Source organism: Streptacidiphilus sp. EB103A, assembly GCF_041261405.1.
In the GTDB taxonomy this organism is placed as follows: domain Bacteria; phylum Actinomycetota; class Actinomycetes; order Streptomycetales; family Streptomycetaceae; genus Streptacidiphilus.
In genome coordinates, this window is the sequence record NZ_JBGCAQ010000016.1 from 225,107 (window position 1) to 266,209 (window position 41,103).

General features: G+C 70.7%; 32 protein-coding genes and 1 riboswitch (1 of these 33 running past the window's edge). Of the genes, 16 read left to right on the top strand and 16 right to left on the bottom strand.

Going from position 1 to position 41,103, the window contains the following annotated elements; translation table 11 throughout:
• From ABH941_RS26560 to ABH941_RS26595, 8 genes are all read left to right on the top strand, one after another.
• Window positions 1-274 carry the final stretch of an extracellular solute-binding protein gene (locus tag ABH941_RS26560; RefSeq protein WP_370132028.1) on the top strand. It extends 983 nt beyond the left edge of the window, so the window shows 274 of its 1,257 coding nt (coding positions 984-1,257); its start codon lies beyond the left edge, outside the window; it ends in the stop codon at window positions 272-274.
• A gap of 86 nt (window positions 275-360) precedes the next feature.
• The gene (locus tag ABH941_RS26565) at window positions 361-1,365 is read left to right on the top strand and encodes a carbohydrate ABC transporter permease (protein ID WP_370132029.1); all 1,005 of its coding nucleotides are present in this window, start codon (window positions 361-363) and stop codon (window positions 1,363-1,365) included.
• Window positions 1,362-2,198 (top strand): carbohydrate ABC transporter permease, encoded by an 837-nt coding sequence (locus ABH941_RS26570; protein WP_370132030.1) that lies wholly within the window; start codon window positions 1,362-1,364, stop codon window positions 2,196-2,198. Before ABH941_RS26565 ends, ABH941_RS26570 begins: the two co-directional genes overlap by 4 nt.
• A gap of 90 nt (window positions 2,199-2,288) precedes the next feature.
• A complete protein-coding gene (locus ABH941_RS26575; RefSeq protein WP_370132031.1) occupies window positions 2,289-4,040 on the top strand; it encodes an RICIN domain-containing protein in 1,752 nt (583 codons plus the stop codon).
• Between the two features lie 72 nt (window positions 4,041-4,112).
• Entirely contained in the window at window positions 4,113-7,250 is a 3,138-nt protein-coding gene (locus ABH941_RS26580; protein WP_370132032.1) for a BTAD domain-containing putative transcriptional regulator, read from the top strand.
• A gap of 142 nt (window positions 7,251-7,392) precedes the next feature.
• Entirely contained in the window at window positions 7,393-8,334 is a 942-nt protein-coding gene (locus ABH941_RS26585; RefSeq protein WP_370132033.1) for an ABC transporter ATP-binding protein, read from the top strand.
• Window positions 8,331-9,698, top strand: a complete 1,368-nt coding sequence (locus tag ABH941_RS26590; protein ID WP_370132034.1) for an ABC transporter permease — start codon at window positions 8,331-8,333, stop codon at window positions 9,696-9,698. Before ABH941_RS26585 ends, ABH941_RS26590 begins: the two co-directional genes overlap by 4 nt.
• A gap of 4 nt (window positions 9,699-9,702) precedes the next feature.
• Complete coding sequence (locus ABH941_RS26595) at window positions 9,703-12,471, top strand: phosphoesterase (RefSeq protein WP_370132035.1); 2,769 nt, start codon at window positions 9,703-9,705, stop codon at window positions 12,469-12,471.
• A gap of 15 nt (window positions 12,472-12,486) precedes the next feature.
• Here the strand turns inward: ABH941_RS26595 and ABH941_RS26600 are convergent, their stop codons facing one another.
• Both ABH941_RS26600 and ABH941_RS26605 read right to left on the bottom strand, forming a co-directional pair.
• Window positions 12,487-12,906, bottom strand: a complete 420-nt coding sequence (locus ABH941_RS26600; protein ID WP_370132036.1) for an STAS domain-containing protein — start codon at window positions 12,904-12,906, stop codon at window positions 12,487-12,489.
• A gap of 173 nt (window positions 12,907-13,079) precedes the next feature.
• The gene (locus ABH941_RS26605; RefSeq protein ID WP_370132037.1) at window positions 13,080-13,223 is read right to left on the bottom strand and encodes a hypothetical protein; all 144 of its coding nucleotides are present in this window, start codon (window positions 13,221-13,223) and stop codon (window positions 13,080-13,082) included.
• Between the two features lie 220 nt (window positions 13,224-13,443).
• Between ABH941_RS26605 and ABH941_RS26610 the strand changes: the two genes are divergently transcribed.
• The 3 genes from ABH941_RS26610 to ABH941_RS26620 are packed head-to-tail and all read left to right on the top strand — an operon-like array spanning window position 13,444 to window position 16,025.
• On the top strand, window positions 13,444-13,884 hold the full coding sequence (locus tag ABH941_RS26610; protein ID WP_370132038.1) for a hypothetical protein: 441 nt from the start codon (window positions 13,444-13,446) through the stop codon (window positions 13,882-13,884).
• 34 nt (window positions 13,885-13,918) lie between these two features.
• Entirely contained in the window at window positions 13,919-14,599 is a 681-nt protein-coding gene (locus ABH941_RS26615) for a response regulator transcription factor (protein ID WP_370132039.1), read from the top strand.
• Window positions 14,600-14,618: 19 nt separating this feature from the next.
• On the top strand, window positions 14,619-16,025 hold the full coding sequence (locus tag ABH941_RS26620) for a sensor histidine kinase (RefSeq protein ID WP_370132040.1): 1,407 nt from the start codon (window positions 14,619-14,621) through the stop codon (window positions 16,023-16,025).
• Here ABH941_RS26620 and ABH941_RS26625 read toward each other — a convergent pair.
• The 3 genes from ABH941_RS26625 to ABH941_RS26635 form a co-directional block, all read right to left on the bottom strand.
• Entirely contained in the window at window positions 16,010-17,053 is a 1,044-nt protein-coding gene (locus tag ABH941_RS26625) for a sphingomyelin phosphodiesterase (protein WP_370132041.1), read from the bottom strand. The genes ABH941_RS26620 and ABH941_RS26625 overlap by 16 nt on opposite strands.
• A 234-nt stretch (window positions 17,054-17,287) precedes the next feature.
• Window positions 17,288-18,937, bottom strand: a complete 1,650-nt coding sequence (locus tag ABH941_RS26630; protein ID WP_370132042.1) for a cellulose binding domain-containing protein — start codon at window positions 18,935-18,937, stop codon at window positions 17,288-17,290.
• A gap of 144 nt (window positions 18,938-19,081) precedes the next feature.
• Window positions 19,082-20,233: an NADH:flavin oxidoreductase gene (locus ABH941_RS26635; RefSeq protein ID WP_370132043.1), complete on the bottom strand. Its 1,152-nt coding sequence runs from the start codon at window positions 20,231-20,233 to the stop codon at window positions 19,082-19,084.
• A gap of 249 nt (window positions 20,234-20,482) precedes the next feature.
• Window positions 20,483-20,645, top strand: a riboswitch (cyclic di-AMP (ydaO/yuaA leader).
• Between the two features lie 5 nt (window positions 20,646-20,650).
• Here ABH941_RS26635 and ABH941_RS26640 point away from each other — a divergent pair.
• The gene (locus tag ABH941_RS26640) at window positions 20,651-21,838 is read left to right on the top strand and encodes a hypothetical protein (RefSeq protein WP_370132044.1); all 1,188 of its coding nucleotides are present in this window, start codon (window positions 20,651-20,653) and stop codon (window positions 21,836-21,838) included.
• Here the strand turns inward: ABH941_RS26640 and ABH941_RS26645 are convergent.
• From ABH941_RS26645 to ABH941_RS26670, 6 genes are all read right to left on the bottom strand, one after another.
• Window positions 21,829-23,862, bottom strand: a complete 2,034-nt coding sequence (locus ABH941_RS26645; RefSeq protein ID WP_370132045.1) for an autotransporter-associated beta strand repeat-containing protein — start codon at window positions 23,860-23,862, stop codon at window positions 21,829-21,831. The genes ABH941_RS26640 and ABH941_RS26645 overlap by 10 nt on opposite strands.
• An 81-nt stretch (window positions 23,863-23,943) precedes the next feature.
• Window positions 23,944-25,668: a sigma-70 family RNA polymerase sigma factor gene (locus ABH941_RS26650; RefSeq protein ID WP_370132046.1), complete on the bottom strand. Its 1,725-nt coding sequence runs from the start codon at window positions 25,666-25,668 to the stop codon at window positions 23,944-23,946.
• A 99-nt stretch (window positions 25,669-25,767) separates the two neighbouring features.
• Window positions 25,768-28,074, bottom strand: coding sequence for a beta-glucosidase (locus tag ABH941_RS26655; RefSeq protein ID WP_370132068.1), 2,307 nt, complete (start codon window positions 28,072-28,074; stop codon window positions 25,768-25,770).
• 74 nt (window positions 28,075-28,148) lie between these two features.
• The gene (locus ABH941_RS26660) at window positions 28,149-28,967 is read right to left on the bottom strand and encodes a carbohydrate ABC transporter permease (RefSeq protein WP_134008417.1); all 819 of its coding nucleotides are present in this window, start codon (window positions 28,965-28,967) and stop codon (window positions 28,149-28,151) included.
• Entirely contained in the window at window positions 28,967-29,902 is a 936-nt protein-coding gene (locus ABH941_RS26665) for a carbohydrate ABC transporter permease (RefSeq protein WP_370132047.1), read from the bottom strand. The genes ABH941_RS26660 and ABH941_RS26665 overlap by 1 nt, the downstream gene beginning before the upstream one ends.
• The gene (locus ABH941_RS26670; RefSeq protein ID WP_370132048.1) at window positions 29,899-31,242 is read right to left on the bottom strand and encodes an ABC transporter substrate-binding protein; all 1,344 of its coding nucleotides are present in this window, start codon (window positions 31,240-31,242) and stop codon (window positions 29,899-29,901) included. Before ABH941_RS26670 ends, ABH941_RS26665 begins: the two co-directional genes overlap by 4 nt.
• A gap of 195 nt (window positions 31,243-31,437) precedes the next feature.
• Here ABH941_RS26670 and ABH941_RS26675 point away from each other — a divergent pair, with 195 nt between their 5' ends.
• Together ABH941_RS26675 and ABH941_RS26680 are read left to right on the top strand one after the other, a co-directional pair.
• Window positions 31,438-32,451, top strand: coding sequence for a LacI family DNA-binding transcriptional regulator (locus ABH941_RS26675; protein WP_370132049.1), 1,014 nt, complete (start codon window positions 31,438-31,440; stop codon window positions 32,449-32,451).
• A gap of 183 nt (window positions 32,452-32,634) precedes the next feature.
• Window positions 32,635-34,128, top strand: coding sequence for an endo-1,4-beta-xylanase (locus ABH941_RS26680; protein WP_370132050.1), 1,494 nt, complete (start codon window positions 32,635-32,637; stop codon window positions 34,126-34,128).
• 7 nt (window positions 34,129-34,135) lie between these two features.
• Here the strand turns inward: ABH941_RS26680 and ABH941_RS26685 are convergent, their stop codons facing one another.
• From ABH941_RS26685 to ABH941_RS26695, 3 genes are all read right to left on the bottom strand, one after another.
• Window positions 34,136-34,504 carry an ATP-binding protein gene (locus ABH941_RS26685; RefSeq protein ID WP_370132051.1) on the bottom strand — a complete coding sequence of 123 codons (369 nt, stop codon included), beginning with the start codon at window positions 34,502-34,504 and terminating at the stop codon, window positions 34,136-34,138.
• 181 nt (window positions 34,505-34,685) lie between these two features.
• Window positions 34,686-35,567: a DUF2690 domain-containing protein gene (locus tag ABH941_RS26690; RefSeq protein WP_370132052.1), complete on the bottom strand. Its 882-nt coding sequence runs from the start codon at window positions 35,565-35,567 to the stop codon at window positions 34,686-34,688.
• Window positions 35,564-36,379 carry a peptidoglycan-binding protein gene (locus ABH941_RS26695; RefSeq protein WP_370132053.1) on the bottom strand — a complete coding sequence of 272 codons (816 nt, stop codon included), beginning with the start codon at window positions 36,377-36,379 and terminating at the stop codon, window positions 35,564-35,566. Before ABH941_RS26695 ends, ABH941_RS26690 begins: the two co-directional genes overlap by 4 nt.
• Window positions 36,380-37,320: 941 nt before the next feature.
• Here ABH941_RS26695 and ABH941_RS26700 point away from each other — a divergent pair.
• Entirely contained in the window at window positions 37,321-38,112 is a 792-nt protein-coding gene (locus ABH941_RS26700; RefSeq protein WP_370132054.1) for a trans-aconitate 2-methyltransferase, read from the top strand.
• Window positions 38,113-38,150: 38 nt separating this feature from the next.
• Window positions 38,151-39,530 carry a salicylate synthase gene (locus tag ABH941_RS26705; protein ID WP_370132055.1) on the top strand — a complete coding sequence of 460 codons (1,380 nt, stop codon included), beginning with the start codon at window positions 38,151-38,153 and terminating at the stop codon, window positions 39,528-39,530.
• A gap of 143 nt (window positions 39,531-39,673) precedes the next feature.
• Here ABH941_RS26705 and ABH941_RS26710 read toward each other — a convergent pair whose 3' ends face one another.
• Both ABH941_RS26710 and ABH941_RS26715 read right to left on the bottom strand, forming a co-directional pair.
• Window positions 39,674-40,267: an N-acetyltransferase family protein gene (locus ABH941_RS26710; protein ID WP_370132056.1), complete on the bottom strand. Its 594-nt coding sequence runs from the start codon at window positions 40,265-40,267 to the stop codon at window positions 39,674-39,676.
• On the bottom strand, window positions 40,264-40,644 hold the full coding sequence (locus tag ABH941_RS26715; RefSeq protein WP_370132057.1) for a hypothetical protein: 381 nt from the start codon (window positions 40,642-40,644) through the stop codon (window positions 40,264-40,266). The genes ABH941_RS26710 and ABH941_RS26715 overlap by 4 nt, the downstream gene beginning before the upstream one ends.
• Window positions 40,645-41,103 lie beyond the last annotated feature (459 nt).

Genomic DNA, 41,103 nt, shown 5'->3' on the forward strand with positions numbered 1-41,103 from the left:
CTCCACCAACCTGCTCTCCACCGACACCACGCTGTCCTACATCGCGCCCACCAGCGCGGTGCAGACCCAGCAGGTCGCGGCCAACGCCGAGCTCAAGCCCTGGGTGACCGCGGTCGCCGCGGCCAAGGGGCGGACCAGCGGCGGTCTGGGCACCAAGTACCCGGTGATCTCCGAGCAGATGTGGACCGCGGTGCAGTCCGCGCTCTCCGGCGGCAAGAGCCCGCAGGCCGCGCTCGACGCGGCGCAGACCGCAGTCGCCAACCACCAGGGCTGAGCGCCTGTCTTCGAACCCCGGTCTTCCATGACCGGTCCCGAGGGTCTGTCCCTGGACGCAGCAACCGCACCGAGGAGCCCCATCGCATGACCACCGTCCGAGCCGATCGCCTCCAGCGGTCACCAGCCACGTCCAGGGCGACTCCCGCCGACCCCACCGAAACGGCCGGACCGGCCGCCGACCCCGCCGCGCGGACCCGGCGGCGCCGGCAGCGGCGCCGGAGCCAGCTCACCGCCTGGGCGTTCATCGCGCCCCTGGCCGCCTACCTGGCCGCCTTCTACCTCTACCCGCTGTACCGCAACCTCGATCTGAGCCTGCACCACTACACGGTCCGCTCCTTCGTCGACAACAACGCCCCGTTCTCAGGCTGGGCCAACTACTCCCAGGTCCTGCACGACCCCACCTTCTGGCCGGCGATGCGGAACACCATGGTGTTCACGCTGGTCTCGATCCTGCTGCAGTACGCGGCCGGCCTGGCCCTCGCGGTCTTCTTCAACCGTGGCTTCCGGCTCTCCGGAACGCTCCGGGCGCTGTTCCTGGTCCCGTGGCTGCTGCCGCTGATCGTGTCCTCGTCCACCTGGGCCTGGATGCTCAACAGCGAGTCCGGGGTGGTCAACTACGGGCTGCACCTGGCCGGGATCGCGCCGGTGGACTGGCTCACCTCGCCCAGCTGGGCGCTGACCTCCGTGATCATCGCCAACATCTGGATCGGCATCCCCTTCAACCTGGTCATCCTCTACAGCGGGCTGCAGAACATCCCCGGCGAGCTGTACGAGGCGGCCTCGCTCGACGGCGCGGGGACCTGGCAGCAGTTCCGCCGGATCACCTTCCCGCTGCTGCGGCCGGTCTCGGCGATCACGCTGCTGCTCGGCCTGGTCTACACGCTCAAGGTCTTCGACCTGATCTGGATCATGACCAAGGGCGGTCCGGGGGATGCCTCCTCCACTCTCGCCACCTGGTCCTACCGGTTCGGATTCGGTTCCCTGCTCCCGCAGTTCGGCCCCGGCGCCGCGGTCGGCAACATCCTCATCCTGATCGCCCTCGTCTTCGGCCTGCTCTACATCCGCGTCCAGAGGAGGCAGGTCGGATGACCGCCACCATCGTTTCGGTCCGGCGCCGTTCGCACGGCAGGACGGCAGTCGGCGTCGTGCTGACCGCGCTGATGCTCTTCCCGGTCTACTGGATGATCAATGTCTCGCTGACGCCGCAGCAGGACATGCGCAAGGACCCGCCGGACCTCTTTCCGCTGCACCCCACCTTCCAGGGCTACCAGGCGGTCCTCAACGACCAGATGCCCTACCTGCTCACCAGCCTGCTGATCGGCCTCGGCACCGTCGCGCTGACCCTCGCGGTCTCCGCCCCGGCGGCCTATGCGCTGGCCAAGCTCCGCCCCCGGGGCGGCGGGGTGCTGGGGGTGGTGCTGCTGATCGCCCAGATGATCCCCGGCATCGTGATGGCCATGGGCTTCTACGGGATCTTCCTCAACTTCGGTCTGATGAACTCCTGGTGGGGCCTGATCATCGCCGACTCCACCATCGCCGTCCCGTTCGGCGTGATGATCTTCACCGCGTTCATGTCCGGCATCCCGGACGAACTGACCGCAGCCGCGCTGATCGACGGCGCGGGCAGCCTGCGCACCTTCTGGTCGGTCGTGCTGCCGGTCAGCCGCAACGCGCTGGTGACCGTCTCGCTGTTCAGCTTCCTGTGGGCCTGGTCCGACTTCGTCTTCGCCAACACCCTCGACAGCGGTGGCGACCTGAGGCCGATCACCCTCGGCATCTACCGCTACATCGGAAACAACAACCAGGAGTGGAACGCCATCATGGCCACCGCCGTGGTCGCCTCGATCCCCGCCGCACTCCTGCTCGTGCTGGCCCAGCGCTATGTCGCGGCCGGCGTCACCGCCGGCGCGGTCAAGGACTGACCGCCCGGCCCCACCCCCTGTACCGCTCCTCCGCAATCGGCACGTCCACCTCCACCTCCTCCCACCCGGCACCCGTCAGGAGAGCACCCCGTGACCACAGCAGCCACCCGTACCGGCAGAGCAACCGCTCTGCTCGGCACCCTCGCCCTCGCCGTCTCGGCCACCACCCTGGGCAGCACGTCGGCCCACGCCGCGCCCAGCGCGTCCACCACCCTGGTGGTCAACGCCAACCAGCCGTTCCGCACCGTCACCCATGTCGCCTCGGGCAGCCTCTACGGCCTGGCCAACGCGGGTACCCCGGCCGCGAGCGTGGTCGCCCCGCTGCACCCCAACACCTTTGTGCAGATGGCCCCGGGCGGGTCGCAGCTGCCCAACGGCGAGTCCGCCCCGGCGGGCGACGCGCTGAAGGTGGCCTCCGAGGCCGCCGGCGCCGGGGCCAAGGTGGTCGTCCGGATGCCGGACTGGTACCCCGACTTCCCCTACAAGTGGGTGAGCTGGAGCAACTGGCTGTCCGCCGTGGACACCCAGGTCGCCTCGGTGAAGGCATCCAGCGCCACCAACATCAGCGCCTACGAGCTGTGGAACGAGCCCGACTGGACCTGGAACACCAGCTCGGCGGGCAGCTTCGACGCCGGCTGGGCCACCACCTACAAGGAGGTCCGCGCCAAGGACGCGACCACGCCGATCCAGGGCCCGAGCTACTCGGCCTGGAACCTGAGCTGGATGACCACCTTCCTCACCGACGCCAAGGCCAGCGGCACCCTCCCGGACATCGTCGCCTGGCACGAGCTCCAGGGCGGCGCGAACATCGCCGCGGACGTCGCCGCGTACCGGAACCTGGAGACCACCCTCGGGATCACCCCCCGCCCGATCGCCATCGAGGAGTACGGCACCACCAGCGAGGTCGGCGTGCCCGGCGCGATGGTCGGCTACGTCGCCAAGTTCGAGCGCGCCGGTGTGAACAACGCCGAGATGGCCTTCTGGAACCACTACGGCACCCTCGGCGACACCCTGGTGGACACCGGCGGCGCGCCCAACGGCGCCTACTGGCTCTACTCCTGGTACGGGTCGATGACCGGCAACATGGTCACCACCGTCCCGCCCGCGCAGACCGGCATCGACGGAGCGGCTGCGGTCAACAGCGCCGGCAACCAGGTCAGCGTGGTCTTCGGCGGCGGCAGCGGAGCGAGCGCCGTCACCGTCAACGGGCTCAGCTCGCTGACCGCCTTCGGCAGCACCGTGCACGTGAAGCTGGAGTACACCCCCTCGCTCGGCCGCACCACCGCGGTGTCCGCCCCGTTCACCATCTCCGACGCGGACTACACGGTCGCCAACGGCTCCATCACCGTCCCGGTGGCCACCAACGCCGCCTACGGCTACCACCTGGTGGTCACGCCCAGCGGCACCTCCACCACGCTGGCCGGGACATACCAGATAACCAACGTCAACAGCGGCCTCGCGCTGGACACCGTCGGCGCCGGCACCGCCCAGGGGACCCTGGTCGACCAGGCGACCTCCAGCACCGGCACCGACCAGTCCTGGACCCTGACGGCCGCCGGATCGGGCCTCTACAAGATCGTCAACAAGGCGAGCGGCCTGCTGCTCGGCATCACCAACGCCGGTACGGCCGACGGCGGCACCGCGCTGATCTGGGGTGACAACGGCACCGCCGACCACCTGTGGCAGCTGATCCCGGCCGGCAGCGGGCACTACAAGATCGCCAACTACAACAGCGGTCTGCTGCTGGGCGTCAGCAACATGAGCACCGCCTCCGGCGCCCAGGTCCTGCAGTGGGACGACAACGGCACCGCCGACCACCTGTGGAACCTCACCGCACGCTGATCGACCGCAAGCGGCCGGTCCCGGACAGCCGGGGCCGGCCTTGTGCCTGCGGGCCCTGGGTAATCTGCACGGGTGACCATCGACCTGATCCTGCTGCCGCGTGTCGCCTGTCGCGGACAGGAGGTCACCGCACCCCGGCTCCGTGCCCTGCTCGCGCTGCTCGCGGGCGATTTGCGCACCGGCTGCAGCACCGAGCGGCTGGTGGCGGGGTTGTGGCCGGACGAGTTGCCTGAGCGGCCGGGAAAGGCGCTGCAGGTCCTGGTGTCCAGGGCCCGGACGCAGCTCGGAGCCGACGTCATCGACAGTACGCCGACCGGATACCGGCTCACCCTCACCGAGGGGCAGGTCGACAGCTCCGCCCTGCTGCTGCACGCAGCAGCGAGCGCGGACCGGGCCAGGGCCGGGGACCACGCGGGGTCGCTGGCTGCGGCCGTGGCCGGGCTCGCACTGTGGCAAGGCACCCCGGACGGGCCCGGCGACACCGACGATCCGGTAGCCGCCCTGCGCGCCGAACGCGCCCCCGTCCGCGACGCGCTGATCCGCGCTCAGGCGCTCGCGCTGGCCCGGCTGGGGCGGCACGCGGAGGCGGCCGGGCCGCTGGCCGTGGTCGCCGCAGGGCATCCGCGCGACGAGGAGCTGCTCGCCGAGCTGCTGCGCGGCGAGGCGGCGACGGCTGGCCCGTCCACCGCGCTGATGCGGTACGAGGCGTACCGCCGCGAGCTGCGCGACGAGCTCGGCACGGATCCCGGCTCCGGGCTCAAGGCCGTCCAGCAGGAACTGCTGCGCGGTGAGGCGCCCAAGGTCAGGCACGGCGTGCCGCACGAGCCGAACCCCTTGCTCGGCCGGGACGAAGACATCGCGGCGTTGGAGCGGCTGCTGCGCACCTCCCGCGCCGTCACCGTCGTCGGCCCCGGCGGTCTCGGCAAGACCCGGCTGGCGCACGCCGTCAGCCGCCGGGCCGAACAGCGCGTGGTGTACTTCGTGCCGCTCGCCGGTGTCACCGAGGACGGGGACGTGGCAACGGAGGTGGCCTCCGCGCTCGGCGTCGGCGTGATGGGCGGCCCGGCCTCGGCCGACCCGGTGACCGGCATCCTCGGCGTGCTCGGCGTGCTCGGGTCCAGCTCAGGGTCCGGTGCCGTGCTGCTGGTGCTGGACAACTGCGAGCAGGTGGTCCGGGGCGCCGCCGACCTGGTCCAGGCCCTGGTCTCGTCCTCCAGGGACCTGCGGGTGCTCACCACCAGCCGGGCCCCGCTGGGACTTACCTCAGAAGCGGTGTACCCGCTGCCGGAGCTCGGCCTCGACACCTCGGTCGAGCTGTTCACACAGCGGGCCCGGGCCGCCCGGCCCGGCGTGGAGCTGCCGGAGGGCGCGGTGTCCGAGCTGTGCCGTCACCTGGACGGGTTGCCGCTGGCGGTGGAGCTGGCGGCTGCGCGGGTGCGGGTGCTGTCGGTGCCGGAGATCGCCCGCCGCCTCGGCGACAGGTTCGCACTGCTGCGCGGCGGGGCCCGGGACGCGCCGGAGCGCCACCGCACCCTGCACGCGGTCGTGGAGTGGAGCTGGAACCTGCTCGCGGAGAACGCCAGGGCCGCGCTGCGCACCCTGTCCGTCTTCCCCGGCGGCTTCCTGGGCGAGGCGGCCGAGCAGGTGCTCGGCGAGGACGCGCTGTTCCTCCTGGAGCAGTTGGCCGGTCAGTCGCTGGTCACCGTCGTAGACACCCCGGCCGGCGTGCGGTTCCGGATGCTGGAGACGGTTCGGGAGTTCAGTGCGGCCCGACGCACCGAGGCGGGCGAGGACGAGGGAGCCGTCGGCCGATTCCTGGCCTGGGCGCGGGACTTCGGGGTCGCCTACCACGACGCGCTCTTCGGCTCGGACCAGCTGGATTCCTGGGAGCGGATCAAGGCCGAGCAGGACAACCTCGCGCTGGCCCTGCGACACGCGCTGGCCCGTACGGACGGCCCTGCCATCGCCGCCGTCACCGCAGTCCTCGCAGCTCTGTGGTCCACCGAGTCCAACTTTCCCCGCCTCGCCGCCCTCGCCGCGGACACCGGCCCCCCGCTGTCGCACTACCACCCCGGGCGGCCTGAGGACGTCGAAGTCGCCTGCGCCGCTGCGGCGTTGTGCACGGCAGCGCTGTTCATGGGCCACGGACCCAGCGCCGTACGCCAGTTGGTCACCCTCCGGCGGCTGCCCACGGCTCCGCCGGACACGCTGCTGCGGGCTCTCGCGGCGGTGCTGAGCGCGGTCCCCGGGATGCTGCCTCCCGACTACGAGGTGTTGCGCGAACTCTGCGACAGCGAACGGCCGTTGGTCGGCGGCGTCGCCGAGTGCATCGCCGGTTATCTCTGGGAGTACCAGCACGACATCGACCGCGCGCTCGCCTCGGCCCGGCGGGCGGTCGCCGGACTGGCCGCGGTCGACAATCCTTCGGTGCAGCTCATGGTGCACTCCCGGCTGAGCGAGCTGTGCCTGCGGACGGGGCAGGGCGAGGAGGCGTACCAGCACCTCAAGGCCTCGCTCGCGGTGCTGCCGCGGCTCGGCGATGGGCACGACCACATCGGCATCCGCTCGCTGCTGACCCTCGCCTGCCTGCAGCGCGGGGACCCCGACGAGGCCGAGTACTGGCTGCGGCAGGCATCGATCGACACCACCCCGCAACAGGACGCCTTCTACCGGCCCGGCCTCGGCGGGCGCGCCGAGATCGCGCTCGCCCGCGGACTGACCGAGGTCGGGCTCGGTCTGTGGCGCAGTGCCGTGGAACGGATGCTCGCAGCCGGCGCGATCGACAGCGGCGACACCTCGCTCGACCCGTGGGCGTTCCAGATCCAGTCGGTGGCGGTGACCGCGCACGCGCACGTCGGCCGTCTCGAACCGGTCGCGCAGTCGGTCGACCGGCTGCGGCAGCGACTGCGGACCCGGCTCTCCGACCCGTCCGGCTCGCCCATGGATCTCCTGGTGTTCGGGACGGCGCTGCACGCCCTCGGCATGGCGGGGCTCGCGTCCGGCGACGCCGGCGCCGTACGGATGATCGCGCTGGCCGAACGGCTGCGGGTGATGCGTGACTTCCAGCCGACGATGTCGGCGGAGCGCGCACGGCAGGCGGCGCTGGACGCCGACGGTGCGGGGTACGCCGACGCGGTGTCGGAGTACGCCGCCCTGGAGCGGGACGAGCTGCGGGGGGCCGCCTGCGCTCTTGTGTCGGGCCGGGGCTGAACAGCGCCGCCGGCTGACGGGTGGGAGACATGTCGATTCGGGGGGAATCGGTGGTCTTCCGTTACGCGAACGTTCAACCCGCCGCCCCTGACTGCGTCACGGCCACGCCCTAGGTTCCCTGTGGGTCGGGTGAGAAGGGGCTATGGTGGCGCAACGTGCAGTGCGGGCTCGAGGGGTGACCAAGTGCTTCGGTGATGTCGTCGCACTCGACGGCGTCGACCTGGATCTGGAGCAGGGGCGGATCCACGGCCTGGTCGGGCCGAACGGAGCCGGCAAGACGACGCTGCTCGGCCTCCTGCTCGGGCTGGCCGTCGCGGACGGCGGGGCCCTCGACATCCTCGGTATGCCGGTCGGACGAGCGCTCGCGGCTCCCCGCGGTGTCGCCGGCTTTGTGGACGGGCCCGGCCTGTACCCCTCGCTGACCGCCCGGCAGAACCTCGCCGCGCTGGCCGCGCTGCGCGGCCAGGACGCGCGGACTCCACGGATCGACGACGCGCTCGGCGAGGTCGGGCTCACCGATGTCGCCGACGACCGGGTCCGCGGCTTCTCGCTGGGCATGCGTCAGCGGCTCGGGCTGGCCGCGGCCCTGCTCACCGCCCCCCGGCTGCTGGTGCTCGACGAACCCGCCAACGGTCTCGATCCGGCGGGCAAGAGGCATGTGCACGGCGTCCTCACCCGGCTGGCGAGCGAGGGCACCACCGTGGTGCTCTCCAGCCACCGGATGGACGACCTCGAATCCCTGTGCTCCGAGGTCACCATCCTCGCGACCGGGCGGGTTCGCTTCTCCGGCCCGCTGGGCAAGTTGGCGAGCGAGGACCGTGAGCTCGACTACCGGCTGCTCACCTCCGATCCGGAGGGCGCTCGCCGACTGGCCGCCGACACGGCCGGGATCCGCGTCGTCGGGGACGCGGTGGCCTGGCGTGGTGCCGAGGCGCTGGTCGTCGCCGCACAGGTGCCGGCCCTCGACGCACTGGTGGCGGGACTGGTGAGGGCGGACATCGCGGTGCGCGAGCTCGCCCCCGTGGTGTCGCCGCTGGAGGCCGCGTTCCTCGCCCTCACCGAACAGCAGGAGGCCGACCGATGACCGTGACCGTCGCTGCCGTCGATGCCGATGCCCAGCCCGGTACCCTCCGTGTCCCGGTGCTGCGCGCCTACCGCTTCGAACTGGTCAAGCTCGTCTCGCAGTGGCGGATCCGCCTGCTCGTGCTCGCCTGCTGGACCGTGCCGGGGCTGTTCGTCGCCGCGGTGAGCCAGCAGAGCACGCTCCCGACCGACACGCTCTTCGGCCGCTGGATGCACGCCACCGGATGGGCCGGGCCGCTGGTGGTGCTCGGCTTCGCGGGCTCCTGGGCGCTGCCGCTGCTGACCTCGGTGGTCGCGGGCGACGTGTTCGCCGCCGAGGACCGGCTGGGCACCTGGCGCCACCTACTGGTGGCGGTCCGCTCGCCGCAACGGATCTTCGCGGCCAAGGCACTGGCCGCACTCACCGTCATCCTGCTGCTGGTGGCCGGGATGGTCGCCTCCAGCTCGGTCGGCGGGCTGCTGACGGTCGGCAACCGGCCGCTGGTGGGCCTCGACGGCCACCTGCTGTCGCCGTCGGACGCCGCCGGGAACGTCCTGCTCGCCTGGGTCTGCGTGCTCGCGCCCACGCTTGCACTCGCCGCGATCGGCCTGCTCGGGTCCGTTGTGCTGGGGCGCTCCCCGATCGGGCTGCTGCTGCCCGCGCTGGTGGCGGTGGCGATGCAGCTCGCCCAGATGCTGCCGCTGCCGGTCGCGCTGCGCCTGGCGCTGCCCGGCTATGCCTTCATCACCTGGCACCGGCTGTTCACCAGCCCGGGACAGCCGCGCGAGCTGCTGATCTCCGTCGCGGTCAGCCTGGTGTGGGTCGTGGTCGCGACCGGGTTGGCCCACCACCTCTTCATGCGGTGGGACTTCACCAACGCGACCGACGACGGCATCGGGCGGCGCGCGCTCACGATCGCCCTGCTGCCGCTGGCCGCGCTGCTCGCCGTCACGTTCGGTGTCGTCGCCGTGGCCACCCCGTCCATGGGCTCCGGGATCTCGCAGGCGAAGGTGCAGCAGTCGGTCGCCACCGCATTCGCCCACCTCTACCGGATGCAGACGGCGCAGCTCAACCGCCCCGCCGTCACCGAGGCGCAGCTGGCGGTCACCGCGGCCTGCGACCGGAGCGGCGGCCAGGTCGACCCCCAGGGGCCGGGCAACGACTGGCGCTGCGTCGTCACCTGGCACCTCCCCGGCGCCGCGGCCCCCGGAACGGCCCTCTACCAACTGAACGTCACCTCGGACGGTCGGATCGAGGCCGACGGCGACGGACCGAAGGAAGTGAACGGCTACTTCCTGGTGCGGACCCCGACCGGGGACGCACCGAACCCGCTGTGGCAGTTCGACGGCACCGTCGAACTGGTCTCCACCTCCCTGAAGGGATGAATCCATGCAGGTAACGCGCCGCCGCCGGGTCGCCGAGAACGAGCAGTTCGTCGTTCTCGGCAGGTCCGTCAGCCGCCGGGCAACGCTGGTCACCGCATGCGTCACGGCTCTGGCCGTGGCCGCCACCGGCACTGCTTTCGCAACAACGCGCCAGTTCGGCACCGAGCATGTGGGCCAGGTCACCGCCAAGGGTGAGGTCATCTCCAGCGATCAGTACATAGCTCCGTACGGCAGCCGTCTGGTCATCAACGACGGCAAGATCATGTCCTCGTCGGTCAGCCCGGACGGCGGCCATCTCGCGGCCGCGGTCGCGGACGGCGACGCGGCACTGGTTGTCGTGAACCTGACCACTGGTCAGGTTCAGCAGCGTGTCGGCAGCGCCGCGGTGGACGACCTGCACATCAGCAGCGGCGCCGTGGGCCAGGAGGGCCCGACCTACTCGCCCGACGGCTCGCAGCTGTGGCTGGGTCAGGTCGACGGCTACACCAAGTTCACCGTGGGGGCGGACGGCACCCTTTCCAACCCGACGACCGTCGCGATCCCGGTCGACGGGGTCAAGCACGCGCTGGTGGGCGCGGCGGTGTTCTCGGCGGACGGCTCCACCGTGTACTCGGCCGTCAACGGCCAGAACCGGGTGGTCGCCATCAACGCCGCGACCGGCGCCATCGAGCAGAGCTGGGCGGTGGGCAACGCCCCGCGCGGCATCGTCCAGGTCGGCGGCAAGCTCTACGTCAGCAACGAGGGCGGGCGTGCGGCGCAGGCCGGGGACTACACGCTCAACTCCTACAACACCCAGGTCCCGGCCAGCCCGGTGACCGGCGCCACCACCACCGGCACGGTCAGCGTCATCGATCTGGCCGACCCAACCGCCGCCGTCCGCAGCATCGATGTCGGTCTGCACCCGACCGCCGTGTACGCCAAGCAGGGGGCGGTGTTCGTCACCGACACCGCCAGCAACGACGTCTCCGTCATCGACACCAGGCGCGGCAGGGTCGTGCAGACCATCGCCACCCAGCCCTGGCCGGAGGCGACGGTGGGCTACGAGCCCGACTCGGTGACGCTGACCGACGACGGGCACCTGCTGGTGACGCTGGGCCGTGCCAACGCGGTCGCCGTCTACCGGTACACCAGGCCGCAGGAGCCGGTCAGCTATGTCGGTCTGCTGCCGACGGACTACTTCCCCGCGGAGATCACCACCGTGGGCAGCAAGGTGGTCGTCTCCAACACCCGTGGTATCGACGCCCTGCGACCCACCACCGCGGCCGGCCACGACACCCACGACACCACGTCCAGCCTGACGCAGTTCACCCTGCCCAGCGACAGTGTCATCAGGTCCCAGACCGGCAAGGTCTTCCAGCAGAACGGCTGGACCAACGGCTCGGTCAAGCTGGCCGACAACGGCTACGGGGGCAGCAAGTCGAAGCCGGTGCCGGTCCCGACGCGGATCGGGGCCCCCTCGACGATCAAGCACGTCTTCCTGATCGTCAAGGAGAACCGCACCTACGACCAGGTCTTCGGCGACATGGCGCAGGGCAACGGCGACGCCGCCCTGGCGCAGTTCGGCAAGAACGTGACGCCGAACCAGCACGCGCTGGCCACGCAGTTCGGGCTCTACGACAACACCTACGACATCGGCACCAACTCCGCCGAGGGCCACAACTGGCTGATGCAGGCGGACGACCCGGAGTACACCGAGTCCTCGGCCGGTGCGTACCTGCGCAGTTACGACACCGAGGACGACGCGCTGGGCCACCAGAAGTCCGGCTTCCTGTGGACCGGCGCGCAGGCGGCGGGCAAGACCGTGCGGGACTTCGGCGAGTTCCAGCAGTTCCTCACCAAGCCGGCCACCGCGAGCTGGCAGAACCTGTACTGCGACGCCAAGACCATGGCCGCGACGGGACAGAACACCGCCTACACCCTGAACTCGTCCTCGCCGATCCCCTCGCTCAACAGCGTGTCGGTGCCCGGCTTCCCGAAGTTCGACACCAGCGTTCCGGACCAGTACCGGTACCAGATCTGGAAGCAGGACTTCGAGAAGAACGGTCCGGCGAACCTGAACATGTTCTGGCTCTCCAGCGACCACACCGGCGGCCCGGCGAGCCCGGCCGCCCAGGTCGCCGACAACGACCTCGCCACCGGCAAGATCGTCGACGAGATCTCGCACAGCCCGTACTGGAAGGACTCGGCGATCTTCGTGGTCGAGGACGACTCCCAGGCCGGCCTCGACCACGTCGACGGCCACCGGACCCCGATCCAGATCATCAGCCCCTACGCCCAGCACGGCGTCGTGGACGACCACTACTACACGCAGATCACGATGGTCCGCACCATCGAGCAGATCCTCGGGATCCACCCGATGAACCAGAAGGACAGCGCGGCCACCCCGATGTCCGCGGCCTTCACCAGCAAGCCGAACTACACGCCGTTCACCGCGCTGCCCAACACCACCTCGCTGACCGACGGCCTGGCCACGCCGCCGAGCTGCGGCGTCGACACCCCGGCGCCTCAGGATCCGCACGCGGCGGCCGTGCCTGCGACGACCGCCCCGCCGGCCTCGGAGAAGGCGGTCGCGGCACAGTGGGCCAGCTGGAAGTCGAAGCAGCGGCTGACCGGAACCAACGCGGTGCCCGACTACGCCAACCCCGCCCAGATGAACCACCTGACCTGGTACGAGACGCACAACTGGAAGACGCCCTACCCGGGCGAGACCACGATCTACGCCCCGAACAACGTGCCCGGCGCGTACATCCCCGCCTCCGGCACCGACGGCTGACCCGGCCCGACCGCCTCAACGGCCCCGGGGCCGGCGCCAGTCGCCGCCCCGGGGTGTCCGGGATCCACCGTCGTCCTCGACCCCGGTGTGCCTCTCGCCGCTGTCGACCAGGGCCTGGGACATGCCGGTGTACAACGCGTCCTGATCCACACCGAGCCGCATCAGGATGCTCCGCTGAGCGGGAGTGGGAGCCACGACGCGCACCGCGACGCCGTGAGCCCGGCCCTGTCGTCGGGTCTCATTGATCAGCGCCACGCCGGGGCTGTCGATGAACTGGACCGGGGACAGGTCCAGGATGACCGCCCTGGGCCGGGGGCTGCATGCCCACACCCTCCCCTTGATCGGCGCCCTGACCTCCGCGATATGGATGCTGTCGACGACAGGTGGCAGGGCCAGGATCACGCACGCCCCCACACTCTGAATTCGTAGGCACATGGCCTCGTCCTCCTGCGATGCGGGTAACCTCAGTGACCCCACCAGCCTGACGCGTCGACAGGTGCGACTGTCCACCTGTTCGTTGAGCATCACTCGGTCGGGCGGGTTCGCGCGTCCGTGGACCCGCCCCCGCCGTGCGCCGGTGCGCCCCCAAATATTCCGGCGGCTGACCATCACACCTCAGCGAAGGGGCTTCCGGCCAGTGGCTCGGCGGCCGAAGCGGCGCCCTCCATGCTCCACTCCAGCGGGCAGCCGCCGTCGGCGCGCAACCGCAGCCGCAGCCGCACTGATCGGGCCGGGCCTTCATCGGCGCCCACCACGGACCCGCGTAGTGCTCATGGGCGTTGATCCCGGCCTCGGCCTTGCGCCAGTCGTGCGCAGGGGCCGGGCAGTTCCAAACCTATGCGGCTTTCTGCTGTCGCTGGCTGTTCTGAGGCGGCGTTAAGGTCGGCTGATGGGTGTCCGAAGGCGGGGTTGGTGTGCTGTTCGGCGGTGTGGGGGACGGCCTCCGCACCTCGGACCGGAAGAAGGACACCGATGCGCTCCAAGACCCGAATCGCGGTCGCCACCCTTGCAGTTGTTCTCCTGACCGGCGGCAGCGTTGCCGCCGCCGAGGCCTCGAACTCGGCCTCCCCGAGCCCCAAGCCGCCCGCCGCCTGCGTCGGCACGGCGCCCTCGGACGTGGGCAAGGGCAAGCAGCCCGTTGTGAAGCCGGGCACGCCCGACCCGCAGATCAGTGCGGCCCTCGCCAGGATCCTCGGGGTGAGCCAGGCGCGGGCCACCGCCGTTCTGGAGCGGCTCGACGCCATCTCGCAGGCCTCCGGTCACGGTGTCGAGGTCACCGATCCCGGGTTCCGCTCGCTCGCGGCATCACTCGGGCTGACGCCCAGTCAACTCTCGCAGGACCTGGTGCGGATGAAGCAGGCCCTGCGCACCGCGATGCCGGCTCCGTCCGGCTCCGCGCCCGCGAAGGGCTGACCGTGGGTAGGCCGGCCCGGAGCACAATGGGCTGATGCGGATCCTGGTGGCCGACGACGACGCGGCCGTAAGGCGCTCCCTCGGCCACGCCCTCCGCCGCGACGGCTTCGCGGTCACCGAGGCGGCGGACGGCACGGCCGCGCTCGCGGGCGTCGCCGAAGCGCGGCCGACGGCGATCGTGCTGGATGTGATGATGCCCGAGCCGAACGGGCTGGAGGTCTGCCGGATCCTGCGCGGGCGCGGGGACGAGACCCCGATCCTCATCCTGACCGCCCGCGACCTGGTCGCCGACCGGGTCGCCGGGCTGGACGCGGGCGCCGACGACTACCTGGTCAAGCCGTTCGCGCTGGACGAACTGCGGGCCCGGCTCCGGGCGTTGCTGCGGCGCGGCTCGCGGACGATGGAGGCGCGCGAGCTGCTGCGCTACGCCGACCTGGAGCTGGACGCCGCGCAGTGCCAGGTCCGCCGCGGCGGTCGGCTGCTGGCGCTGACCCGCACCGAGTACGCGCTGCTGGAGCTGTTCCTGCGCAACCCGCGGCGGGTGCTGGGCCGTACTGCGATCTTCGAAGCGGTCTGGGGCTATGACTTCGGGCCGGGATCCAATGCGCTCTGGGTCTACATCAGCTACCTCCGGGGAAAGTTGGAGGCGGAGGGCGAGCCGCGGCTGATCCAGACCGTGCGCGGGCTCGGCTATGTGCTGCGGGAGGAGCCGTGACCGGAGGGGTCGTGACGCCGTGAGCCTGCGGAGCCGCGTCGCGCTGGCCGGCGGACTGGTGGTGGCCGCGGCCCTGTTGCTGGCCTCGCTGGTGCTCTATCCGGCGGCCGACCACGATCTGCACGACCAACTCGACAGCACCCTGGTGTCCACCGCGGCCAGCACGCCCAAGTTCAGCCAGGCACTGAAGCAGAAGATCTCCCAGTCCGGCGGCAGCCTCCCCGCCACCGGCGTGCTCGTCATCGGCGACACGCTGGTCCAGTTCCTGCCCGCACCGGTGCAGCCCGGCACGGCGGAGCTCGCCGACATCACCTACCAGGACACCGCCGTCGCCGCGGGGAACGCCCCCGCCTACTTCAGCGACGCCGACTACCAGGGGCGTGTCTATCGCGTCTACACGTCCCGGTTCGAGGGCAGCGGCGGCACACTGGTCCGCGTCGCGAAGCCGCTGTCGGACGCCTTGAACTCGCTGCACCGGCTGGAGTTGCTGCTGGCCGGGCTGATCCTCGGGGGTGCGCTGACGGCCGCATTCGCTGCCCGGATGCTGGCCGGACGGTTGCTGCGTCCGGTCGGCCGACTGACCGAGACCGTCGAGCAGGTGACGGTCACTCAGGATCTGACCGCCGGTGTGGACGGCGGTCTCACCGGCATCGGCGGCCGCGACGAGATCGGCCGGCTGGCACGCTCGTTCTCGGCGATGATGGGCGCGTTGGACGGCTCGGTCTCCGCCCAGCGCCAGCTGGTCGCGGACGCCTCGCACGAGCTGCGCACCCCGCTGACCAGCCTGACCACCAATCTGGAGCTGCTGGTGGAGCCCGGCGGGCTCGCCGATCCGCAGGCCCCGGCGCTGGTGCGGGCCGCGCTGGAGCAGAGCGGGGAGTTGAAGCGCCTGGTCAACGACCTGGTCGAACTCGCCCGCTACGGCCAGGCGGAGACCCACACCGAGGAGGTCAGGATCGACCTGCTGGCCCAGGAGGTGGTCGACCGGGCCGGGCGGCGTTCGCCCCATCTGCGCTTCGCCGCGCGGCTGCCGTCCCGTCCCGGGGACTGCCTGGTGCTCGCCGACCCGGAGGCCCTCGCCCGGGCCCTCGGCAACCTGGTCGACAACGCCGCCAAGTGGAGCCCTGACGGCGGCGCGGTCGAGGTCACGGTCGAGCTCGCGCCGGGACGGGAACGGATCTGCTGCACCGTCACCGACCAGGGCCCCGGCATCGCCGAGGCCGACCGGCCGCTCGTCTTCGACCGCTTCTACCGCGCCACCGCGGCCCGGGCCAAGCCCGGCTCGGGTCTGGGCCTGTCCATCGTCCGCCAGATCGCGGAGACCCACGGCGGGACCGTCGCGGTGCTTCCGTCCGACCGCGGCGCGCGGCTCTGCCTGGAGCTGCCGCCGGCGCCGTCGGCTTCGTCGGGTCAGGGCAGGATGTAGGTGGCCTGGACCGGGTAGTGGTCGCTGGGGGCGTTGGTGTCCAGTTGTCCGCTGGTCCAGCCGGTCTGCGGGTCGAAGTCGATGTGCACGGTGGGCAGTGCGGCCGGGACCGGGCGGGCGCCGTCCTGGAGGTAGCCGAGGTAGTCCAGGTCGTCCTGGTAGCTGCTCGGGAAGGACTCGATGCCGGACATGTACTGGCACCAGGAGGAGACCGGGCAGTCCATGGTGTGCAGGGTCTGGGACGAATCCAGCGCCGGGCTGCCGAGGACGCCGCCGACGGCGGTCTGGGCGTTGGCGTAGTCGCCGCGGGAGGCGCCGCCGTAGTACTCGACGTTGAGGTCGCCGCCGATCAGGACCGGCGCGGAGGTGCCGACGATCTGGTTGGTCCAGGTGCGGATCTCACCGAGCTGGGCCAGCCGGGTCTTCTGGGTGGTGCTGGTCGAGGTCCCGGACTGGTCGGCCTGCAGATGGGTGCCGACCACCCAGGTGTCGGTGCCGTTCACGTCGATCTCGGCCAGGGCCGCGCCCTTGTTGGCGTTGTAGTCCCAGGTGCCCGAGGTCGAGTTGCTGAAGATGTGCGCGTACTGGGCCACGATCGGGTACTTGGACAGGATCAGCGTTCCGCCGTTGATGACGAACGGGGAGTTGGAGCAGGCGCCGCTGATGCCGGTCCAGCCGCCGCCCGAGCAGACCTTGCCGACCACCGGGGTGGCGTACGGGTAGAGGTCGGCCAGTGCGGACGGGATCTGCGCGTCGGAGGTGTTGTTGAACGCCTCGTCGAGGATGACCACGTCGGCGTCGTGCTTGCGGATGACCGCCTCGACGGTGGGGGTGCGTCCGGCGGCGTTCTCCTTCTCGACCGTGTCGACCAACGCGGTGCCCAGGTCCACGTTCCAGGCGAACACCGACAGCGAGGCCGTCGTGGCCGTCGCGGTGGCGGCGTGGGCCGGGGCGGCGGCGAGGCCGGCGACGGTGATCGCAGCCGCGACCGCGTGACCGAGCCGACGCGCTGAGATGCTGGGGTTCATCGGGACTCCAAGCGTCATCTTGTCTGGACAAGTGAAGGACGAGAAGGACGCTAGAGGGTCGATGGGCAAAAGGGAATACCCGCCAGTAACCAACTGATGCACGCTCAATGACCCGTCTGGTCAGGGAAGATGAACGTTGGGTGGCGGCGCTGTGCCATGTGGCGTCGGCAGGGGCGGCGGGGGAGTGCCCGCCGCCCCTGTGTGCGGTCTGTGTGCTGCGCGCCCTGGGCGGTGTCAGCCGGTGTAGCCGGCGAACATCTTGGAGAACTCGTAGGGCGTCTGGGTGATGTTGGTGCACTGGGACAGTCCGCCGGTGCAGGCGTTGGCGTCCCGGGTGACCTCCCAGAACGCCAGCTCGCCGAGGTGGTCCTGCTTGGCGAAGGCGATCAGCTGCTGGGCGTCGGCGAGGCCGAAGACCTCGGTGGGGTTGTCGTTCTGACCCAGCATCGGGGTGACCCCGACCATGGCCCAGGCCTGGGCGTCGGTCAGGCCGGTCCAGACCTGCTTGATCTGCGCCTGGGTGGACTGCGCGGACTGGATTGCGTAGGCGCCCATCTTCCCGGCAGGTGAAGGCGCGGCCGAGTCGCCGAAGTCCATCGCCATGACGTTGACGGCGTCCACCACGACTCCGGCGTTCTTGGCGGACTGCAGGATGTAGACGCCGTCGGTGGTCAGCCCGTTGGGCAGCACCGGCAGCGTCAGGGTCACCTTGAGCGCCCGGCCCTTGGCCCGCTGGGCCGCCTGGACCTGGGCGATGGCCGCGGACCTGCGGTCGACCGAGGCGTGGTCGGCGACCGCGGCGCCCTCGATGTCGAAGTCGATGCGGTCCAGCGCATAGGCGTCGACCACCTTCTGGTACTGCGCGGCCAGGGCCGCCACGGTGGTGCAGGACTGGGCGAGTTCGGTGCCGTTGGCGCCACCGAAGGAGGGCCGGACATCGCCGCCGGCCGCCCGGATCGCGTCGAAGTCGGCCTTCTCCCATCCGGACGCCGGGTCGTAGGCGCCGAACCAGCTGGCGGTGCAGGCGGTGCTGCCGTTGATGAGGAAGCCCAGCGAGAACTGCTTGAGCCCGGTCGCGGTCGCGATCGCCGGCAGGCTGGGCGTGGGCCAGGCGCCGAGGTCCACATAGGGCGCGGCGGCGCCCGGGACGCTGCCGCTGCCGGCCACCCCGGTCACCGCGGCCGAGTGCGCCGACTCGTTGCCCGCGGCGTCGAACGCGGTGACGCTGACGGTGTGGCTGCTGCCGGCCAGCAGTCCGGTGAGGTTGGCGGTGGCGCCGGTGACCGTCGCCACCACGGAACTGCCCTCGTAGAGGCGGTATCCGGCGACGCCGACGTTGTCGGTGGACGCCTTCCAGGACAGCGCGATGCTGCCGGGTCCGGTTCCGCTGACGGCCAGTCCGGTCGGTGTCGACGGCGCGACCGTGTCGGCGGGGACGCCCTGGCAGGGCTGGTTGTTGATGAGGCAGTCGGCGGGCGGGGTCTGGGTGGCGCCGGTGGAGATGTCCATCCCGACCACATCGGCGGTCGCGCCCGGGGCGAGCGGGCTCGCCCAACTGGGCGCGGTGATCGTGTAGACGTTGCCGGAGTGGGTGAGGGTGCCGTTCCAGACGCTGGTGACCGCTTCGCCGGTGGGGAGGTCGAAGACGAGGGACCAGGTGGTGACGGTCGCATTGGTGTCGTTGGTGATGGTGTAGCCGCCCTCGAATCCGCCCTGCCAGCTCTGGGTGACCGCGAAGTTCGCGATCAGCCCGGTGAGTCCGGAGGCGGCGTGGGCACTGGCCGGGACCAGCAGCCCCGCGGCGGCCAGGGCCGCGGCGGCTGCGGACGCTGTGGCGACGGCTCCGGTTCTGGCCGTGGTGAAGGGCATGGCGAGACGCCTCATCGGCGTTCTCCTCAGCGTGGGGGCAGCACAGGTCATGTGCTGCTGAGGTGTGTGGGGGCGTTCAGCCGCGGCCCTCACACGATGGTCCAGACCATTGCCCGGCGTCAAGGGAATGGCCTGGACCTGACACCACGACCGGAGCTCTCAGACCAGGCTGCGGAGCGCCGACGGGTGGTACGCGTCCAGCTCGTCGAAGCGGCCGGCGAGGACCTTGGCGGCCCACTCCGGATCCTGCAGCAGCGCGCGGCCCACGGCGACCAGGTCGAACTCCTCGCGCTCCAGCCGGTCCAGCAGGTCGTCGATGCCCTTGACCGGGGCGCTCTCGCCCTGGAAGCCGCGGATGAAGTCGCCGTCCAGGCCGACCGACCCGACCGTGATGACCGGCTTGCCGGTGAGCTTCCTGGTCCAGCCGGCCAGGTTCAGGTCCGAGCCGTCGAACTCGGGCAGCCAGTAGCGCCGGGTGGAGGCGTGGAAGGCGTCCACACCGGCCGCGGCCAGCGGGGCGAGCAGCGCGTCGAGCTCGGCGGGGCTGTCGGCGAGCCGGGCGTCGTAGTTCTCGGACTTCCACTGCGAGAAGCGGAAGATCACCGGGAACTCCGGCGAGACCGCGGCGCGGACCGCGGCCACGATCTCGGCGCCGAACCGGGTACGGGCCACCGGGTCGCCGCCGTAGGCGTCGGCGCGGCGGTTGGTGCTGGACCACAGGAACTGGTCGATGAGGTAGCCGTGGGCGCCGTGCAGCTCGACACCGTCGAAGCCGATGCGCTCGGCGTCGGCCGCGGCCCGGGCGAAGGCCGCGACGACCTCGTCCAGGTCGTCCTGGGTCATCGCCTTGCCGGCGCCCTCGGTGCCGTCCAGCCGGATCCCGGAGGGGCCGACGGCCGGGGCGTCCGCGAACGGGGGCTCGCCCGGGTTGCGGACCATGCCGATGTGCCAGAGCTGCGGGACGATCCTGCCGCCCGCCGCATGCACGGCCTCGGCGACCTTCGCCCAGCCGGCCAGCTGCTCCTCGCCGTGGAAGCGCGGGACGCTGTCGCTCTGCCCAGCGGACTCGTGGCCCACATAGGTGCCCTCGGTCACGATCAGTCCGACGCCGCCGGCGGCGCGTCGGGCGTAGTAGGCGGCCACGGCCTCGCCCGGGACGCCTCCCGGCGAGAACTTCCGGGTCATCGGGGCCATCACGATCCGGTTCGGGACGGTCAGCCCGCCCAGGGTGAGCGGCCTCGACAGGAGCTGGGCCGCGCGGGCGGCGGAGGAGCTGAACGGACTGGCGGGGCTGGAGGGACTGACGGTCACGTGCGGAACTCCATGAGTAGATGGCGCGGAAACGGCTGTGGCGTTGCTCTCAACCGCACCGGGGGCGGCCGCATTCCAGCGTTGCGGGAACCGCCCGGCGGCACCGTTGCCTGCCGAATGTCCGTTATAAGCCCTATGTGAACCCTGGCACATTCCATTGCACCTGGGCGAACCGCCTGCCTAGCCTGCTGTCTCCGCCGCACGCGGACCTCGCCACCGGGACGCCGAATCCTGTCCACCCGGTCGCAGGCACTCGAAACGCTCCACGGGCAGGAGCGGGGGACCCAGGTCAGTCGCCGGTCCCAGCGCCGCCACAGGCGCGATCCGGCTCGGGGTGAAGTCGCGCCACGCGCGACCGGGCATCCTCGTGCCCCAACCCGACAGCTCACCTCGCAGGCGTCGCAGAGGAACTCCGTCATGCGCATACCTGCCCCTGCCTCCGCACGCCTCGGCGCGGCCGTCGGGATGGCCGGCGCCGCCGCGCTGGCCGCCGTCTCGCTCGCCACCCCGGCCCAGGCCGCGACCAGTGTCACCCAGGACCGGCTCACTCCCACCTCGATGACCGCAGGCACCGCGACGACAGCCAAACTCACGGTGCACTCCACCAGCTGCTTCACCGCCAAGACGCTCGGCGTAGGCGTCCGGGACGCGGCCGGCGACAATCTGGACTTCCCGGGATCGCATACGAACGTCCGGATCTGCCCGAGCGGGGTCTCCATCACCACCGGCAGCCGTACGCTGCCCGTCGGGACCTACACCGAGTTCGGTTTCTGGCAGGACAGCGCGGGCACCTGGCACAACCTCACCTCGAAGACGCTGAAGGTCACCGCGGCGGCCAGCAGCACGCCGACCGCGACTCCCACCGCGACGCCGACCGCCACGCCGACTGCCAGCAGCACGCCGAGCACCGCCGCCCCGATCGCCGGGAAGTCCCTGACCTGGTCGGACGAGTTCAACAGCCCGATCTCCTGGGGCTCCCGCTGGGTCGGCAGCACCAGCAGCTCGTACGCCTACGGCACCCACAACCCGAACGACAACAAGCTCGACTGGCTCGACCAGAACGACGTCAGCGTCGCCAACGGCGTCGCCACCTTCACGGCGCAGCCGTCCTCGCACACCCTGGAGAACGGCAAGCAGGCCTGGACCACCGGCATGCTCACCACCGAGGGCTCGAACGAGGGCTTCCAGGTCAAGACCGGCGACTACGTCGAGACCCGGGTCAAGCTGCCGTCCGCCGCAGGCGCCTGGCCGGCCCTGTGGACCTGGAAGAACGGCAACGGGGAGATCGACTCCTTCGAGTACCACCCCGACAACCCCAACCTGCTGGAGCTGACCAACCACGTCACCTCGGGGCAGAACTACTACACCAACGCCTCGGCGGTGGCCCCCGACAGCTGGGTGACGATCGGCACCTACTACGGCGCGAACTCGGTGGACTGGTACGTCAACGGCGCCAAGGTCTACTCGGACGGCTCCGGCGTCGGCGCGAACTGGTCCGCCTACCTGATCCTCAACCTGTCGATCAGCGCGGGCCAGTACCACCCGGCCCCGACGTCCACGAGCCCGATCACCTTCTCCGCCGACTACATCCGGGTCTACCGCTGACGACCCTTGCGGCGGCGATGCCCGCCGCCGGTCCCGGCTCCGGTCCCGGTCTCGGCCGCTGACCTGCGGCGGTTGCGCACCAGCAGGGTGGCGCCGGTCGCCAGCAGGGCGGCGGTCGCGCCGGCCATGCCGAGGGTGGGCATGGAGCTTCCGGTCTGGGCCAGAGCGCCGGACGCGGTAGCTGCCGGGCTCCCGGCCGACGTCGCCGCTGCGGTCGCTCCCGTGCTCGGGCTCGCGCTCGCGGTCGGGTGCGCGCCGGCGGTTGCCTGCGGTGCTGTCCCGGTCGTCCAGCCGTGTCCGGCCGGGGTGGCCTTGTCGGTGAGGGTCAGTGAGCCGGTGCCGGTCTTGTTCAGGGTTCCGCCGACGATCCGGCCGCTGAAGACGGTGGACTCGGCCGTGTCCACGGTCAGGGTGTTGCTGCCGAGCAGGATGGTGCTGCCCTGGACGCCGGACAGGCTCCGGACGGTCTGGTCGCCTGCCTTGCGCAGGTCCAGGACGGCCCCCGGCCGGGTCAGGTCGACGCCGCTGCTGGTGGCGAGACTGCCGCCGGCGACGGTGAGGGTGCCCGCGGAGACGGTGGTGCCGCCGGTGTAGGAGATCGGGCCGGTCAGGGTGGTCGTGGCGGAGCCGGCCTGGACGAGGGAGCCGGGGCCGCTGATCCGGGACAGTGAGACGGCCCTGCCCGCGTTGCGGACCACCAGGGTGCCCCGGTCGTCGACGGTGTCCGAGGCGGTCCCGGTGAGCAGGGCGGAGTCACCGCTGGCGGCTCCGGTGCCGAGGGTCAGCGTGGCGCCGGCACCGATGGTGGTGGTGCCGTGGTAGTTCATCGGCGTCGCGAAGGTCACCGCGTTGCCCGGCTGGGCCACCAGGCTGACGTCGCTGTACGCGGGGGTGCTGAGCGAGTTGTGGTAGACGCCGCCGGATATGGGCGTGTCCAGGGTGACCGGCCCGTTGTAGTCAAAGGCCAGCGTGCCGTTCCTGTGGATGTTGATGTAGGAGTTGGCGGGGGTGGCCGGGAGGAAGAACCGGCTGCTGGTCCCGTCGCCCCACTGGACGTGCGCGCCTTCGATGTTGACGCCACGGGTGTTGGCGTTGCCCACGGACGTGCTGCGGTTGAGCGCCGGGTCGCTCAGCGAGGGGTTGCTGGGCACTCCCTGGTCCGCGTAGCTGTACACCCCGCTGACGATGACCAGTCCACCCCTGGCCGTGTGGAAGTTGATGTCGTTGCCGTAGTGGTCCTCGTAGAAGTTCTGACGCAGCCTCAGGGTGTAGTCGTACGGGGTGCCGATGATGGCCGAGCCCTCGTTCACGACGGCCTTGGCGTCGGGCAGTGACAGCGGGTACCACGGTTTGGCGAGCGCCATTCCGGTGCCGTTGTAGATGACGCCGCTGAACGGGTGCGTACCGGCCAGGTCCAGGGATCCCCAGGTGAAGCGCGGCTGGAGGATCAGTCCCGAGCCGCTGATGGTGCCGAGGTTGTAGTTCCGGTTCACCGTCTGCAGCACCAGCGTGCCGTCGACCCGGATGTTGTCCTCGTTCAGCGCGTATCCGGGGGTGCCGTAGGGGTAGTGGCCGATGATGCCGGTGGAGCCCGTGCCGCTGTACTGCAGGGTGGCGCCGCGGCTGACGATCACGGCCGGTTCGTCGGGGTCGGTGACCGTGGTCACCGGATGGGCGGCCTTGGTGGTGGTCACCGTCTGGTGGCGGCGCGACGCGGGCAGGGTGAAGTCACTGTCCTTGGTGAGCACGAGAGTTCCGGAGCCGGTGGGGGCGTTGACGGTGAGCGTTCCGGTGCCGCTGATGACGCCGTTGTAGGTGGTCGTCCCGGCGGGGAGGTTCACCACCGCGTCGCCGGTGAGGGTGACGTTCTGCCCGGCCCGGATCGCGGCCGTGATGTCGGTGGTGGCCGCCGAGGCCTGCAGCTGCGAGGCGAGGAGCGGAGCGCCCACGGCCGCGAGTGCCACCGACCCGGCGACCACGACCCGGCCGCGGCGAATCCGGTGTGCGCCAGTCTGCTTGCTCATGTGCCGTTTCTCCCGACGGTCGGATCGAATCAACGCTCACCATGGGAGATGCGACTGTTGGCCCGGCGATAACAGCTTTCGCTAGGACAGTCGTGAGAGCTGCGCGACCGAGAAGGGGTCGGCGGGGCTCGACCGGGTCAGGTACTGCGGGACTGGAGCGGCGTCGTTGCCGGTGTCCCGGACCAGGCCGTAGCGGACCAGTCCGGCCGCGGGGTTGGGCGCCTGGTCGATGTCGGCGCTGACGGCCTGCCAGGTGCTGGGGGAGACGATCAGCGAGTAGCGGAGGCCGGTCTGGTTCAGGTGCAGGGTGACCGTGCCGTCCAGGTAGAAGTACTCGTTCTGCCACATCTGTTGGGCCCCCGTGACCAGCGTGGCGTAGCCCTGGTTGCGGTCTCCCATCCAGGTGCCCGCGACGGTGGTGCCCGGTTTGAGGTCGTCCATCCGTCGCCCGCCGCCGGAGGCGACATGGAACAGCTTGCCGCTGAGTCCGGTCCAGGTCGGCGGGAAGATCTGCCCGAGGGTCAGGATTTGCCAGCGCACCAGGAGGTAGCCGCGCCCGGTGATGGTGAGGTTGTCGCCCCGGTGGGTCAGCACATACATCTCACCGTTGGCGCCGGGGTGTTGGGACCCGAACGTTCCGGAGATGGACACCGGCGCGATCTGCGGCCGTACCGGCAGCGGGCCGGGCTTGGCGGTGGCGGACGGGGCGCTCTCCGCGTGGTCCACGGTCTGGCCGTAGTGCGGGGCGGCGGGTGCGGGCGTGGTGCTCGGGGTCGTGCTGGGTATGGCCGCGCTGCTGGAGACCGGGGTCGCGCTGGGAGGCGCGGTGGCGGCGATGGGCTGTGGTGCCCTGTGCGGTGGCTGGGCCAGGACGGCGTAGCCGGCAGCGGCACCGCCGCCCAGCGCCAGGGCGCCTGCTGCCGCGGCGGCGACGGGTTTCGCCATCAGGTACTGCACCAGGTGGCCGACTCGTCCGCCCAGGCCGGCGGCATGACCCGCGACGGCATGAGCGGCGCTCCCGTGCAGCAGCGCGCCGAGGGTGAGGCCCGGCGGTGGCGGCACCAGGGCGATGCCGGCGAGCAGTCCCTCGGGCGGGAGCAGATCCCGCCAGTGCAGCGAGCAGGCCGAGCACTCGTTGGCGTGCCGCACCAGCCGCTTGCGCCACAGCGGAGCCGGAATCCCGTCCCAGACCTCGGTCAGCGCGACCAGGTCCGGGCACGGCGGCGTCGCGCGCAGCGCGCGGACCACGACCCGGGCCGCCTCCAGGCGCTCCTTGAGCCGCTGCACCCGTACCGCCGTGTGCTGCGGCGTGAGTTGGAGCGCTTCGGCCAGCTCGGCGCGGGTGAGCTCGCCGGCCGCCTCCAGCCACCACAGGGACAGCACGTCGCGCTCGGCCGGCTCGATCCAGCGGGTGGCCTCCGCGATCTCCTGGCGCTGGTCCGACAGTTCCAGCCGGAAGATCGTGAGGTCGACGAAGTCCGCGTCCGGATCGGGCAGTCCGAGCATCTCGTCGAGGAAGCCGGGGGCCGGCCGGGCCTGCTGGCGTCGCCACCGTTCGCGGATCTTCTGCATGGCGATCGAGACCAGCCAGGACCGGAAGCGCTCCGCGTCGCGCAGCCGGTCCAGGCCGTTCACCACGCTCAGCATGGTGTCCTGCACCACGTCGTCCACGTCCGCGTGGCCGCTGAGCGCCCGGCCGACGACGTTGTAGACCAGCGGCAGGCAGTCCGCGACCAGGTCGTCCAGAGCCCGCTGGTCCCCGGCGGACGCGGCAACCACCAGCTCGGTGTCGGGATTGTGCAGCACTGCCGTTCGTATCCTCTCGCGGGACGCTCGGACCCCCTGAACAGCAGATGCGATGCGGCTGGTGAGGATAACAAGAATCCGGTGTACCGATCGTGGATGTCAGTCGACCTCGAAATCCGCGTGCAGCCTGCGCAGGTGGTCGAGGGCGCGGACCGGCCCGGTCAGGGTCACCCGGGCGGTGAGTCGGGTCTCGGTGCACGAGGCCGCCAGCCGCAGTTCCAGCTCGCCCGGCTCGACGATCCGCTGTCCGTCACGCCCGGTGAAGGACGCCAGGTCGGCCGGGACGGTGATCCGCAGCCGGGCCCGTTCGCCCGCGGCCAGCGGTATCCGGCGGTAGCCGATCAGCCGCTGCACCGGCTGGACCACCGAGGCGACCGGGTCGTGCAGGTAGAGCTGGACGACCTCGGTGCCGCTGCGCCCGCCGGTGTTGCGCACGGTCAGGGCGATCCTGAACTCACCGGCGGTATCGGCGGCGGCCTCGACCAGTTCCAGGTCGGACCAGTCGAAGTCGGTGTAGGACAGCCCGTGGCCGAAGCCGTACGCCGGAGTCGGATCGGTGCTGGAGACACTGCTGGCCCGGGCGAGCCGGGCGGCCAGATAGGTGGACGGCTGCACGCCCGGACGGCCGGGGACGCTGACCGGCAGCCGGCCGGAGGGGTTGACCCGTCCGCTCAGCACTCCGGCCACGGCCCGTGCCCCGGCCTCGCCGGGAAAGAAGGCCTGGACGATGCCGGCCGCCTCGGTCACCGCGCGTCCGAGCGCATAGGGGCGTCCGGCCAGCAGGACGACCACCAGCGGGGTGCCCACGTCCAGCAGCGCGTCCAGCAACTGTTGTTGCAGGCCCGGGAGTTCGAGCGACTCGGCGTCGCAGCCCTCGCCGCTGGTGCCGCGTCCGAACAGGCCGGCCCGGTCGCCGAGAGCGAGCAGCACCACGTCCGCGCCCCGGGCCAGTTCCGCGGCCTCGGCGATGCCCGAGGCGTCGTCGCCGTCGACGGTCGTGCCCGGCGCGGTGACCACCTCGCTGGCCGGGAACTCGGCGGTGACCTGGTCGAGCAGCGTCGGCAGGTCGATGCCGGCCGGCATCTCCGGGTGCATGCCGCCGACGTGCACCGGAAAGGCGTAGCAGCCCAGCAGGGCGCGCGGGGTGTCGGCGTTCGGTCCGATCACCGCGATCCGGCGCGGGCGGGGCAGCGGCAGCGTTCCGTCGTTGCGCAGCAGAACCACGGCCTGCTCGGCGACCTCCTCGGCCAGTGCCCGGTTGGCCGGGGTGTCCAGGTCGACGCGGCCGCGCAGCAGGCCCGGGGCGTCCAAATCGATGCTGCCCAGTGCGGACGGGACCGGGTCCCAGTCCGGGTCGAGCAGTCCGAGTCCGGCCTTCTGCACCAGGACCCGCCGCAGCGCGCGGTCCACCAGCTGCTCGGGCACGGCTCCGGAGGCGACGGCGGCCAGCAGCGGCTCACCGAAGGTCCTGACGGTGGGCAGCTCCACGTCGACCCCGCCTGCCAGCGCGATCCCCGCCGCGTCGCCCCAGTCCGCGGCGACCCCGTGCAGCAGCTTGAGGAACGCGATGCCGAAGTAGTCGGCGACCACGGTCCCGGTGAAGCCCCAGGTGTCGCGGAGCAGGCCGGTCAGCAGGTCCTGGTCGGCGGCGGAGGGGATGCCGTCGGTGTCGGTGTAGGCGGACATCACCGAGCGGGGACGGCCCTCGCGGACGGCCATCTCGAACGGCGGCAGGATGACGTCGGCGCGCTCGCGGGGGCCCATGGCGACCGGGGCGAGGTTGCGGCCGGCCGTGGAGGCGGAGTAGCCGGCGAAGTGCTTGAGGGTGGCGATGATCCCGGCCGACTCCAGGCCGACCACATACGCGGTGGCGATGGTGCCGACCAGGTAGGGGTCCTCGCCGATGGTCTCCTCGACCCGGCCCCAGCGCGCGTCGCGCACCACGTCGAGGACCGGGGCCAGCCCCTGGTGGACGCCCACGGCGCGCATGTCCCGGCCGATGGCGGCCGCCATCGCCCGGACCAGCTCCGGGTTGAAGGTGGCCCCCCAGGACAGCGGGACCGGGTAGGCGGTGGCGCCCCAGGCGGCGAAGCCGGCCAGGCACTCCTCGTGGGCCAGCGCCGGGATCCCGAAGCGGTTGGCCGCGGCGATCCGGCGCTGGCTGCGCAGCAGCGACAGCGCGCCGAGGGCGGGGTCGATCGGTGCGGTGCCGAACGGACGGGTCAACTGGCCCAGCCCGTGCGGGAGCAGGGCGTCGAGGTCGACCGGCTCCTCCAGGTCGTGCTGGTGGGGGGCGACCTCGTCGCCCTCGGCGGAGGCGCCGACCCAGACGCCGACCAGCTGGGCGACCTTCTCGCGCAGGGTCATCGCGGCGATCAGGGCGTCGGCGCGTTCGCCGGCCGGCAGTGAGGTGTCCTGCCAGCGCGGCGCGGTGGACGTGGGGGAGGAGGAGGTGCTCGGGGTGGGGTTCAATCGCTCTGTCACTTTCCGCCGACCCCCATGAGCCCGCGGACCAGGGCGCGGCGGGCGAACAGGTAGACGACCAGGATGGGCAGCATGGACAGCAGCACGGCGCTGAGCAGGCCGGGGACGTCGACCCCGTGCTCGGTCTGGAAGTTGTAGAGGCCCAGGGTGATCACCTTGGTCGAGTCGGACTGGGTCAGCACCAGCGGGAAGAGGAATCCGTTCCAGGCCTGCAGCGCGGAGAAGACGACGATGGTGGACAGGCCGCCCTTGGACAGCGGCAGCACCAGCTGCCGGAAGACACGTGCTGGTGACGCTCCGTCAACTGCCATCGCCTCGTACAGCTCGGAGGTGATGTCGCGCATCGCCCCGGTCAGGATGATGGTGCAGATGGGCAGGGAGAAGGCCGCGGTGGGCAGGATGACGCCGACCAGGTTGTCGTACAGGCCCGCCTTGCTGATGACGTAGAACATCGGCACGATCACCGCCTGCGCGGGGATGGCCAGGCCGAGCAGGAAGATCCGGAAGACCGTGCTCATGGTGCGGTGGCGGCTTCTGGTGATGGCGTAGGCCAGCGGCGGCACCACCAGCAGCACGATGGCGACCACGGACAGGGTGACCACGATGGTGTTGAGGAAGTCCCGGCCGAAGCCGTTGGAGAAGTCGTCCAGGTAGTTCTGCAGGGTCAGGTGGGTGGGGAAGCTCAGCGGGCCGGACGTGGAGTAGTCGGACTGGGTGCGCAGCGTCGCGGTCAGCATCACGTACAGCGGCAGACCGACCAGGAAGAGCCAGACCAGCGAGCCGAACCCGGCGAGGTAGTTGGGGCGTTGCCGCATCACAGTCCCTCCGCGGTGCTGTTCATCCTGTCGTAGCCGGTCAGCCGGACCATGACCAGCGAGATCAGCGTGGCGACCACCACCAGCACCAGGGCGATGGCCGAGGCCCCGCCGAAGTCGAAGCTCAGGAAGCCCTGTTGGTACATGTAGTAGGCGCTGATGGTGGTGTCGGTGCCGGGGCCGCCCTGGGTGAGGATCAGCACGGTGTCAAAGGTGGTCAGCCCGCCGACGACCATCAGCACCATGGAGGTGATGATCGTGTTGCGCAGCTGCGGCAGGGTGATGTGGAAGAACTGACGCACCGTCCCCGCCCCGTCGATGGCCGCGGCCTGGTAGAGCACCTGCGGGACGGCACGGGCGCCGCCCTGGTAGATCAGGGTGTGCAGCGGCGTCCACTGCCAGGCGCCGACGAAGGCCAGCACGCCGATGGAGCCGCTCTGGGTGCCGAGCAGGTTGCCGTTGCCGAACAGCCAGCCCGCGTCGGAGGGGACCCCGAAGTTGGGGTCGAGCAGGGCCCGCCACAGCACCGAGACCGCGGTCACCGAGAGCAGCAGCGGGACGAAGTAGATCGCCGACAGGACCGCGCGGTTGCGCTGGTGCCCGGCGGCCCACACCCCGAGCAGGATGCTGATCGGGGTCTGGATCACCACGCCGAGCGTGGTCAGCAGCGTGCTCAGCCACAGGCTCTTGAGCATGACCGGGTCGTGCCAGAGCGCGGTCCAGTTGGAGAGCCCGATCCACTTCGGCGAGCCGATCCCGTTCCAGCCGGTGAAGGAGAGGACCGCGACCAGGACCAGCGGAACGATCGCGAAGAGGCTGAAGAAGACGGTCGCGGGTACCGCCCAGGCCAGGCCTGGGCGGGTGGCCCCGACGCCGCTCCGTACCGCGCGGCGGCGTCCTGCCGCGGCGGCGAGGGTGGTGGCGATGCTGGTCATGAGGTCGGCAGGCTCTGCATGGCCTTGATGAACGCGGCGGCGTCCATCTTGCCGTCCATGAACTGCTGGACGGCCTGGTGCATCACGGTGGTCGCCGAGGGCGGGTAGGCCTGGTCCCAGGAGAGCTGGAACGAGGGCGCCTGCTTGACCAGGTTGTACTGGTACGTGTCGTACGCCGGGTCGGTGGAGGTCGTCAGGAACTGCGGGGTGTTGGTGGTGGTGGGCAGGTTGCCGATGCCCAGCTGCGCCTTCACGAACTCGTCGGAGTACATGAGCTTGAGGAACTGCGCGACCGCGTCGGGGTGCTTGGTGTTCTTCAGCACAGAGTAGAAGTTGTTGGTGTTGCCGACGACGTCGTTGGGGTCGCCGGTGCCGCCGGTGATGGTGGGGAAGTTGCTGTAGCCGAGGTCGGTCCTGGTGAAGTCCGGGTTGGCGGTCTTCTGGGTGGCGTACTCCCACGAGCCCATCAGCTCGAACGCGGCCTTGCCCTTGGCCAGCAGGGCGGGTGATCCACCGTCAGTGAACTTCACCGAGTCGAAGTTGCTGCCGAAGGCGCCCGCGTCGACCAGCTGCTTGAGCATGCTCAGGGCCTTCTGGCTGTCGGCGCTCGCCCAGGCGCTGGTGTCGCCGCCGAGGGCCTTCTCGAACAGCCCGGGGCCCGCGACGCGGTCGTAGAGGTACTCGAACCACATCAGCGTCGGCCACTGGTCCCCGCCGCCGAGCGCGATCGGGGTCTTGCCCTTGGCCTTCAACGTCTGCACGTCGGCGATCAGTTGGTCCCAGGTGGCGGGCGGGGTGAGGCCGGTGTCGGCGAGCACCTTCTTGTTGTCGAAGAGCAGCACCGGCTGGGTGCCGCGCATGGGGACCCCGTAGGCCTTGCCGCCGATCACAGCGGTGTTGAACACCGAGGGCAGGAAGGCGGACTTGAGGTTCGGGTCGGCGGCGATGAAGCTGTCCAGCGGCAGCAGCAGGCCGTCCTTGACGAAGGGCGCGATGCTGCCGCCGCCCCAGTTGAAGAAGACGTCCGGGGCCTGCGGGGTGTTGATGATCGTCTGGAGCTTCTGCTGGTAGTTGGCCCCGGGGATGGTGTCCAGGACCGCCTTGACCTTGGAGGTCTTGTTGAAGGTGTCGACGATCTGCTTCTCCACCGTGTTGCCGGCGTCCCCGTAGACCAGGATGTGGATGGTGCCCGAGCTGCTCGCGGAGCCGCTCCCGCCGGAGCCGCAGCCGGCGGTCACCCCCGCCACCAGGGTGCACGCCAGGGCGGACACGACGACTCTCGTGCGAGCGGATCTGTTGCGGGACGTACGGCTATGGGACACGGAAGCGGGGGATCTCATGGCCTGCCTGCTCTCGATTGTTTCGGAGAACTTTCCGAATGTCGTGGGGAAACGTAGGCCCGGAGGCAGGGGTCGTCAAGAGTCGGCGCAGGGCTGAGTCACTGCGTTTTTCCGCCTCCCAGGGACTACCATCCGTGGCGTGAAGTCATCCGCGGCACCGAATCCGCAGGCACGACGGGTAGCAGGGGAGGGGCCATGACCGGGACGGCGACACTGGCGGAGATCGCCCGGGAGGCCGGCGTCTCGACTCCGACCGTTTCGAAAGTGCTGAACGGCAGGGCCGACGTGGCCCCGGCCACCCGGGAGCGCATCGAGGAGCTGCTGCGCCGGCACGGCTACCGCCGGCGCCGCAGTTCCACGCAGGCGTCACCGCTGCTGGAGCTGGTCTTCCACGAGCTGGAGAGCGCCTGGGCGATGGAGGTCATCCGCGGCGTCGAGAACGTGGTGCGCGAGGAGGGCCTCAGCGTCGTGCTGTCCGAGTCGTCCGGGCGGCTCAGCCTCGGCCAGTCCTGGATGGACGGCGTGCTGGCCCGTCGGCCGATGGGCGTGGTCCTGGTGCTGTCCGGGCTGGACCGCGCGCAGCAGGAGCAACTGGCCAGCCGCGACATCCCGTTCGTGGTGATGGACCCGGCCGGCGACCCCGGCCAGGACGTGCCGGCCGTGGGCGCGACCAACTGGCACGGCGGCCTGGCCGCCACCCGGCACCTGCTGGAGCTGGGGCACCGGCGGATCGGCGTGATCTCCGGACCTGCGCGGATGATGTGCAGCCGGGCCAGGACCGACGGCTACCGGGCGGCGCTGGAGACCGCCGGGATCGCGTACGACCCGGGCCTGGTCCGCGAGGGGGACTTCCATCACGAGGCCGGACATGTCGCCGGGCTGGAACTGCTGCGCCTGCCGGAGCGGCCCACCGCCGTGTTCACCGGCAACGACCTGCAGGCGCTGGGCCTGTACGAGGCCGCCCGGGAGATCGGGCTGCGGATCCCCGAGGACCTGAGCGTGGTCGGCTTCGACGACCTGCCACTGGCCCGCTGGGTGGGCCCGCCGCTCACCACGGTGCGCCAGCCGCTGACCGAGATGGCCGAGGTCGCCACCCGGATGGTGCTCGACCTGGCGCGCGGCAGGAAGCCGAGCACCCTTCGGGTGGATCTGGCCACCAGCCTGGTGGAGCGCAGCAGCACGATGCGGCCGCGGGCAGCCGGGCGCTGACGTCGGGCTCCGGTGGGGGTGTTGACGGATCGGCGGGGCGGTCCTAGGGTCACCGCTGACATTCGGGAATATGGTCGAAACTTTCGATCTGAACAGAGTGTCATGCCCACGTCTCATTTAGGGCACGTCTGCACCACCGCACGTCCCTTCTCCCCACCCACCCTTGTGGAAAGGACACCACCGGTGACAGCACACGACTACGGGGCCAACCGCAGCTCAGTACGCGTCAGCCCCGCGCAGCACCCCGCCCGCACCCTCGTCCGGCGCGGCCTCCTCGTCGCCGCGGCCACGGTCGCGGCCGGAGCGCTGCTGCTCACCGCCCTGGGCACGCAGGCCGGCGCGGCGGGAACCAGCCTGAAGACCCTGGCCGAGGCGAAGGGCGTCTACTTCGGCACCGCCCTCACCCAGTCCAACCTCAGCAACTCCACCCTCACCGCCGTCGCCTCCAGCCAGTTCGACATGGTGACCCCGGGCAACGAGATGAAGTGGGACACCACCGAGCCGTCGAACGGAACGTACAACTTCGCGCCCGGCGACGCGATCGTCTCCTACGCCCAGGCGAACGGTATGCGCGTGCGAGGTCACAACCTGGTCTGGCACAGCCAACTGCCCTCCTGGGTGAGCAGCCTGCCCACCGCCCAGGTGCAGGCGGCCATGGAGAGCCACATCACCACCGAGGCCACCCACTACAAGGGCAAGGTCTACTCCTGGGATGTCGTCAACGAGCCCTTCAACGACGACGGGACGCTGCGGCAGGACGCCTTCTACGCCGCGATGGGCAGCGGCTACATCGCCGACGCGCTGCGCACCGCCCACGTAGCGGACCCCAATGCCAAGCTCTACCTGAACGACTACAACATCGAGGGCGAGAACGCCAAGAGCGACGCGATGTACAGCCTGGTCGCCTCGCTCAGGTCGCAGGGCGTCCCGATCGACGGCGTGGGGCTGGAGAGCCACTTCATCCTCGGCCAGGTGCCGTCGACGATGAAGGCCAATATGCAGCGCTTCACCGCGCTCGGGGTGAACGTCGCCGTCACCGAGCTGGACGACCGGATCCTGCTCCCGGCCACCGCCGCCAACCTCGCCCAGCAGGCCACCGACTACGCCACCGTGATCAACGACTGTCTTGGCGTCAGCGGCTGCGTGGGAGTCTCCCAGTGGGGCGTCGGCGACGCCGACTCATGGATCCCGGGCTTCTTCTCCGGCTACGGGGCGGCGACCATGTACGACAGCAACTACCAGCCCAAGCCCGCCTACAACGCCGCGGTGACGGCGCTGGGCGGGGCCGGGTCCACCAGCTCCCCGTCGGCGTCGGCGTCGGCTTCCGCCTCGCCGACGTCGAGTCCGACCGGGGCGGCCGGGTCCTGCAGGGTCGCTGACGTGGTCAACGCCTGGAACACCGGCCTGACCGAGAACATCACCATCACCAACACCGGTACCAGTACCGTCAACGGCTGGTCCCTGGGCTTCACGCTGGCCTCCGGACAGACCGTCACTTCGGCCTGGAACACCACGATCAGCCCCTCCACCGGGACCGTCAAGGCGACCAGCCTCAGCTACAACGGCACCCTGGCCCCCGGCGCCGCCACCACGATCGGGTTCCAGGCCACCCACGCCGGGAACACCGCGGCCCCGGCCTCCTTCACCCTCAACGGCAGTGCCTGCAGCGTAGGTTGACCAGCCGTCAGCCGCGTGGGATGTGCAGGTCGCACCAGACGCCCTTGCCGTAGGGGAGCAGGTCCGCTCCCCAGCGGTCGGCAAGGGCGTCGACCACATGCATCCCGCGGCCGTGGTCGTCCTCGACATCGCCACCGATGATCAGCAGCGGCAGTTGCTGCGAGGGGTCCCGGACCTCTATGCGGACCGATCCCCCGCGCCGGACCACCCGCAACCGCAGGGTGCTGCCGCCACTGTGGATGATCGAGTTCGCGGCGAGCTCGGCCACCAACTGCGCTGCGGTGTCAGCGAGATCCTCCAGTCCCCAGGACTGGAGGATCTCGTTGGTGAGCTCACGCGCGACTGAACATGACGCCGGATGAGCGGGTAGGCGCATCTCGCCACTCTCCGGATCCCGAAGATGTTCGAAGAAGTGCACCCGTTGCTCATTCGGCAGCGGTTCGATGTGTAACCGGACATCCACACTGTCATATGCCGCCACGGGTACAACCTTGCCATCAAACGATGTCAATAAACGGCGAACGCGAAAACTGCGGCGGGAGACCCCTTCCTGTCGATCAGGGCAGCGGTGCCGTGTAGCACTCGTCGACCTTGCCCGGCCGGATCATCACGCAGGCTTTCAGGAGCAAACTCTTACCTGCGACGGCCACCAGACGCGTGTAGCTGAACGGGTCGCGGTTGCTCGAGTGCGTGACGGTGGTGCTCTGGCTCGGCTGGCCCGGAGCCGAGAAGGTGAGCCTGTCCCCGGAGGCGGCGTTCCAGACTCTGGCCCAGGCAGCCTGGCAGAGCGGGTTGTAGCGGATCTCCAGCCCGACTCCGGTCGCGGTCTGGACGTTGAGCAGGGTCTGCGGTTCGACTCCGCACAGCGTCGTCCCCGGGTCCTGCCCGTTGCAGGCGGTTCCCGTACAGGTGACGTGGAAGCCCGTGGACTGACCGGAGGTGGTCCGGTCATCCGCGGCAGAGACCGTGAGGGCCGTCCACGCCAGTGCCGCGACGGCGCCCGAGGCGACGCCGATCACCCACCGCTTCCGGTTCCGGACCGGTCGGGGTGCAGGTTCAGCGGTCGATATCCCGGTCCGGACGTAGGTGACCTGCGGGCTCTCTGGCGTGTCCGGCTCGGTCGATCGGGTGGATGGGACCGACGGTACCGACGGGACCGACGGGACCGATGGGGTCGGGCGCGTCGCGGTGCGCCGGCTCCAGGCCGAGTCGGCCAGCTCCCACAGGGCCCTCATGCGCGGTTCGGGCTCCTCGGCCAGGCCGCACAGGGTCTGCACGGCCGGCCAGGGTGGGAGGACCTGCCCCGCCAGATAGCGTTGCCAGGACGACCTGCTGTAGGGCGACTTGGCCGCCAGCGCGGACAGCGTCAGCCCACTGCGCTCGCGCAGCAGGTGCAGTTCGGCGGCCAGGCGCGCGCATTCTGGCGGGGTGCGGGTCATCCGCGCAACGCTGCCCAGGTCTTCGGTCCCACCTGTCCGTCGACGCCCAACCCGTACTTCTTCTGCGCTTTGATGACCGCGGCCTCGGTCAACGGGCCGAAACTGCCGTCGATGCCGCCGGGGGAGATCCCCGCACGTCGCAGCAGGCACTGCAGCTCGGCCACGTCAGGACCGGTCTTGTCGACTTCGAGTGGGTCGGTCAGGGTGGTGCTGTTCCCGGCGTACCAGAGTCCGGCGCTACGGACGTAGTTGCAGGCATACGAGACCGGCTGCTGCACCACCGCGCTCGCGGGGGCGGGGTTGATCACGGTCGGACTCCGGACCGCGAGAACGACCAGCGTCGCGACCGTCGCGCCCACAGCCGCCGAGACCACGGCAGTCACGAGCAGCTGGAGGCGCGCCTCCCTGCCGTGGCGGTCAGTCACTGCGGCGGCAGCAACGGCCTGGTCGGGCGTGTCCGCGACGCGGCCGGCCAGGCCGTGACCGCTGGCATCCTGTCCCTGCTGCAAGGAGCCCTCGGGCTGGTCCCGCTGCCAGGCATCCGCTGCCATCTCGTACCGCGCCAGCAGCCGTGCCTGATCCTCCCCGGCTATTTCGGCCACTTCGGCCACCCCGGCCAGTGCTTCCACCGCCTCGCGCGGCGGCAGCAGCCGTCCGCCGAGATAGCGCTCCCACGACGAGGCACTGTAGCCAGTGCGGACGGCAAGCCGCCGCAGACTCAACCCACTGCCGTCCTTCGTACGACGCAACTCGCCCACGAACTCCACGACCGCCGGGTCAAGCCCACCGGGCAGCGCCTTCCAACGCGCCACAACCCCACCACCTCTTGTCGACCCCCTGTGAGACCCCCTCGGATCCCGGCCGGTGATCGTAGCGGCTTTTGGTAACGAACCTCGCACCCGGGGTGCGGCGGGGGAGGTGGGGTGGGGGAGGCGGGGCGTCTCCGCTGGTCGGCGGCAGCGGTGGGTGGCTTACATGGCGCCACCGTTGCCGCCCGCCCCCGTCCGTGGCTTGTTGCTGTTGCTCGCTTCGCTCGCGGTCCAACAGCAGCGGGGGAGCCAGGTCGGGGCCGGGCGCCGTCGCCGGGCTGGGGGTCGCGGGTGGGGGTGTCGCAGAAACGGTTCTGCGGCAGGGCTTCGGCCGAACCGGGGTCACTTTTGGGACGCCGGGGCAGTTTTGGTACGCGAGGATCGGGGCAAATGGGGCATTGCGGCATGATCAAGTGACACCTTGTCCCGAAAGTGACCCCGGTTCCCCCTCGGGCCGGGCTTTTCGGGTCACTGCCTATACGTTCGGGTCACTCCCTCGACGCCCAATCCGGACATTGCGGGCAGGAGGCGTCGGATGAGTGACCCGAACGTATGGGGAGTGACCCAAAACCGGCCAAGCCACCGGGAAGGATCGTTTCTGCAGGCCCCCGCCACCGACTGCCCTGCCGCCCGGCAACGGCGAGAACGCGCACCCCTCCCGGCCTTGTCGCCGCGAGCGGAGCGAGCAACAGCAACAAGCCACGGGCGGCGGAGGGCGGCAACGGTGGCGCCATGTAAGCCACCCACAGCTGCCGCCAACAACCGGCTGCGTCGCCCCGCCTCCCCGAAGCCGCGACAACCGCCCCCGTTCAACGCCGACGGATATTCAACACCCCCGCCCCCGCCATCCACCCCCGGCGGTGCTTGTAGCTGCTGTGCTGGGGGCCGCAGACACCGCTCGCCGCTGAGGGTGCGTCGGGAGTCCGGTCCGGAGGTGCGTCACCATGTCCCGCTATGTGTTCGACAGCTCGGCTGTTCAGGCACCGGAGCGCTTCAGTGCGTTGGAGACCTGCTACGACCCGGTGTCGCGGCTGCGCCTCGCGCAGACCGGGGTCGGGGCCGGTTGGCACTGTCTGGAGGTGGGGGGTGGCGGGGGTTCCCTCGGGGCCTGGCTGGCCGATGTCGTGGGTCCGACCGGGCAGGTCCTGCTCACCGATCTCGTCCCGCAGGCCGAGGGCCCGCTGAGCGAGCGTCCCAACCTGACGGTCGCCCGGCACGACATCGTCAACGACGTCCTGCCCGACGATGCCTTCGACCTCGTCCACGCCCGGCTGGTCCTGCTGCACCTGCCTCAGCGCCGCGCGGTTCTGGACCGGTTGGTGTCGGCGCTGAAGCCCGGCGGCTGGCTGGTCCTGGAGGAGTTCGACTGTGGCTGGATTCCGGTGCTCTCCGCTCCGGATCCCGGCGCGGCCAGGCTGTTCGACAAGGTCCACACCCACCTGATGCGGTTGCTGACCGAGGCCGGGGCCGATCCGCTGTGGGGCCGCCGGGTCTACGGCGCCATGTTCCAGGCCGGGCTGACGGAGCTTGCGGCCACGACCTACGCCGAGGCGTGGCCCGGAGGCAGCCCCGGCATCCACCTGCACCGGGTCAACACCGAGCAGGTCGAGGACCGGTTGCTGGCCGGCGGCATCACCTTCGGCGAGCTGGGGGACTTCTGGTCCCTACTGAAGAACCCGGCATTCGCCGTCAACTCCTACCCCCTGGTCACGGTCTGTGGGCGTCAACCGCGGTAGGACCAGGCCCGAACAGCAATCAGAGAGAGGAACCTGTGATGAGGACCGATGATTCCGTCCGCTATCGGGAGGTACATCTCCCGCCGCCGCGGAACCCGCTGCTCACTGTCGCGCAGCTGGCGAGCTCGGGGCGGTTCGACCAGTACCTGGTCTACGAGAGCGACCAGGCCTGGCACTTCGCCGGCGGCAGCCTGGCCTGCCTGCGGTTGTCGCGCGACTGGGCGGTGCAGCAGGTGGGCGGGGACACCCGGCGGGTTCCGTGCACGGGCAACCCGTTGGGGGTCGTCGAGCAGTTCCTCGCGACGACCGGCATAGCCGGCTGGCGTGCGTACGGCTGGGCCGCCTTCGAGTTGGCGCAGCTGCTGGCCGGCGCTGGGGATCAGGTGGGGGACGCGGACCTGCTGCACCTGGTGGTGCCGCAGACCGAAGTGCGCATCACCGCGGAGGACATGGTGCTGCGGTCGACCGATCCGCAGCTGCTGGACTCGCTGACGCAGGGCCTGCTGGACGACCATCCCGTCCCCGACCACACCGCCGACCCGGACGTCGCGGTCGAAGTGGTCGACGTGCTCGACGTGGCGGTCGAGGACAGCCGCAACTACCGGGCGGCTGTCGCGGCAGCCGTGCTGGACATCCGCGCCGGCCTGCTGGAGAAGGTCATCATCTCGCGCGTCGTCGAGGTGGGGGCCGCGGTGGACCTGATCGGCAGTTATGTCGCCGGTCGCAGGAACAACACTCCCGCCCGCTCCTTCCTGCTCGACCTAGGCCGGATGCGGGCGGCCGGGTTCAGCCCGGAGACCGTCGTGGTGGTCTCGCCCGAAGGACAGGTCACCACCCAGCCGCTGGCGGGCACCCGCGCCTGCACCGGTTCGCCCGCCCGCGACCGGCAGCTGTGCGCCGAACTGCTGGCCGACCCCAAGGAGATCTACGAACACGCGGTCTCGGTGAAGCTCGCCTGGGACGAGGTCGCCGCTGTGTGCGAACCCGACTCGGTGGGCATCGGCGAGTTCATGGCCGTTCGGGAACGCGGCAGCGTACAGCACCTCGCCTCGACGGTGAGCGGCCGGCTGCCCGTCCATGGCCGCATGTGGACCGCCTTCGCGGCGCTCTTCCCCGCCGTCACCGCCACCGGGATCCCCAAGCGTCCCGCCTACGAGCTCATCCGCCAACTGGAAGGGCAGGAACGCGGACTGTACGCGGGAGCGGTCATGGTCTGCGACAGCGAGGGCAGCCTGGACGCCGCGCTGGTGCTGCGCAGCATCTTCCAGGACGGCGACCGCACCTGGCTGCAGGCCGGAGCCGGCATCGTGGGCCAGTCGCTTCCTGAGCGTGAGCACGAGGAGACCTGCGAGAAGCTGCGCAGCGTCGCCCGCTGTCTGGTGTCGGCCCGCTCACCGCAGTCGCTGCCGACCGGATGACCTTCTCTGCACCGCAGCACTCCTCGCGCCCGGGACCCGGAGGCATCGACCCGCCTACGCGGCAGGCAACCACCCGCACCAGCACGAACTGTGCCGCCCTGTTGCGTCAGGACTCGGACGAACTCGCACGCATGCGCGAGATTTCAGCCCCCATGGGCGCACCCGTCCTGGCGGAGGTCCAGCATGTAGAAGACCTTGTCGAAGCGGCGGGCGCCGACGGCGACGAAGTCGGGCAGACGTCCGCATTCGCTGAAGCCCAACGATCGGTAGAGGTGCAGGGCGTTGCTGTTGTCGCCCCGGGCGTCAAGGGTGAGGACCTCGATCCCGGCCCGCTTGGCGTCAGCGATCAAGCCGGCGGTGAGTGCCCGACCGATGCCGCGACCATGGGCAGTCGGGGCCACCGCGATCTTCTCCAGGTCGGCGTGCGGGCGATGGGTCGGTCGCACGTAGCGCAGCCAGTACCCCAGCCCGACCAGTCGACGGTCGAGGTAGGCGGCACGCAGGGCTGCATCGCCTGCGTGCGCCGCCGAGATGACGTGACCGAGGAGTTCCGACACCTCATCACGCGACGGAGGTTCGACCCAACCAAGTGCAGCCCCTGCACGGACCAGGTCGGCAAGGATCACGTGGGCCGACTCCGCGAACCGGGCCACGCGGTCCGGATCGGACGTCAGCTCCGCAGCGTCAAGGATGACGGGCTCACTGGCTCCACTGCTGCTGGTCATGGCCGTATTCATGATCTGCAGCGTAACCAGCCATGCTCCTGACGGAGTGCCGGACGGCCCGTGGGACGGCCTGCCTTGGGCGGGTTCGCCAGCAGGGTGGGGGGCTTCGCCACCGGACTGGAGAGCGCGGCCTTGTGGCGGTGCAGCACCAGTAGGGCGGCGTAGCACAGGCCCGCGGAGACGGCCAGGACGGCGCAGTGGGCGACGGCGCGCCCCAGCGGCCAGGACGGAGCCAGGGCCTCGCGGGCGAGCGAGAAGACGCTGACGGCGGCCAGCAAGCCGAACAGCCACAGAGTGAGGTTGGCGAGCCTGACGGAGCGTCGGCTCAACGGGTAGTGCCGGGGATGCGAATGCGGATGCGGGGCAGTGGGTTCCGAGGGGGTGTCCATGGGTCGCGCCTACCCGGCCAGGGTCACAACGTGCATCGGGTTCCGGCCAGGTGCGGGCTGGCGTGTTTGCGGAAGCTGTGGGTGGCTTACATGGCGCGTTCGTTGCCGCCCTCCGCCGTCCGTGGCTTGTTGCTGTTGCTCGCTGCGCTCGCGGGCCAACTACCGGGAGGGGGCATCCTGGCTGGGCGCCGTAGGCCCGTGCGGGGGGCGTGCGGGCTGGCCAGGGGGCGCGCGGCGGTCGGCGTGGTCCATTTTGGGGTCACTCGACCTACTTTGGGGTCACTGACTTGACGGCATATCGGACATATGCGGCAGGATCTGTCGGACGAGTGACCCCAAAGTAGGTCGAGTGACCCCAAATGCAGGCTCATACAAGATTTTCGTAGCTGGTGATCGGTTCGGTGGGGCTGGTGACGGGCTGCTGTTCTGGGTGCAGGCTGGGGTCGTGTGACATCGAAG

What these genes read in the sequence shown, in the direction of transcription:
- ABH941_RS26670 (WP_370132048.1), bottom strand. Translation starts at nt 31,242, where the DNA reads ATGAGATCCCCCGCTTCCGTGTCCCATAGCCGTACGTCCCGCAACAGA.
- ABH941_RS26570 (WP_370132030.1), top strand. Translation starts at nt 1,362, where the DNA reads ATGACCGCCACCATCGTTTCGGTCCGGCGCCGTTCGCACGGCAGGACG.
- ABH941_RS26600 (WP_370132036.1), bottom strand. Translation starts at nt 12,906, where the DNA reads ATGTGCCTACGAATTCAGAGTGTGGGGGCGTGCGTGATCCTGGCCCTG.
- ABH941_RS26685 (WP_370132051.1), bottom strand. Translation starts at nt 34,504, where the DNA reads ATGCGCCTACCCGCTCATCCGGCGTCATGTTCAGTCGCGCGTGAGCTC.
- ABH941_RS26595 (WP_370132035.1), top strand. Translation starts at nt 9,703, where the DNA reads ATGCAGGTAACGCGCCGCCGCCGGGTCGCCGAGAACGAGCAGTTCGTC.
- ABH941_RS26615 (WP_370132039.1), top strand. Translation starts at nt 13,919, where the DNA reads ATGCGGATCCTGGTGGCCGACGACGACGCGGCCGTAAGGCGCTCCCTC.
- ABH941_RS26690 (WP_370132052.1), bottom strand. Translation starts at nt 35,567, where the DNA reads ATGACCCGCACCCCGCCAGAATGCGCGCGCCTGGCCGCCGAACTGCAC.
- ABH941_RS26665 (WP_370132047.1), bottom strand. Translation starts at nt 29,902, where the DNA reads ATGACCAGCATCGCCACCACCCTCGCCGCCGCGGCAGGACGCCGCCGC.
- ABH941_RS26715 (WP_370132057.1), bottom strand. Translation starts at nt 40,644, where the DNA reads ATGGACACCCCCTCGGAACCCACTGCCCCGCATCCGCATTCGCATCCC.
- ABH941_RS26705 (WP_370132055.1), top strand. Translation starts at nt 38,151, where the DNA reads ATGAGGACCGATGATTCCGTCCGCTATCGGGAGGTACATCTCCCGCCG.
- ABH941_RS26625 (WP_370132041.1), bottom strand. Translation starts at nt 17,053, where the DNA reads ATGAACCCCAGCATCTCAGCGCGTCGGCTCGGTCACGCGGTCGCGGCT.
- ABH941_RS26640 (WP_370132044.1), top strand. Translation starts at nt 20,651, where the DNA reads ATGCGCATACCTGCCCCTGCCTCCGCACGCCTCGGCGCGGCCGTCGGG.
- ABH941_RS26660 (WP_134008417.1), bottom strand. Translation starts at nt 28,967, where the DNA reads ATGCGGCAACGCCCCAACTACCTCGCCGGGTTCGGCTCGCTGGTCTGG.
- ABH941_RS26675 (WP_370132049.1), top strand. Translation starts at nt 31,438, where the DNA reads ATGACCGGGACGGCGACACTGGCGGAGATCGCCCGGGAGGCCGGCGTC.
- ABH941_RS26590 (WP_370132034.1), top strand. Translation starts at nt 8,331, where the DNA reads ATGACCGTGACCGTCGCTGCCGTCGATGCCGATGCCCAGCCCGGTACC.
- ABH941_RS26645 (WP_370132045.1), bottom strand. Translation starts at nt 23,862, where the DNA reads ATGAGCAAGCAGACTGGCGCACACCGGATTCGCCGCGGCCGGGTCGTG.
- ABH941_RS26565 (WP_370132029.1), top strand. Translation starts at nt 361, where the DNA reads ATGACCACCGTCCGAGCCGATCGCCTCCAGCGGTCACCAGCCACGTCC.
- ABH941_RS26700 (WP_370132054.1), top strand. Translation starts at nt 37,321, where the DNA reads ATGTCCCGCTATGTGTTCGACAGCTCGGCTGTTCAGGCACCGGAGCGC.
- ABH941_RS26630 (WP_370132042.1), bottom strand. Translation starts at nt 18,937, where the DNA reads ATGAGGCGTCTCGCCATGCCCTTCACCACGGCCAGAACCGGAGCCGTC.
- ABH941_RS26710 (WP_370132056.1), bottom strand. Translation starts at nt 40,267, where the DNA reads ATGAATACGGCCATGACCAGCAGCAGTGGAGCCAGTGAGCCCGTCATC.
- ABH941_RS26585 (WP_370132033.1), top strand. Translation starts at nt 7,393, where the DNA reads ATGGTGGCGCAACGTGCAGTGCGGGCTCGAGGGGTGACCAAGTGCTTC.
- ABH941_RS26610 (WP_370132038.1), top strand. Translation starts at nt 13,444, where the DNA reads ATGCGCTCCAAGACCCGAATCGCGGTCGCCACCCTTGCAGTTGTTCTC.